Here is a 57,671-nt window from a genome sequence, read left to right on the forward strand (position 1 = left end):
GTGAAAATTCTGACATGGCAAAATCCTGAGCAACTTTTTGTTGCTCAGGTACTTAAAAAGTTTAATTTATAATAGTGTTGCGGAATTAAGGATTTACAAAATACACATATATAATGTGTGGCAAATATATGGAAATTCTTCGAGATATGCAAGGATTTCTCAAAAAAATAAGCGCCACAGCTTGTTTTTAGTAATGATTAAAAAATAACTTGGTACATTTTCGGAGCCGAGGCATCGGTCTTGAGCAGTGTATTCAATTGATGAAAAACTCCAGAAATGGAACTATATGGTTTCATGGAGAGAGAGAAAAAAATACCAAGTTATTTTTTTATCATTACTAAACTCATTATAGCTCATAAACACCGCCAAACGAAACACACGAAAAGTTCCATCGGCAATGCGAGGGGACTCCTGCTCAACCGCCTCCGACTGAAACCACGGCGTTGCGGATGTCGGTGAATCCAAGTGGCGGCCTGTCTCCCCTGCCCTGGTTTCCCCTCCCGTCTGCCCGGAATGCAGCCCACACGCTCCGGCAACGTGACGCATGGGGGCAACCACCAGCCTTCCGCCGGCTGAAGAGATGTCGTAACCTTGTCCATAGACAAGATTTCCCACCACGTTTCCTTTATCGTCAATGCTCAGATAGGCCACGGAATTTCCCTGCCACTTTCCCACATAGGTGCGAATGCCTTGCGAAGAAAACGAATTGACGCTTTCGCTCCACCGCAATGGGAGTGAAAGCCCTTGCCCGAGGGGCAGCGCAAAAGTTGTCTCCTCCTGTTGCAGTGCCTGCCTGAAAGCCTCAAGTGCGACCTCATGCTGCGTGGGTGCAGTCAACGCAGGCGTCGCCCACAACAACATCAGCCAACAGAAACCAATCATATACGATATCCGGTTCATTCTTTATGTCTTTCTTTTACAAAGATAATGATGGGAAAAAAGCCTCAAACAATGGATGCAGCAACTTCATGGGAGCTGCAAGCGGATTGATTTCCCATCACAATCGAAATACATTTTCACGCTAATTACATAGGTGTATGTGAACCTCAATGGTCAAATTTGAGGCAAAGAGTGTAAAACCAACATGCCTTCATCGACAACGACGAACTGTTCGTTTTACACTCCTTCAGCCTCTATCTACACAAAACGGGTCTGCTTCTCATTGCGGAATACTGGCAGGTCATTTGTTTTTCGGTACCTCGAACTTCGTTCCGGTGGCCCGAACAAGCTTCTCGGCAAACGCCGCCGGATAGCCGGGACGTTCTACCCGTGCACCAAGTCCGGTCTCCGTGCGCAGGAAGCGGCCGTCTTTCGTCGGCTTCACAGCCATGTCGTTGTGCTTGACAATGAGATAAACGGCCAACTCTTTCCACCTGTCCAGCATACGCTGAGCCTGAAGGTTGCTGTAGTCGTTGAGATACTTCAACGCGGCGGCCTTGTCTGTCGCATAGAGAGCCTTGGCATGAGCCTCCACCTCATCCTGTCGGGCGAAATAACTGCGCTCCAGACTGTCTCTCACTTCTTTCAAATCGGGAAACAGGCTGCTGTAACGCGGATAAACCATGTTGCTCACCCAGTTGCAAATCCAATAGGCGTTTTTCATAGAAAACGTAAGTGCGTCGGCACCGGGCGTGTTGTAGCATTCCGGCTGAACCGTATTGCCACAGTAGACAGGCGTATAGGCGACCATATTTCCGTCGTCGTTGCCAAACCAGAGGACACCGCCAATCTCGCGAGGAAGCCATGAGCGCATTTCGCTGACATAGGAGAACCCCGTCTGCTGGGTGCTCGTAGGGCGTTCGTTGAAGTATTTCCTGCCGCCCACCTTGAAAGTCAACGGCGTAGGGCGATAAGGCATTTGCCAAATGCCACCGCCGAAGTCGAGCGTGTCGGTGGCCAAAGGCGTCCCTTCGTAGTGGTCGCGCATGGCCATCTGCACATCTTGAATGCTCAGTTTGCGGTCAGGTACGACCCAAAGGGGCATGTCTTCAGCGTAGGGGTCCTTGCCTTCGGCCCAAGGCAGATAGCGGTCGAAGCCGCTCTTGAAGTGATTGAAGAAAGCCCAAACGCGTGCATCGCAAAAGCGACGGCCTGAAAAATCGGGGGCGGCATAGACCATCTTCCAAGAGAAGTCCGCATCCTTGCCCGTGAACCAGCCTTTCTGACGGGCAAACTTGATCACGTCTTTCGAATAAAGAACGTTCTGCTTGTCCTTCATATTGAACTTCCCGATGCGACTTTGATTGGCATGGGCGCAGATGGCGTCGTCAGGAATGCGCTGTGCCACCCAGACGACACCTTTTGAACCTGGCCCCTTGCCCATCATTTCCATTATCCACGCCTCGTTGGGGTCGCAGATGGTGAAAGTCTCGCCCTCACTGTTGTAGCCGTAAGTCTCAGCCAATGTCGTCATGACACGGATGGCCTCACGGGCCGTCCTCGACCGTTGGAGAGCGATATAGATGAGACTGCCATAGTCGAGGATACCCGTGGAATCGACCATTTCCTCGCGGCCTCCGTAGGTTGTCTCGCCTATCGTCACCTGATATTCGTTGATGTTGCCGATGACATTGTAGGTTACCGGCGCTTCGGGTATCTGACCATGATACACTTTGGAGTCCCAGTCATACACCTGGCGCATCTCGCCTTTGGCGTGGGAGCCGCCCGGATAGTGGGCCAGCCCGATGAACATGCCGTAATCGTCGGCATTATAAGTGCAGATGACACTACCATTAACGCTGGCTTTCTTGCCAACAATAAAGTTGGTGCAGGCCAGTGAATAGCTTGCGGCAAGCAGCAAGCCCATTGCAAGTACATAAAATCTCTTCATATCAACAAGCTTTAAAACTCATATCCAATCCCTTGACACTATGGGTCAGCGCTCCGACACTGATGAAATCGACACCTTGCTCGGCATAATCCCTCAGCGTGTCGAAGGTGATTCCCCCACTCGATTCAGTCTCAAAACGATGGTCGATCAACTCGACGGCCTTCTTCGTATCCGCTACGGAGAAGTTGTCAAGCATGATTCTGTCGACGCCACCATGTTCGAGGACCCGCCGAAGTTCATCGAAATTGCGCACTTCAATCTCTATTTTCAGCTTCAAGTTCTTCTCATCGAGATAGGCGTGGCAACGATCGATGGCGTTCTCTATGCCGCCCGCAAAGTCGACATGGTTGTCTTTCAAGAGAATCATGTCGAAAAGGCCTATGCGGTGGTTCGTCCCGCCACCGATCTTCACGGCCTGCTTTTCGAGCATGCGTAGCCCCGGCGTGGTCTTTCGGGTGTCCAATACTTGCGTATGGGTGCCTTCGAGCCGCTGCACGTAGCGGCGGGTCGTGGTGGCAATGCCGCTCATTCGCTGCATGATGTTCAGCATGAGCCGCTCGGTCTGGAGGAGTGAGCGTGTTTTCCCTGAAACCACCATCGCGATATCTCCCGGTTTGACACAACTTCCGTCTTCGATAAGGACGTCGACCTGCAAAGTGGGGTCGAAGCGGGCAAAGACCTTCTTCGCCATTTCCACTCCAGCCAGCACCCCCTCCTCTTTGATGAGCAAATGCGACCGACCTTGGGCATCTTCGGGTATGCAACACAAGGTCGTATGGTCGCCGTCTCCAATATCTTCTGAAAATGCCAGGTCTATCAGTCTGTCTTCCAATTCGTCTATTGACAACATAATCTTTGTATTTCTGAATTCATTATTTTATCGTACCAACTTTATCTCCTTCGAAGAAAGAGTTGCCTCCAGCCTGTCCGTCTTCGTGGGTATGGAATCCTTTGAGCCAGGGCGGCCTTCTTCCGGCTTTTTCTTTGCTTGATGCATTCGAACAAGTTGTATGCTGTCGATGAACATCAGCTTCAGTGTTGAAAGATTTTGACCAGCCCCCACATTGCCGTTCAAGAGGAAGAAGCCCCTCACGCGCTTGATTCCAAGGCGTCGTTCGTCCTCTATGCTCATAGAGAAATGTGATGAACTGGACATGCGGACATTCTGCGTAGCTATGCTGTCGTTCTTAAACTCGACAGCCAGCACGGCAACCCCGTCTCTCATGCCGTCTTGGAAAATGAACTGCGTGTCAAAATTCAACATGATTCGGTCGCCGGCATGAAACGCAGTGTCGGCTTCCAAGACAAACGAATGCAGGTTGGCGGGCTTGAATGTAGACAAGGCCAGCGACTTGTCGCCGTTCCACACGTTTGCAGTATCCCCCGAAGCTGTAGAAAGCGCAATGTTTGTAGAAGCCGTACCCAGTCCGGCTGCCTCTATGCCCATGCGGTCAGCCAGTTTCTGGTAGACAGAATGCAACAAATCCGCATGCCGCATATAATAAACCATCGACGAATCGAAATCCGCCTTGGTTATATTATACTTGTTAAACATCGCCTGACGATAGGACATGAGCGACAAGGAGTCCGCGCCTGGCAGTTGAGCCATACCGTCGGCGATGTGGTAATCATACAAAATGTCCTCCAACTCGCTCGGCTGGATATATTTTGAAGGGACGCCCGGCTTGCAGGACGCAACCGTCACAGCTATGCAAAAGAGCAACAGTATTTTCTTCACTTGCCTGTCATCATTTTTTTAAGTGAAAGACCTCGGATAAAGATTCCAAATCGTGCCGGAAAAAAATCAACATCAAGACAACTCCAACAGAGATGCAAGCGTCTGCAAAATTAAAAACAGGTGAAAAGAAGACAAACTGTTCGCCTCCTTTAAAGGGAACCCATTCAGGCCAAGTGCTCACGATGAGGGGAAAATAGAACATGTCCACGACCTTTCCTTGCAGCAAAGAGGCATAGCCGCTGCCCCAATTCGTCCACTCTGAGATGTAATAGGGAGATGAGGCGGTGAATATCTGCCCATAAAAAACGCAGTCAAAAATGTTTCCGGCAGCCCCGGCGGTTATCATCGCCAGACAAAGAAGATAACTGAGCCGGTGTTTCATCTTCACCAGTCGCACCATATACCATATCAGCAGCACTACGGCTACCAAACGTATGCTTGTAAGAACTATCTTGTTGATGAAAGTCATTCCATACGCCATGCCGTTGTTCTCGATAAAGGAGATGTAGAACCAGTCTGTGACATGGATGGACTCTCCCAGATACATATTGGTTTTAACCTCTATTTTGATGATTTGGTCAATCAAAACGATTACAAGCATCAAAATAAAGGCCAACCCAAAGTCTGGAAAAAGCTTTTTGAACTTACTCATTGTTCTTCCTGGCGTTCTTTGAAGCCACACTGAGCGTTGCATGGGGCACGATCCGAAGCCGTTCTTTCGGAATAAGCTCGCCTGTAATACGGTCAATACCGTAAGTTTTGTTCTCAATCCTTATGAGCGCAGCCTCCAGTCCCTTGATGAATTTCTGCTGACGTTGAGCCAACTGAATCATCTCCTCCTTGCTTTGGTTTGCACCACCCTCTTCCAACACTTTGTTGTAAGTAGGAGAAGTATCGTCTACACCATTTCCTTCCTGGTTCATCAACTGCTTCATCATGGACTGATAATCACGACGGGCAACGGCCAGTTTCTCATTGATAATCTTGCGGAATTCGTCAAGATCCTCATCACTGTATCTTACTCTCGTTTCCATAAATGTAAAGATTACAATATTGTTTTGTTATTGAAAAGATGAATGATTTCCCAAATGTGTTCGGGGAATCATCCATCTAAAGATAGCACGTCAACTCTTTTCCACTTGGATATTCAAGTTGAACTCGTCAAATTCGACTTCAACACCATCATTGGGTTCCACCTTGATGTCATTCGCCAAGACCTGCGCTTTAATCATGTCGCCGAAAGACTCAATGGCCGCGTCGGTCTCCTTGTTCGGAGCAACGGCGACAACAATGCGGTCGGTTATCTCAAAGCCTGCTTCCTTGCGCAAGTTTTGGATTCGGTTAATGAGTTCCCGAGCCATGCCCTCACGCTTCAGTTCGTCGGTCAATTCCACTTCCAATGCCACCGTGAGATTGCCGTCATTGCTGACCAGCCAGCCAGGAATGTCTTCACTGATAATTTCGACGTCGGAAGCTTCAACCGTCACGTTCTGCCCTTCTACATCAAAGCAGAACGAACCTTGCGCTTCCAACAGGGCTATCTCATCCTGACTAAGTGTATCCACCTTTGCGGCAACCTGCTTCATGAGCTTTCCGAACTTCTTGCCCATTACCCGGAAGTTGCACTTCACCTTCTTGACCAATATTCCTTGGCCTTCAACAAACAGCAGCTCTTTCACATTCACCTCGCTCTTGATGAGGCCTGCAACGGCTGCGATATGCTCCTTCTGCTTTTCATCGACAGCTGGTATCATAATTTGTGCCAACGGCTGCCGCACCTTGATATTGACTTTGCGCCGCAAGGCCAAGGTCATGGAAGTAATCTTCTGCGCCATACCCATCCTTGCTTCCAGTTCGGAATCAATGGCTTCTCCGTCCACGGTGGGGAACTTGTCCAGATGGACACTCTGCAATCTACCACCCAAGTCATGGTAGAGTTCGTCTGCGTAGAACGGAGCAAATGGAGCCAACAGCTTTGCGACCGTCATCAAGCAAGTGTACAATGTCTGATAGGCGCTCAACTTGTCTTCGCTCATCTCCGTACCCCAGAAACGCTTGCGGTTCAAGCGTACATACCAGTTGCTCAAATCATCATTGACAAAGAGGTCTATCAAACGACCGGCACGTGTAGGGTCGTAATTCTCCAGTTCGCTTTCTACGTTCTTGATGAGCGTATTGACTTTTGAAATGATCCATCGATCTATCTCGGGACGCTTCTCCAACGCCACCGATTGAACACTCGGATCAAAGCCGTCTACATTCGCGTATAAAGCAAAGAAGCTATAGGTGTTATAAAGCGTACCGAAGAACTTGCGATGAATCTCGTCTACCCCATTGGGGTCGAACTTCAAGTTGTCCCAAGGCTCGGAGTTGGTCATCATATAGAAACGCACGGGGTCAGCCCCATACTTCCCTATCATTTCAAACGGATTGGTCACATTGCCGACATGTTTGCTCATCTTGTTTCCCTTGGCGTCAAGGACAAGGCCCGTAGAAATGACATTCTTAAAGGAAACATGGTCAAACACCATCGTGGAAATAGCATGCAACGTGAAGAACCACCCACGCGTCTGGTCAACCCCTTCGTTGATGAAATCGGCAGGATAGAACGCCGGAGGGACTGGAATCCCAGCATAAGTGGACGTTACCAACTGACGACGATACTCAGCTTCGCTCAAGCCTGTAGCTTTCAGACCATCTGCGGCAAGTTCTCCTTCGAACGGATAGTGCTGCTGTGCATAAGGCATGGAACCAGAGTCAAACCAAACGTCTATCAAATCAGTTTCACGTTTCATGGGTTCGCCTGCCTCATTGACCAGGACGATGTTGTCCACATAAGGGCGGTGCAAGTCCACCTTGTCATAGTTTTCCTTGCTATAATCTCCTGGAACAAAACCATTGTCCTTCAGAGGGTTGCTCTTCATCACGCCAGCCGCGACACTCTTTTCCACTTCGGCATAGAGTTCTTCCAGACTGCCGATGCACTTTTCGTGCCGTTTGTCGTCGCGCCAAAGCGGAAGCGGGGTGCCCCAGAAACGCGACCGGGAAAGATTCCAGTCATTCAAGTTCTCCAACCAGTTTCCAAATCGGCCGGTACCCGTTGATTCCGGTTGCCAACGAATCGTTTTGTTCAATTCCACCATCCGCTCTTTCTTGGCGGTATCCTTGATGAACCAACTGTCAAGCGGGTAATAAAGAATGGGCTTGTCCGTGCGCCAGCAATGCGGATAATTGTGGACATGCTTTTCTATCTTGAATGCAGAACCTTCCTGCTTCATCTCCATGCAGATGACAACATTCAAGTCCTCGTCCTTTTCACTGGCCTTCTTGTCCCAAACGCCATCTGGGTTGTACTTAGGATTGTAGGAATTTTTGACATAATCGCCTGCATGGTGTCCATATTTTTCAACATCGACACATGCTTTCACGAAATTGGCGTCAAGGTCTTCCATCACATAATACTTGCCTTGCAAATCAACCATGGGGCGAGTTTCCCCCTGCTTGTTGATGAGATATAGTGCCGGAATATTGGCGTCTTTGGCCACCTTGGCGTCGTCCGCGCCAAAAGTCGGGGCTATATGGACGATACCCGTACCATCTTCGGTTGTGACATAATCACCCAAGATAACCCTGAAAGCCTCGCTGTCCATTTCCACAAACCTGTCACGACCATCCTCACTTTCAAAGATGTTGTCGGGATGGGCCGCAGCATAGTCCACAACAAATGCGGGCGAGAAGTCGTCAAGCTTCTCACAGGGTTTCACCCATGGCATGAGCTGCCGATAGTGAAGGCCTTCCAAATCGGTTCCCTTCATTCTGTCAACAATCCGCCATGGACATTTCCTGCCTTCCTTGTCGAAAGCTCCCAACTCACCTTCTTTCACCTCCCAATCCGGGTTGAGATATGCGGCAATCCGGCTTTCGGCCATCACCAATGTCAGTGCCTCTCCATCATACGGATTATAGGTTTCAATCGCAACATAATCTATCTTGGGGCCGACACAAAGCGCCACATTCGAAGCAAGTGTCCAAGGGGTCGTCGTCCAGGCGATGAAATAAGGTTTGCCGTGCTTTGTCCATTCCGTCTTTGGGTCTCTAATAAGGAACTGGGCCGTAACGGTTGTATCTTTAACATCACGATAGCAACCGGGCTGATTCAATTCGTGGCTCGACAATCCCGTACCGGCTGCCGGCGAATAGGGCTGAATCGTGTAGCCTTTATACAATAAACCTTTATTATACAACTGCTTCAACAGCCACCATAACGTTTCTATATATTTGTTGTCGTAAGTGATATATGGATTGTCCAAATCGACAAAGTAACCCATCTTCTCAGTCAGTTCACGCCATTCAGCCGTAAACTTCATGACATTCTCACGACACCTCTTATTATATTCCTCCGTTGAAATGTATTTTTCGGAAGTCTTGTTGTCAATATCCTTCTTCGTTATGCCGAGTTCTTTTTCCACCCCCAGCTCAACGGGCAAGCCATGCGTGTCCCATCCCGCCTTGCGATGGACTTGGAAACCCTTCATGGTCTTGTATCTGTTGAATGTATCTTTGATGGCCCTGGCCAACACGTGGTGGATTCCCGGATGTCCATTGGCAGACGGAGGCCCTTCAAAGAAAATAAACTGTGGGCAACCTTCACGTTCGTCTATCGTTTTATGGAATATATCCTTCCTGTTCCATTCCGCCAATACATCCTCGTTCGTCTTTGTCAAATTCAATCCAGTATGTTCGGCAAACTTCTTAGCCATATTTCTCTTGCTTTTATCTTTATACATCAAAATAATGTGCGCAAAGGTAAGAAAAAAATGTATGAAAGCCAAAATGAGAGAAAGAAAAGTGAAATGTGCGGTAACTTTTTGCTAATTGCTTGAAAATATGTATTTTTGCAAACAATTTTTAAAAACTAAAAACTATATCGTTGAAATGGATTGGTTAATTAATCTCTTCACAACCCAGGATTCGGTGGCCCATATTGCGCTGCTTTATTCCATAGTCATCGCCGTCGGTGTTTTACTTGGAAAAGTAAAAATCGGCGGTATTTCTTTGGGCGTCACCTTTGTCTTGTTTGCCGGAATCGTTGCCGGGCACATCGGTTTCACCGCACCGACAAACATTCTGACCTTCGTGCAGGACTTCGGGTTGATTCTCTTTGTGTTCTGTATCGGTCTGCAGGTAGGCCCTGGATTCTTCGAGAGTTTCCGCAAGGGCGGCGTTGCGCTGAACGGGCTTGCCACAGCCATGATTTTACTCAACATCCTCGTGATGTTCAGCTGCTACTATCTGTTCTTCGACACCGACAACAAGCTGAATCTGCCCATGATGGTCGGAACGTTATACGGTGCCGTGACCAACACGCCGGGGCTGGGTGCGGCCAACGAGGCGTTGACCAGCGTCTTTCCAAAGGGCAGCGTCCCCCAGATTGCTTCGGGATATGCATGTGCCTATCCGCTGGGCGTACTGGGAATCATCGGCGCGACGATAGCCATCCGCTACATCTGCCGTGTCAAGCTGGAGAATGAAGAGAAGGCTCTGGAAGAGCAAGAGGCCGAGAACCCGCACGCCAAGCCCCATCAGATGCACCTGAAAGTGACCAATGCCTATATTGCAGGCCGCACGCTGGGCGAAATCTCAGAGTTTCTGAACCGCGACATGGTTTGTTCACGCATGCTCCACGACGGGCAGGTCACCATCCCGACACGCGACACGGTGTTCGCACTCGACGACGAGCTCTTCATCGTTTGTGCCGAAGCCGATGCCGAAGCCATCCAGGCTTTCATCGGCCCGGCCTTGGACACGCCTTGGAACGTCGAAGCGGAGAAGCAGCCCATGGTTTCCAGACGAATCGTCGTCACCCGTCCTTCCATGAACGGCAAGACGCTCGGCAAGATGCACTTCAACAGTGTCTATGGGGTCAACGTGACCCGCATCACACGTCAGGGCATGGACCTCTTTGCCAGCCGCGACCACCACTTCCATGTGGGCGACCGCATCATGGTTGTCGGCCCGGAAGACAATGTAAACCGTGTTGCCGAAATGATGGGCAACTCCGTCAAGCGCCTTGACGCACCCAACATCGCAACCATCTTCATCGGCATTCTCGTCGGTATCTTGTTTGGAAGCATTCCACTCGCCATCTACGGAATGCCCGTCCCACTCAAACTGGGTATAGCCGGCGGCCCGCTAATCATCGCCATTCTCATCGGACGCTTCGGCTATCGCGTCAAACTGGTCACCTACACCACCACGTCGGCCAACATGATGCTGCGCGAATTTGGACTGGCCCTCTTCCTGGCGTCCGTCGGAATCAAGGCGGGTGCCGGTTTCTGGGATACGGTGATTGCCGGTGACGGATTGAAATACGTCTATACAGGCTTTTTGATAACCATCATTCCCATTTTGATCGTCGGCCCGATTGCCCGCTTGAAGTTCAAATTCAACTACTTCACCATCATGGGTATGATTTCCGGAACCTATACCGACCCACCGGCATTGGCCTATGCCAACAGCATTTGTTCCAAAGAGGCGCCTGCCGTAGGCTATAGTACAGTCTATCCGCTAAGTATGTTCCTCAGAATATTTACGGCTCAAATCATCGTTTTGTTCTTCTGCGGAGCCTGACCATACGGGCAACCCTCTACGACAATGCACAATTGAGAAGCTTTGAATACGCAACATCCACGTGGTTGCGTTTCGACCGCCTCTCAATTGTGCATTGCTTGTTTGATGACGCCACACAACGCCGCAGCTTTTCCTGCACAATGCGCCAACAGCCGGCAAGCCGCCGTCGGCCCACCCTTGCGCGTTCAAGAAGCGTTGCTTTTCCAAAAGCCATCTGTCGGTTTCCAACCGCTGCCCTTCGAGAATGCAAAAGGACAGCTTTTGACGGCTAAAAGGACAGCTTTCAGCCACCCAAAGGGCTGCGTTTGAAACGCAGACGCGGCCCTTTGTCCATGCCATGGGATTATATCATGAAATCAGAAAGAGTAGGAGAAGCCGAGGCTGGCGTATTCCTTATACTGCCAGTAGCCGTATTTGCCGTCGCGCAAGGCTCCGTCGTCGAAGCGGGGATAGACGAACACCTTGGTGGAGATGTATTTGTTGAATTGGAATGTCAGCGTGTTCTCCCACTCCAGCTCCGCCCTGCGATATGTCGTGTAGCCGAAGAGCCGCGTCTTCCAGTTCATCATGTCGCTGAACTTCCACGTCAAGTCTACCGTGAACTCCGAACCGAAGTCGTGCAAGGCATGCTTCCCCTCGTCAATGCCATAGCGCGCAGCCAATGACTTGCGCCCTATATACTTGAAGTTGTAGGCCAACGGAGCCAAATGGATGGTTCCCGCCAGTTTCTTGTTGAACCACAACACGTTGTAATCCATACCGACAGAGAGGTTGATGTTCAGCGGCGACAGGAAGTCGCTGTATGTCCGCCGGTCGTTGTTCTTGAATCCACGCATAAACTGGGTGTAAGTCAGCAATTGTATGGTGTAGTACCAGCGTCTGGAAGCCTGGAGTCCCAACTTGCCGGTGTACCGAATCAGGTCTTCCGACGTCTTCAGGTTGTGCAAACTGTCACTCCTGGACGTCTGGAAACCCAGTTTCAACTCCAACTTGTTGTCCCACTTCACCTTCTGCTTGTTGTTGTAGTTGGCTTGAAGCGTGACGGCACCGACCATGCTGTAGTTGCTTTCACCTCCTTTATACCAGTTTGACGTGACAAAATTCTGTAGGAACTGTAGGAAATAGTCGCTGTGATACGACCAGAAATTAGGTTTGAAGACCTTCACGCCAAACTGCTTGACGTCGGGCTCCACCACTTTGGGGGCCACTTTGTTGACCAAATCCGGATGGTTTTGTATCTTGGTGGCTTCCGACTCGCCGACGGCACCGATGATGTCAAGCTCCCTGTCGGTGTTTTGCACCAAGTCCGGCCGTTCCAGGTAGACGTGGAGCAGCGACTTCTGAACTTCCGGCGTGGCTGACGAGTCCAGGTCGAGCCGCAGACAGTCACCCGCGATTTTGCGATAATACGTCAACGGCAAGAACAAAGGGGCGTAATCAATGTCCTTCGAACGAATGGTCGAAGGCTTTTCGATGGAATCAGAATAGATGATACGATATAGAGAGCGCAATGATTCCATATACTTTTCAACAAAAGAATGTGTATCTCCGACAGATACCGTGCGACTTCGCTGCGCATTCAAGTGCAGCATGGGAAGAAGCATGAATAGCAATGTGAAAATATTCCTGTACCTCATAACAGGGGCAAAGATAATAATAATGTGACTAAAAATGAGTGTTATCGACAAAAATATCGCCTTGTTTTCAAGCCGTTGGCTTATTGTCATGAAAACTTCGGTTAATCTTGCACAGTTCACAAAAATGATTTAATTTTGCAGATTGGAATTTATAAATCTTATTATTGTGGCTGAGACAAAATACATTTTCGTCACAGGCGGTGTCGTTTCATCGCTTGGTAAGGGTATTATATCCGCTTCCATCGGCAAACTCCTCCAAGCAAGGGGATATAATATCACAATCCAGAAGTTTGATCCCTATATCAACATCGACCCGGGAACACTCAATCCCTACGAGCATGGGGAGTGTTATGTGACGGTTGACGGTATGGAGACCGACCTGGACTTGGGCCACTACGAGCGCTTCACGGGCATACAAACCACGAAAGCCAATTCTTTGACGACGGGAAGAATCTACAAAGCCGTCATCGACAAAGAGCGGCGTGGCGACTATTTGGGCAAAACCATCCAGGTGGTTCCTCATATTACGGATGAAATCAAGCGCAATGTGAAACTGCTGGGCAAGAAATTTCACTACGATTTTGTCATAACGGAAATCGGAGGAACCATCGGCGACATTGAAAGTGCGCCTTTCATGGAAGCCATCCGTCAGTTGAAATGGGAGCTGGGACGTGACGCCCTCAATGTCCACCTTACCTATGTGCCCTATCTCAAGGCTGCCGGAGAACTCAAGACGAAGCCGACACAACACAGCGTAAAGGAACTTCAGAGCGTCGGCATTCAACCCGACATCCTCGTTTTGCGCACGGAGATGCACCTGGATGAAAACGTCCGCAAGAAAGTTGCCGCTTTTTGCAATGTCGATTTCGACTGCGTATTCGAAAGCGAAGACTTACCCAGCATATATGAGGTGCCCGTCAACATGCAGAACCAAGGCTTGGACGCCGCAATCTTGAAGAAAGTGGGCTTCGAAATAGGCGAGAAACCCACCCTGGGACCTTGGAAAGCTTTCATCGAACGACGCAAGAAAGCCCAGAATACAGTCAACATTGGCCTGGTCGGAAAGTACGACTTGCAGGATGCCTACAAGAGCATACGCGAAAGTCTCTCGCATGCAGGCACCTACAACGACTATAAAGTGGAAATCAACTTTATCAATTCGGAGAACATTACGGAGCAGAATGTAGCCGACCAACTGGCCGGACAGGATGGTATTGTCGTTTGCCCGGGCTTCGGGCAACGGGGCATCGAGGGGAAAATCATCGCCGCACACTACACCCGCACGCATGACATACCGACTTTCGGAATCTGCCTGGGCATGCAGATGATGGTGATAGAGTTTGCCCGCAACGTCCTGGGCTATCAAGATGCGAACAGCCGCGAGATGGACGAGAAGACTCCACATAATGTAATCGACATTATGGAAGAGCAGAAAAACATTTCAAACATGGGAGGCACCATGCGACTGGGGGCATACGAGTGCGTGTTGAAGCAAAACTCACGTGTGTTCGACATCTATCAGAAGGAACATATCCAGGAACGGCACCGCCACCGCTACGAATTCAACAACGACTATCAGAAGGAATATGAGAAGAACGGCATGATGTGTGTCGGGCATAACCCGGAAAGCGACTTGGTTGAAATCGTGGAAATACCCGGCTTGAAGTGGTACATCGGTACCCAGTACCATCCTGAGTATCAGTCTACGGTGCTCCGTCCGCATCCTCTGTTCGTCGACTTTGTCAAAACAGCAATCGCAAACAAAAAATAATGGATAAGAATACGATTATAGGCTTTATTCTCATAGCCTTGGTGCTATTTGGATTTACATGGTACTCACAACCGTCTGCGGACGAACAACGAGCGGCCTTTGTCAAGGATTCAATTGAAAATGTCTTGAGGCAAAAGGCGGAAAAGGAATCCAAGCTCGCAGCCGCGCAAAAGCAAAAGGAAATAAAAGAGAAAAGCCTCGAAGATTCGACGGCGTTGTTTTACAAGGCACTGTCAGGTCAGAGCCGGCAGATAGTTCTTAAGAACACGAAGGTGGAACTAACCCTGAACAGTAAGGGAGCTTCCGTAGAGAAGGCGGTCATCAAGAACTACGTGGGACATAATATAAAGGTGAAGGACGGTTCTGCCGACCAGGACGCTGTTACGCTGTTTGATGGCACAGACCAGCAAATCGACTATACGTTTGCGACGAAGGACGCCAACATCAATACGCACGATTTGTATTTCACCGTCTCGCAACAGACAGATACCACGGCAGTGTTCACCGCCGAAGCCGGCGAAGGGAAAACGATAACGCTGGCTTACACGCTGGGCCGGGACTACATGCTTCATGCGCAGATTTCCGTGAAAGGCCTTTCAGGACAGTTCGCCCCCAACACATCTACGTTCGATGTGACTTGGAAAGACAAGGTCAGGCAACAGGAACGCGGCTTTACTTTCGAGAACCGATACGCCACCCTCACCTATCACAAGGTGGAAGGCGGCACCGATTATCTGAATGAAGCCAAGGAAAAAGTAGACGAACCTGTCGAAGAGGCCATCGACTGGGTTGCTTTCAAGAACCAATTCTTCTCTGCCGTCATCATTGCGAAGGATGATTTCAAGGCAAACGCGCTGATGACTTCCATTCCGCAAGAGAAAGGTACGGGGTATCTGAAGCAGTATGAGGCCAAATTGAAAACTTCTTTTGACCCAACGGGCAAGACTCCGACGGAGTTTGACTTTTATTTTGGCCCCAACGACTATCGCCTGTTGAAGAAAGTGGAGAGCGAAAGTTCATTCGGAAAAGAGCTTCAGCTTCAGCAACTTGTGTATCTCGGCTGGCCTCTCTTCAGAATCATCAACAGATGGTTCACCATCTATGTGTTCGACTTCCTGACGGGGCTGAACATCAACATGGGAATCGTGTTGATTCTCATTACGTTGCTTTTGAAGTTGCTCACCTACCCCATGGTGAAGAAGAGCTATATGAGCTCGGCCAAGATGAGAGTTCTCAAGCCTAAGCTCGACGCTGCTACCGCCCAATACAACAAGCCCGAAGACCAGATGCAAAAGCAGCAGGCCATGATGGCCGAATACAGCAAGTATGGTGTCAGTCCGCTCAGTGGCTGTCTGCCCATGCTGATACAAATGCCCATCTGGATCGCGATGTTCAACTTTGTGCCAAACGCCATCCAGCTCCGCGGTGAAAGCTTCCTTTGGATTAAGGACTTGAGCACATTCGACCCGATTTGGGAGTGGAACACGAACATTTGGCTCATCGGCGACCATCTAAGTTTGACCTGTATTCTGTTCTGTGTGGCCAACGTCCTGTATTCGTGGATGACCATGCGCCAACAGAGAGACCAGATGGTGGGCCAGCAGGCTGAACAAATGAAGATGATGCAATGGATGATGTACCTCATGCCTGTCATGTTCTTCTTTATGTTCAACGATTACAGCGCAGGACTTAACTTCTACTATTTCATATCATTGTTCTTCAGTGCCGCCATCATGTGGGCTTTGCGAAAGACAACCAATGATGAGAAGCTGCTCGGAATATTGGAAGCCAGATACCAGGAGAATAAAGAGAATCCTCAAAGGAAGATGAGCGGACTGGCCGCCAGGCTTCAAGCCATGCAGGAGGAGCAGGCGCGGATGCAGAATCTGCGCAAGGACTTGGAGCGGAAGAAGAGAGAACTTTGAAAAAAAGCGACACAGGGGCGTGATGATTTGTCCATTGCATGACGAATCACGCCCCTGTGGCATTCCACTACCTCGTGTTTCCTATAATTCAAATCAAGTATTATGTATAAAAAACTATTTATCCTTGCTCTGTCTGCCATGGTTTGCTGTGGCAAAGCGAGTGCGCAGACAATGATTCAGAAAAATGAAATAAAGCTTCAGTCCGACTACATGACGCCTGAAGCATTGTGGGCGATGGGGCGCATAGGACAGCTTCAGGCTTCACCGGACGGCCGTAAAGTCGTTTATCAAGTGTCCTATTATAGTGTAAAGCAGAACGCCAGTCATACCATCTTGTATGTAATGGACGCAAATGGGAAGAACAAAATGCAGCTGACAACTGACGCCAAGAGCGAAAGCGACGCTTCATGGATAGAGGCGGGTCGTAGAATCGCGTTTCTGCGTGGCGGCGAATTGTGGTCAATGAATCCTGACGGTAGCGACCGCAAACAGCTTTCGCATACCGACGGTGCCATAGAAGGCTACAAGTATGCTCCCGACGGCAAGAAAGTCGTATATATCAAAAGCATTCCCTACTACGGCACCATCAAGAAGAATCCTTCTGACCTACCCAAGGCTACCGGACGGCTCGTCACGGACATGAACTATCGCCATTGGGACCACTACGTCGAGACCATAGCCCATCCGTTCGTTGCTGATGTGACGACCAATGGTATTGGCGAAGGGCTGGATATCATGGAAGGACAACCATTCGAAGCCCCGGTCGCCCCCTTTGGTGGCATAGAGCAGATGGATTGGAGCGTGGATTCCAAATACATCGCATATACAAGCCGCAAGCGCGAAGGACTTCAGTATGCGATTTCTACAGATGCAGACATCTACCTCTACGACATAACAACCGGCAAGACACGTAACCTTTGTAAGCCGGAGGGTTACAAGGAGCCCCTGATAGACGCGACACGCTCGATGAAAAATCAGACGATCAATCAACAGAGTACGGATTGCCAGGTAGGCTATGACGTCAATCCGAAGTTCTCGCCGGATGGAAAATACATCGCCTGGCAGAGCATGAAGAACAACGGGTATGAAAGTGACAGGAATCGGTTGTGTGTCATGAACTTGCAGACAGGACACAAGGTTTATGTCACAGAGCAATTTGACTCGAATGTAGATGACTACGTATGGAGCAATGACAGCAAAACACTATACTTCCTGGGCTGCTGGCATGCTTGCGTGAATGTATATCAAACCAATCTCAACGGAAACGTCATGCAGCTGACGGACGGCTGGTATGATTATGGTAGCCTGCAAATGCTTGGCAACAACAAGAACAAGAATCTCCTGGTCACCCGCCATTCGATGAGCAGTCCCGATGATATATATGTTCTTACGCCTTCAAACAAGGAGAAGAAATCTGCCGTGGCCCAAATCACTTTTGAAAACAAGCACATCTTCGACCAATTGGAACTGGGCAAAGTGCAGCAGCGTTGGGTGAAGACGACGGACGGGAAGAGCGAATTGGTTTGGATCATCCTGCCTCCTCACTTCGACGCCACGAAGAAATACCCCACCCTCTTGTTCTGCGAAGGCGGTCCGCAAAGTCCTGTCAGTCAGTTCTGGAGCTATCGCTGGAACTTCCAGATCATGGCCGCCAACGGTTATGTGATTGTCGCCCCCAACCGGCGAGGCCTTCCCGGATTTGGCAGCGACTGGAACGAAGAGATTAGCGGCGACTGGACAGGTCAGTGCATGGACGACTATCTTTCCGCAATAGACGATGCGGCCGATAATCTTCCGTTTGTGGACAAGGAAAGGCTGGGCTGTGTCGGCGCAAGTTTCGGCGGTTTCTCCGTCTATTATCTTGCCGGCCATCATCAGAAACGGTTCAAAGCCTTCATCTCACACGACGGCGCGTTCAACTTGGAAAGCATGTACACGGACACGGAAGAGGCCTGGTTCTCAAACTGGGAGTACGAAGACGCGTACTGGAATCAGAATCTGAGCGCCAACGCGAAGAAGACCTATGACAACAGTCCCCATAAGTTTGTGGACAAATGGGACACTCCCATCCTTGTCATTCATGGGGAAAAGGACTATCGTATCAATGCCAACCAAGGCATGGGGGCCTTCAACGCGGCCCGCATGCGCGGCATTCCTGCGGAAATGCTGATTTTCCCAGATGAAAACCATTGGGTGCTGAAGCCTCAAAACGGCATTCTTTGGCAGCGCACCTTCTTCTCTTGGCTTGACAAATGGTTGAAAAACTAACGGTTGAGATATTTGAAACAAACAATAAAATAAAACATCATGTCAGATCAAATGGGTAAAACCCTTAGAGATTCCGCGGCCGTGCGCTGGACTGCTCTCCTACTTCTCGCCTTAGCGATGTTCTGTGCTTATATCTTCGTGGATATATTGTCACCGATCAAAGACCTCATGCTGTCGCAACGTGGTTGGGACTCAACGGCCTTTGGCACCATGCAAGGCTCCGAGACGTTCTTGAATGTCTTCGTTTTCTTCCTTATTTTCGCAGGCATCATCCTCGACAAGATGGGTGTAAGGTTTACAGCCGTCCTTTCGGGTGCGGTCATGCTTGCCGGCGCACTGGTCAAATATTATGCCATCAGCGAAAGCTTCATCGGTTCGGGATTGGAAACATGGTTTACCGGGCACCTGAACCACATTCCTGTCTTCGAACAGTTGGGCGTATCTCCCTTCTATGAGGGAATGCCGGCGTCGGCAAAGTTGGCCGCCATCGGTTTCATGATATTCGGTTGCGGTACGGAAATGGCCGGCATTACCGTCTCTCGCGGTATCGTAAAATGGTTCAAGGGGCGCGAGATGGCTTTGGCGATGGGTTCGGAAATGGCTCTCGCCCGACTCGGAGTGGCAACCTGCATGATCTTCTCCCCTTTCTTCGCAAAGTTGGGTGGCCATGTAGACGTATCCCGCTCTGTCGCCTTTGGGATCGTGCTGCTCTGTATCGCACTGATCATGCTCGTCGTCTACTTCTTCATGGACAAGAAGCTGGATTCTCAGACGGGCGAGGCAGAAGAAAAGGACGACCCCTTCAAAATCAGCGATTTGGGCCAGATACTGAAAAGCAGTGGCTTTTGGCTCGTATCTTTGCTGTGCGTATTGTACTACTCCGCCATCTTCCCCTTCCAGAAGTATGCCGTCAACATGCTGCAGTGCAACCTTACCTTTACAGAGGTTCCCGCAGACTCTTTCTGGGCTTCGACGTCTGTCACCATCGTGCAGTATTTGATTATGTTGCTTGTGGCCGTCACCGCGTTCATGTTCAACTTCATGAAGAACAAAGCAGTCAAATATAGTGTGATTTGCATCTCCATTCTGGCTTTGATAACCTATTGTTACATGGGCTATATGCGCCAGTCGGCAGAATCCATCTTCGCCGTGTTCCCGCTGCTCGCAGTAGGCATAACCCCCATTTTGGGCAGTTATGTAGACCACAAGGGCAAGGCTGCAAGCATGCTCGTGCTGGGTTCGCTGCTTTTGATTGCATGCCACCTTACATTTGCCTTCGCTTTGCCGGCTTTCAAAGGCAACGAAGTCGGAGGAGTCATTGTAGCCTATGTGACGATTCTGGTCCTGGGAGCCTCTTTCTCCTTGGTTCCAGCTTCACTGTGGCCGAGTGTCCCCAAATTGGTCGACGCCAAAATCATCGGTTCAGCATACGCCTTGATTTTCTGGATTCAAAACATCGGTCTGTGGCTTTTCCCACTTCTGATTGGAAAAGTCTTGGACAAGACAAACCCGGGAGTGACGGATGCCACGCAGTTGAATTACACGGCTCCGCTAATCATGCTTGCCGGTCTGGGCGTGGCAGCTCTTGTCATTGGCCTCATCCTCAAGGTTGTAGACAAGAACAAGGGACTGGGTCTTGAAGAGCCCAACATCAAGCCGTAACCGACCAACGATTGGAGTGTAAAAGGTATCGTCTTGCAAGATGAAAGCTCATCAATTGCAAGACGATTCCTTATCCCTTATCTTGTAATTTGCCCCTGTCGTCTCAGTAGACTCTCAGCACTTCGCCTACTCTGATGTCGTGGTCTGGTTCCAAATGGTTCATCTTGTACAGACTCTTGAGGCGAATCCCATAGAACTGGGCTATCGAATACATGCTTTCGCCGGCTCTAACAATGTGTGGTCTGTTCTTATAGGCCTTTTCGGCATGCTTCCGCTTCTTTTTCAGATAGATGATTTCGTTTGGAACAAGTGCGTCGTTTTTGTCCCGCTCATTGAATTTGGCGATTTTCCTATAAGAAATTCCAATCTCTTTGCCTATCAACTTGAAAGTGTCTCCCGGCCGTACTCTGATGCAGTAATTTTTATTATAAATCGAAATAGGGTGCAATGCCTGGCCTTTGACGGCCGGCCTGTCGGTGGCAGAATGATGGGCCATGAACTTGTCATAACTGCTGGCCTGGTCATAAGTGTAGAGCTTGTATAGCTGAATAATCTCAATGAGGCGGTCGGCATAATTGGGATTGGTTGCATAGCCGCACGCCTTCAAGCCCCTGGCCCACCCTTTGTAATCCCGGCGGTCAAGACGAAACAGGGAGGCGTAACGCGGCTGTCGCGCAAGAAACTTGCTATGGTCTTCAAAGCTCTCGAAAACATTGTTGTAAGCCCTGAAGCATTCCCCGCTTTCGTCATCGTCATGATAAAGCGTTCTGCCCTCCCATCCGTGGCACTTGATTCCAAAGTGATTGTTGCCCTTTACAGACAGCTCACTTCGTCCGGCTGCACTCTCGAACAGTCCTTGGGCCAAAGTGATGCTCGCCGGAATATTATAGCGGAACATTTCTTGAATGGCCAAGTCCTTGTATTGGTCTATGTAGTTTTGATAGGCAGAGTTCCAGCGAAGTTGGGCATGACAATTCATGCAAACTGCAAGCAGAAAGAAGATGGATGCAAACTTATTCATAGATGATGGAATCAAGCGAATTTGTCGATGAGAAAGGCGATTAGATTTCACATGGAGTAACAACAAAACCAAATGGCATTCATTTCAAACCATCTGTTGCAGAAAGGGCATGAACGGACTATCTGATCCTATCCATGCTCTTTACTAATTTTTCATCTGCGACGATTCCTCTTCGCGCCATGAAAGTCAATATGAGGGATATGAGGGGCAGGCTTATGCTCATATCCGCTTTGAATTGCCCCAAAGGCAACATGCTGTGCCCTACTACGAATGCGCCATATACATACCAAAGGACGTATAGCCAACAGTTCAAAAGGCAGAGCTTCGACTGAACCGGACGTTTTTTAAACTGGAATATGGCCACCACAGAGAGAATGGAAGCTGTCGCCAGCAAAAAGAACAAGGGAACGGCAAGAAAGTCGAATGTGCCCGTGGCACTTCTTATGCCGATGTTGTAAAGGACCGGCGGAATGCCCATCCCCTCAAGCCGAACGCCACCCAAGGGATTGAACAAGCAAATGACATTCAATATCGCAGCTATGAGCAGAAATACGGTTTGCTTTCGCTGAATCATACTTATAAGTTTTCTTCCGTATCCTTTGCAGGATCACGCCAATAGATATTGCCATCGATGAACTCCTGTGTGGCCAAAAGCGTCGGCTTGGGCAATTTCTCATAATAACGTGAAATTTCGATTTGCTCACGGTTTTCAAACACCTCTTCCAGCGAATCGTTATAAGAAGCAAATTCTGCAAGTTTCTTGTTCAGGTCTTGCTTTATCTCAAGTGAAATCTGATTACTGCGCTTTGCAATGATTGCAACACTTTCATAAATATTGCCTGTCTCCTCGCAGAGATCCATAATATTACGAGTTACGGTGTTGACTTGGGCTTTTGATTTCTTATAATCCATAATAATATTATTGTTTTATATTTTTATTGCGATGATACGAACTTATTGCTCTTGAGCCACCTTCTCGCCTGTGACGGCTTTGCAGCGTGCAATGTACTTCTCGGCGGTACTCCTCAATTTGGAATCGGGGAACTGGTTGATGAACCCGTAGCACTCGTCCTCCGCGTCCTGATAACGTTGAACTTTTTTCTCCTCGACACTCTGGCGGGCCAATTCGTACTTGCTCTTCATAATTAAAGCGGAGAAATCCTCGCGCCTATCTGTAAAGGGATAGTCCTTCAGCGCGTTCTGGGCTGTAACGATGCAAGCTTCAAAATTGTTGCCGCCCTCGGTGCAATTGCCGAAATACGGGCCCAAATCATAATAAAGCCGTGCGGTATAGAGTTCTTTCGTCACCAACTTCTCTTGCAGTTCAAAGAGATGCTGCTGCGCCTCCTTCTTGAGCTTCGCGTCCGGATAGGCATCCAGATATTCCTGGTAGGCCGCAATGGCGCTCACGGTCTGCGATTGGTCCAAACGAGGTTCCGGCGTGCTGAGGTAGAGGCTTTGACCTTCATAGTAACGGGCCATCTCGGCATAGACGCCGCGGGGGTAGGACTGGTAGTAACGCTTGAAAGTCTGGGCCGCCGTCTCATAATCACGATTGAAATAGTTGGCCATCCCGAGCATGTAAAGGCTTTCCTGAGCGTTCTCCGTACCTTTCTCAACGGTAATCAGTTCGGTCAGAAGGGTGATTGCGTTTGTATATTTGCCTTTTACAAAACACTCTTTCGCATATTCATATCGGTAATTTGAATCCGACGACTTATAGACGAGGTTGAACTCGTGCGCACAACCACTCAACAAGAAGACACCAAGAGTAAGCGAAAGGAAGGTTGTTTTCTTCATCTATATTTACATTTTTGAGTTGCAAAGTTAATTATAATTCCATGATTACCAAAGCAGGATCCTAAATTTTAGCTAAAACGGAAACCTTATTGACATAATTATATGCTTTTTTAGTAATTTTGCAAGCACAAAATGTGTTCGTATGAATTTCAAGCTTACTTCCAAATTTTCTCCTACCGGAGACCAGCCCGAAGCGATACGGCAATTGACCGACGGAATAGAGAAAGGTGATTTTGCACAGGTTCTTTTGGGCGTGACAGGCTCGGGGAAGACATATACGATTGCAAATGTCATAGCAAATGTAAACAAGCCGACACTCATACTCAGCCACAACAAGACCTTGGCGGCACAGCTATACGAGGAAATGAAGAACTTTTTCCCGGATAACGCCGTAGAATATTATGTATCCTATTATGATTACTATCAGCCGGAAGCCTACCTGCCGGCTACGGATGTGTATATAGAAAAGGACTTGGCCATCAATGACGAGATCGACAAACTACGTTTGGGAGCCGTGTCGGCATTGTTGTCAGGAAGAAAGGATGTCATCGTCGTTTCTTCCGTATCATGTATTTATGGAATGGGTGGCCCCATTGCGATGAGGTCGAGCGTCATTGGGATAAGGGTGAACGACAAACTTGATAGAAACGTCTTCCTCAGACGGCTGGTGGACGCGCTCTATACAAGAAACGACATCGAACTCAAACGCGGTTGCTTTCGGGTGAAAGGCGACACGGTGGACATCTTCATGGCCTACAGCGACCATATATTGAGAGTGACATGGTGGGATGACGAAATAGACAGCATTGAGGAATTGGACTCCATCACTTTCCATCGGATTGCGACATTCACAGAATATAAAATATACCCGGCCAATCTGTTCGTAACCTCCAAGGAACAAACAGAAGAGGCCATCCGACATATCCAGGACGACCTCACGGAACAAATTGATTTCTTTAATGAACTTCATGACCACATTAAGGCCCAGCGAATTAAAGAACGTGTGGAGTATGACATGGAAATGATAAAGGAACTGGGCCACTGTTCGGGAATTGAGAACTATTCACGCTATTTCGATGGCAGGCTGGCTGGCGACCGTCCCTATTGCCTTTTGGACTTTTTCCCAAAAGACTATCTGATGGTGATCGATGAAAGCCATGTCAGTGTCCCCCAAATCAACGCGATGTACGGCGGTGACCGAGCAAGAAAGAAGAATCTTGTTGAATATGGCTTCCGACTGCCTGCCGCCTTCGACAACAGGCCTTTGAAATTCGAGGAGTTCCATAGTCTTGTCAATCAGATCATTTATGTCAGCGCAACTCCGGCTGACTACGAACTGAATGAGTCGGAAGGAGTCGTCGTCGAGCAGATTATCAGACCGACAGGCCTCTTGGATCCGGAAATAGAGGTTAGGCCGAGCGAGAACCAGATAGACGACTTGCTGGAAGAAATCATCACAAGAGTGGAGAGGCGCGAGCGGACTTTGGTGACGACATTGACAAAGCGCATGGCGGAAGAATTGACGGAGTTTCTGCTGAATCATCAGGTGAAAGCAAACTACATCCACAGCGATGTCGCGACGCTGGACCGCGTCAAGATTATGAATGACCTTAGAGCAGGACTGTTTGACGTCTTGGTGGGTGTAAACCTGTTGAGGGAGGGACTGGACCTCCCGGAAGTCTCTTTGGTGGCCATTCTGGATGCAGACAAAGAAGGTTTCCTAAGGTCGCATAGAAGTTTGACGCAAACGGCAGGACGGGCTGCGCGCAACATCCATGGCAAGGTGATCATGTATGCCGACACGATTACGGAAAGCATGCAGAGGACGATGGACGAAACTTCCAGAAGACGAATCATACAAATGCAATACAATGCCTCACACGGCCTGACACCCAAGCAGATAGTGAAAGACGTAAGCGGCATATTGCCAATAGGTTCTGGCAAAAATGAAGTTTCTCCCACTCCGCAAACCAAATACGCATATATCGAACCCGACCAAGGGGCATTTGCTGCCGACCCCATTATCCGGCACATGACCAGGCCGGAGTTGGAGAAGAGCATTGCCAACACAACGGAACTGATGAAAGAAGCCGCGCGCAGCCTGGATTTCATACAAGCGGCCCAATATAGAGACGAAATCGCCAGATTAAGGGAACAGCTTGAATTGAAATGACAAAGGTCTGAACTTCGACCGACAAGCATTTGAAAGGATGTTAAATAATCCAATTTAATAGGAACGAAGCCAATGCTTCACATGATAAATTCGTACTTTTGCTAAATAACATAAATTGATGATGACAACAATGAGAGTATACGTTTTTCTTTCGACTTTGTTTTTTGTATCGATGACAGCCCAAGTGGGATACGCACAATCGAACCGCACGCTTGAGGAAGCGCAGAAAAAGTTGGAAAAAGCTCAAAAAGAATTGGAGAAAGCCAAGAGAGAGATGGAGGAGGCCTCGAAAGGCAAGTCGGTCAAAGAGAGGGAGGATTCGACAACTGCGGGATGGGCGGTCCCCGTTGCACGCCAGAAGGGCGTCCGAACAAATTTAAAGTCCGAGAAGTCCGAAGCAAACGAACAGATGTCCAATGCCAAATATTTGTCTGGTGCAGTGCCGGTGAATGCGGAAGGAAAGGTCGTCTTCTCGCTTCTGCTGCCAGTACCCGACAAAAGCGCAAAAGACATCTACGAGATGGCTTATAAGCAATTGACTTTGTTGACCGAAAGTGAGAATCAGTTTGACGAAAGCACAATCGCCCTTGTCAATCCAAAGACGAACGTCATTGCGGCTAAGTTCAAAGAGTGGCTTGTGTTCAGCAACAATTTCCTATCTCTGGACAGAGCCGTTTTCTATTATACGATAATCGCCCATTGCGCCGATGGAGAATTAAACCTTTCTTTAGAACGCATTTCCTATGAATATGAAACAGACAGACCTTCCGGCTTCAAATCCAAGGCTGAAGATTTGATCACGGACAAAGAGGCCTTGAACAAAAAAGGGACAAAATTGAACAGGCTTACCGGAAAGTTCAGGCGCAAGACCATTGATAGGAAAGACCAGATATTCGAAAGCTTTAAAGAATTATTCAAACAGTAAGGATGGAACGCAAAACGACAGAAAACAACGGGGCGCAGTACGCGAAACGACCTCACCATCAGTTGAGGAACAAGGGAGTACAAGTGGATACAATATTCAAAGTGCGTACGATTTTGAATATTCTGTTCATGCTTTCTGCTTTGTTGGGGGTGTGTCTGTATCTCTATTCTTCGCTAAAGCCGCTGGGGACTATCACCTTGATAATCGCCGTCATGCTGAAGATTGCTGAAGTCTCTCTGCGTATTCTCCGTAAATAAATGATGAAAAAATTTGCTACGTTTTTGCTTCTTTGGATTGTTTCATTACCCTTAATGGCACAATTTGAAGAGAATCAGTATAACCAAATGGACCCTTCGGGCAACATCTCAAGACGAAACACCGACAGGTCTGACTCTTTAAGTTCCGAAAAAGAGATTCCCAAGGGCATCAAAGTTTGGACAATAGACCGCCGGTTCGGCGATATGACATACACGACTCCAGACACCGTTTCCTATATGTTTATGAATCGTGTCTTCACTTCGGGAATGAGAGGAGAGTATAATACGACGGGCAATCTTGGGTCGCCACGAATCAACAGGATTTTCATTGACCGCCCGCTCGATGATTCCTTCCTATTCACCCAGCCCTATGACTATTTCGTCATTCCCGTAGAACAATTTAATTTCACCAGAACTTTATCCCCTTTTACAAATTTGACTTATAGCAATTCGGGGAACAGAACTAACGGAGACGATCATTTCACAGCTAAATTCGGAGCAAATGCAGGGAAAAGGCTTGGAGTTGGCTTCAAATTCGATTATCTCTACGCCAGAGGCTACTATCAAAATCAGAGCACTTCACATTTTGATTACACTCTTTACGGCAGCTATATCGGCGACCGGTATCAAGCACATTTGTTGTTTTCAACGAACCACCAGAAGGTTACGGAAAATGGCGGAGTTGCAAACGACGACTATATAACCCACCCGGAAAGTTTTTCAGACGATTATTCCGCAAGCGAAATCCCAACAGTTTTGGAAAGAAACTGGAATCGCAACGATAATCTTCATGTATACTTCAACCACAAGTATAGTCTGGGGTTCAGTCGGAAGGTTCCGATGACAGAGGATGAGATCAAGGCGAAGAAATTCGCGTTGGCTTCAGCCGAAGAGAACAAGAAAGGCGACAACGACCATGCACCATCAAATCGGAACAGACACAATGCAAAAACAGAAGAAAGGTCTTTTGGCGGGCGACCAAAGGATGCGGCCGTTGTCGGTCAAGAACCAGGAAATGCCCAAGAGAAAGGAGAAGACAGAATCTCAATCAACAAGGCTACGGCAGACAGCCTAATGGCATTGGCTTCCAAAAAGAAGGCAGACACTGCATGGGTAAAAACCGAATACGTCCCCGTAACGAGCTTTATCCATACAATGTCGTTTGACCGGTATCGCCGTATCTACGAGGCTTATCAAACTCCGGAGAATTTTTATGCCCATACTTATAAGGTCGATGAAAAGCTGACTGGTGATTCCATTTATGACAAGACCACTCATTACCGATTCAACAACACTTTTGCGATATCGTTGCTCGAAGGCTTCAACAAATGGGCAAAAGCCGGGTTGAAAGCTTTTATTTCCTACGATTTGAAGCACTATGGCCTTCCTGACACTTTGAGAGCCAAGACTTACACAGAGAATGACATCAGCATAGGTGGCCAAATCAGTAAAGTTCAAGGAAAGTTGCTACATTACAATGCTATGCTGGAGGCAAACGTCGCCGGACCTAATTCTGGCGACCTCAAAATTGACGCACGTGCGGATTTGAATTTCAAACTCTTTGGGGACACGCTTTCTCTCCAAGCTTGTGCTTTCCTTCATCGCATACGCCCTTCCTTCTATTTTAGACATTACCAAGGACGACATGCCTGGTGGGATAACGACGATTTGAAAAGAATCACCCACTCTAGAATTGCAGGCATGCTCTCTTACGAAAAAACCAAAACAAAACTGAGAGTCGCTGTTGACAATTTGAGCAACTTCACATACTTTGCACAAAGCTATGTAATGACCGCGGCCAATCGCACTAATTTGGACGTACAGGTGAAACAGGGAAGCAAAGCGGTCAACCTGTTTACGGCCCAATTGTATCAGGATGTATCGGCGGGACCGTTCCATTGGGAGAATGTCGTCAGCTATCAAAAATCCAGCGACCAAAGCCAACTTCCTGTGCCTGACTTGAATGTCTATTCAAATCTGTATCTACGATTCAAGATAGCCAAAGTGCTCCATTGTGATTTCGGCACCGATGTCAGATATTTCACCAATTATTATGCGCCGGACTACAGTCCGCTGATTGGGCAGTTCGCTGTCCAAGGAGATGTCAAGTCTGCTGAAGGAGTTGATAACAGGGTGAAAATCGGCAATTATCCAATTGTCAACGCCTACGCCAACTTTTATCTAAAGCATACACGCTTCTATGTCATGTACAGCCACCTAAACGCAGGCATGGGTGACAAACGTTACTTTGCCAGCCCGCATTATCCGTTCAACGAGAGGATATTCAGAGTTGGATTAAGTTGGAATTTCTTCAATTGAGTCATGTCAGAGGAAGTTAAAAACAATTCAGTGAAGGCCTGGGTAAAGGCGGCGCGCCCTCAGACGCTTTCTGGAGCAGCTGTCCCCGTAATGATAGGAGCCTCCTTGGCATTCAAGGACGGCGGCGAAGACCATTTCAACATACTGGCGGCAGCACTTTGTTTTGCCTTTGCTTTCATTATGCAGATCGACGCAAATTTCATCAATGATTATTTCGATTGCAAAAAGGGGAATGATAACGAGACCCGACTTGGTCCGCCACGAGCCTGCTCGCAGGGCTGGGTCAGCATGTCCGCCATGCGGTATGGGATTGTCATCACTACCGGCTTGGCATGCCAGACAGGACTTCCGCTTGTGTGGTATGGAGGCTGGACAATGATATTGGTAGGCATTTGCTGCGTCTTGTTTTGTTTTCTTTATACGACGACGCTGTCTTATTTGGGCTTAGGCGACGTGTTGGTATTGTTGTTTTTTGGCATAGTGCCTGTTTGCCTAACCTACTATTTGTCGCACGCCGGCACGACGCAAGTTATAACACCCCAAGTCTTTCTAATGTCCTTTTCATGCGGCTGCGTCATAGACACCTTGTTGGTGGTGAATAATTTTAGAGATAGAGAGAACGACCTACATTCCGGAAAACGAACATTGATAACAAGAATCGGGGCGGAAAGAGGGGCACGCTTGTATTTACTGGCAGGATTGGCAGGCATCATCCTGGCCGCCCTTGCCCTAAGCGTCTCGCCAAATCCAGTTCAGCATTCGATTATTCCAATTTCATTCATTTGCCTGCCCTATGCTTCCCTGCACGTCAAGTCGTATTTGCAAATGAAAATGATTTGGGAAGGCCGCGCCTTGAATGAAATATTGGCAAAGACCGCACGGAATATGCTTATATATGGATTGACAGCGTCGGCTTCGTTTTTATTCTTTTAATCATCTGTTTTTATGCAAGAGCATGTCAGCCTTGACCTAATGGAATTTATTGAACGCAATATACTTCCAAGATACAGCAGCTTTGGGCGCAGTCATGGCCCCGAACATGTCAAGAGGGTCATCAATAATTCTTTGGTTTTGGCACGCCAGGTCGGTGCAAATATAAACATGGCGTATACCATTGCCGCATACCACGATCTCGGAATGGAAGGTCCCAGGGCTATCCACCATATTACAAGCGGCAAGATTCTCGTAGCAGATGCAAGGCTCAAGAAGTGGTTTTCCACAGAGCAGATTCGTGTGATGAAAGAGGCCGTGGAAGACCACCGGGCAAGTTCCAGCCATACGCCTCGTTCCATATATGGAAAAATCGTGGCGGAAGCAGATCGCGACTTGGAACCGAAAGTTGTATTCCAGCGGGCCGTCTTGTTTGGATTGGAACACTATCCTACAATGACAAAGGAGCAGCAATGGGCAAGATTCAAAAGTCACTTGGAAGCAAAGTATTCGGCCACAGGCTACCTTAGACTATGGATAAAAAACTCTCCCAACGCACAAAATCTGGTAAAAATCAGGAACATTATTGCGGATAAATCTCGGTTATATCACGAATTTGAAAAAATATTTACAGAAGAATTTGGTGCTTAACTAAAAATAAGCTACCTTTGCACTGCAAAATAAATAACGCCGATATGGCTCAGTTGGTAGAGCAATTCATTCGTAATGAATAGGTCCCGGGTTCGAGTCCCGGTATCGGCTCAAAGGCAAAATTTGTGTGCGGTATTAGCTCAGTTGGCAGAGCGTTGGCTTCCCAAGCCGAAGGTCACGGGTTCGACCCCCGCATACCGCTCTCTTAAATCTTCCCCGTCCCCTATTCCATCATGTTCTCATTTGAATATGATGACTGCGGAAAGATTGCACGCTCCCATAACTTCTCAGTATTCCATTTCATCCCCGATTATTCCTCTTTTGCATAGCAGAAAAAACGTGTCGGTTTCAATTCAAAACGACACATAATCTCATGAACATTAGATAGTTCCTGTCCAAAAGAAGGCTAAAAGGGGAAAAAAACAAAGATAAATTTCCATATCAAGTGAAAAACCCGTATATTTGCAGCTTGAAAAGATATAATCAAAAACATACATATAAGTAATTATGACTAAAGCAGATATCATCAACGAGATTGCAAATGAAACCGGCGTTGCTAAAAAAGATGTGACCGTAGTTGTGGAAAGCTTTATGGCAACTATAAAAGATAGTCTTTTAGAGAAGAGGGAATGCGTATACCTTCGTGGATTTGGAAGCTTTATCATCAAGCACCGGGCTGCCAAGACCGCTCGCAACATTCTCAAGAACACCACGATGACGATTGACGCACACGACTTGCCGAGCTTCAAGCCCGCCAAAAGTTTTGTAGAGCAAATGAAGAACGAATAAGCAATATAACAATATTATAATATTTTAATTTTTTAATTATGCCAAACGGAAAGAAAAAGAAGGGTCACAAGATGGCCACACACAAGCGTAAAAAGAGATTACGTAAGAATAGACATAAGAGCAAGTAATTGTCAGTTGCTTGCATTATAGTCTAAACGACCTATGGGGTATGTCAATTTCAGCAAGTGATTTCTTGACATACCCCCAATTTTTAATTTGTAAGAAATAATTTAAGGAAAGAAGAAATGACCAGCGAAGTTGTAATTGATGTTCGGGAGAAAGAGATTTCGACTGCCCTGCTGGAAGACAAGAATCTTGTTGAGTATCAGAATGAGCCCAAACAAGCTTCTTTCTCGGTAGGAAACATCTATGTGGCAAAAGTAAAAAAGATAATGCCCGGCCTTAACGCATGCTTTGTAGACGTAGGCTATGAACGTGACGCTTTTCTTCATTACCTTGACTTGGGTAACCAATTCAATTCCTACACTAAGTATTTGAAACAAGTAGTTAGCGATAGGAAAAAACTCTATCCTTTTGCCAAAGCCTCGAAGTTGCCTGACCTGAAGAAGGACGGCAGCATACAACAGACCGTTTCTGTCGGTCAGGAGGTGCTTGTGCAAATCGTAAAGGAACCTATTTCGACCAAAGGCCCCCGACTCACAGGGGAACTGTCCTTTGCCGGAAGATATCTGGTGCTTATCCCTTTTGGAGACAAAGTTTCCGTATCATCCAAAATCAAGAGCGGCGAAGAAAGGGCCCGACTCAAGCAACTCATCCAAAGCGTAAAACCGAAGAACTGCGGCGTCATTGTCAGAACGGTGGCTGAAGGGAAACGAGTGGCAGAGCTTGATACGGAATTGAAGATATTGGCCCAGCGATGGGAAGCAGCTTTGGTTAAAATACAGAAGTCCCCGAAGCGTCCTCAACTTGTTTTTGAGGAAACGGGCAGAGCGATAGCCATGCTTCGAGACCTGTTTAACGAAAGCTTTGAAAATGTTTACGTCAACAATGAAGACGTATTCAAGGAGATAAAGCACTATATTACCCTGATTTCTCCGGAGAAACAGAATATTGTCAAGCTATATACTGGAAAGGTTCCAATCTTTGACAACTTCAATGTTACCCGACAAATCAAGTCAAGTTTTGGGAAAACCGTCAATTACAAGCATGGTGCTTACATGATTATCGAGCATACAGAGGCCTTGCATGTCGTAGACGTGAACAGCGGCAACAGAACCCGCTCGGAAAACGGACAGGAGGCAAATGCGCTCGACGTGAATCTCGGAGCGGCCGATGAATTGGCAAGGCAGTTGAGATTGCGCGACATGGGCGGTATCATCGTAGTCGACTTCATCGACATGAATCTGGCGGAAGACCGCCAACTCCTCTATGAACGCATGTGCAAGAACATGCAGAATGACCGAGCGCGCCACAACATCCTGCCGCTCAGCAAGTTCGGATTGATGCAGATAACACGGCAACGGGTGCGCCCGGCCATGGACGTGAATGTAGACGAAACCTGCCCCACCTGCAATGGAAGTGGCAAAATCAGGTCGAGTATCCTGTTCACGGATCAACTGGAAGGCAAGATTGACCGATTGGTCAACAAGATTGGTATCAAGAAGATTTATCTTCATGTGCATCCTTATGTTGCCGCTTATATCAACCAGGGAATCTTGTCGTTGAAACGCAAATGGCAGATGAAATATGGTTTCAACATCCATATCATCCCATCCCAGAAGTTGGCCTTCCTGCAATATGAGTTTTACAATGCAGACGGGCAGTTCATCGACATGAAAGAGGAAATTGAAGTCAAGCAGAATCACTGATGTCGATGAACAACCTCATCGCAGTTTGACTTTGTAAGAAAAAAAGAAGTGAGACCTGAACCAACGTCAGTGTCTCACTTCTTTTTTGTTGTCGCTTGTCGGCAGGCATACCTCTACCGCCAACCTATTCCTGTACCCACTTGATAACGACTCCGTCGTATGGATTCAGCACAACAGGAATGCCGACTGCGCTATCCACATCCAGCACAACCGACTGATTCGTCAACAATTCGGTACCTCTAAATGTACCCTTGCAAAGTGACAAGACTTCAAAAGCATACTCTGGGATTGCTATTTCGCAATTCACGACTTCTCCGGAGAAGTTTACCACGATAAGCACAACTTCATCATCAAATTTCCGCAACCAGGCATATTGCTTTTGAAAGAGCACGCCGTTGACATACATCAGGTCGAAGAAAGCACCCTGGCTGATTGCCCTTTCATCCTCGGCAAGACGCATGACCTTTTGGTATTTGGCCCGCAAGGCACGTTCTTCCGGACTACTCTCTCCCTTTCCATAGAATGCACGCTGCAACATCGGCAAACTCCAGTAGTCAAAGATGGTAGTCCTTCCGTCACGACCGCTGAACCCTTCATCGTCCATTCCCTTTTCGCCAACTTCCTGTCCGGCATAGAGCATGAAAGGATTCCCCTTCAACATGCAGCTGACAAGAACGGCAGGAATGGCCTTCCAGGGGTCTCCCGCAAAAAAGGAACTTGCGATTCGCTGTTCATCATGATTCTCCAGGAAGTAAAGCATGTGTCCTCCAATGTCATCGGTAGCCTGCCACTGCCCCGTGATGTCACCGGCATTTCGATGGCCCTCAATAACTCCTCGCAGGCAGTCGTACATCCCCACCTTGTCATAAAGATAGTCGAAACCCGAAGCGATGTAGTTCCGATACAGGCCGGGATTATATACTTCACCGATGAAAATGATGTCAGGACAGGCCGCTTTCACGTGGCTGATGGCATAAGACCAGAACTCCGTGGGAACCATTTCGGCCATATCACACCTGAAACCATCGATTCCTTTGGCGGTCCAAAACATGAGTATGTCACGCATTTTGAACCACGTATCGGGGATAGCATTGGCTGAAAAGTCTTTGACATGTCCATTGACATAGTCTATGCCATAGTTCAATTTGACCGTTTCATACCAGTCTGACGAGCTGGGTGCATTGCAAAAACAATCGTTTCCAGTGGCTTTGGCAGGGCATTCCGCATAGGTCTGACCACCTGTAAGAATCCTGCCCAAGTCCAACGGTTGTCCTCCACAATAGTAAAAGTTGTTGTCTGGTGAAAAGGGCAACGAACTATCGTCTCCTTCACCCAAGTCCTTCACCTCTGAAGGCTTGCATACAGAATGATATTCACGTGCCACATGATTAGGCACAAAGTCGATGATTACCTTCATGCCGGCTTTATGCGTGCGCTCAATGGTCGACTCCCACTCCTCCATCCGTCGAGGGATGTCTACGGCAAGGTCGGGATCTACATCATAATAGTCTACTATCGCATAAGGGCTGCCCGCCTTCCCCTTCACCACTTCCGCATTTTGGCACGGAATGCCATACGCTGAATAATCGGTGGTGGTGGCATGGCGAATCACTCCTGTGTACCAAAGATGGGTCACTCCCATAGCGCGAATCGACTCCAATGTTTTCACATTGAAGTCGTTCAGCTTGCCACATCCATTCTCCTGGATGTCACCGCTCGCTTTCCGGTCGTCCTTCTGATTCCCGAAAAGGCGCGGCAAAACTTGATATATGATCATTTACTGGATTCCGTGAACTGATACGTTCTTATTGATTCTTCCTATCATTCCTTGCAATGCCTTGCCGGGACCGCATTCAGTGAAGTCCTCTGCCCCATCTGCAATCATGTTCTCTACGGTTGCCGTCCAACGGACGGAACTCGTCAACTGCGCGATGAGATTGGCCTTGATGGTGTCAGGATCCGTATAGGGCTTTGCGTCGACGTTCTGATATACCGGACATTTCGGTGCGTTGAACGCCGTCGACTCGATGGCAGACTGAAGTTCGTCCTTGGCCGGTTGCATTAAAGGCGAATGGAAGGCACCACTCACAGGCAACGGCAACGCACGCTTGGCTCCCTCGGCCTTCAATTTGTCACACGCCGCGTTGATGGCGTCTACATTTCCAGATATGACCAACTGACCGGGGCAGTTGTAGTTGGCAGGAATCACCACGTTGCCGTCTGTTGAAACTTCCGCGCAAGCCTCTTCTACCTTTGTGTCAGGGAGGCCGATGATGGCTGCCATTGTTCCGGGAGCAACTTCACAAGCCTTCTGCATGGCCAAGGCACGTGCGTGGACAAGGCACAATCCGTCTTCAAAAGTCAGCGCGCCGGCGGCCACCAAAGCGGAAAACTCACCCAAGGAATGCCCTGCAACCATGTCTGGGGCAAAGGCCCCGCCCATGCACAAGGCTGAAATGACACTATGCAGGAACACGGCCGGCTGCGTAACCTTCGTTTGTTTCAATTCATCTGCCGTGCCATCAAACATGATGGAGGTTATATCGAAGCCAAGAACTTCGTTGGCCTTGTCGAACAGCTCTTTGGCCAACGGATTTGTTTCATAAAGATCCTTGCCCATGCCTACGAACTGGGCACCTTGACCTGGGAATACAAACGCTTTCTTCATCTTATTCTATTGTTTCATTATGATTAAACTTAAACTGCGTAAACAAAAAATCCCAATTGCCATGAGAGGCAAAAGGGATTTTTATATAGATTTGCTTTACAGTGCTAAAAATATCTTTTTCACTTTAGGCCTCTTCCTGCAGAGCCTCGGGGGACTCCACCGCGGGAGCTTCCTCTACAGCTGGTGCCGGAGTCTCGACAGGCGCGTTCTCCGCAACAACCTTGACGGGCACCTTCACCTCTACGTCCTTATGGAAGTGGACAACGGCCTCGTAGTCGCCAACCTTCTTGATGTCGTGCATCGTGATGATCTTGCGATCAACTTCAATGCCCTTCTTTGCAAGTTCGTCGGCCACGATTGCAGCATTAACCGAGCCATAGAGATGGCCGGTGGCAGCCACCTTGGCGACAATCTCCAGAGCCACGCCGGCCAGAGCTTCGGCCTTCTTCTCGGCTTCGGCTTTCAAAGCCGCGAGTTTGTGGGCCTGCTGCCTCAAGTTCTCGGCCAGCACCTTTTTCGCACTTACCGAAGCGATGACACCTTTTCCCTGCGGAATGAGGTAGTTGCGGCCGTAGCCATCCTTCACGCTAACAATCTCGTTCTTGTATCCAAGTCCGATAATATCTTCTTTCAGTATAATTTCCATTGTGTATCCTCCTCTTCAATTACTTCATCAAATCGGTTACATAAGGAAGCAGTGCTATCTGGCGAGCACGCTTTATAGCCTGTGCCACACGACGCTGATACTTCAGAGATGTTCCTGTAATGCGACGCGGAAGAATCTTGCCCTGCTCATTCAAGAACTTCTTGAGGAACTCGGGATCCTTGTAGTCGATATACTTGATACCGCTCTTCTTGAAACGACAATACTTCTTCTTCTTCGTGTCGATGGAAGGAGCTGTCAAATAACGAATTTCTGATTTTTTCTGCTCTGCCATAATTAAGCCTCCTCTTTTTTACCAAGTTTGTTACGACGCTTCTCCGCATACTGTACAGCATACTTGTCAAGACGCACGGTCATGTAGCGAATGACTTTTTCGTCACGGCGATAGCCTGTCTCAAGCGTGTTTACGATGGTTGGCTCAGCCTTGAACTCCAACAGCGTGTAGAAACCTGTTGATTTCTTGTCGATAGCGTAAGCCATCTTCTTCAGTCCCCAAGCCTCTTCATTCAGAATCTCGGCACCATTGTCGGTGAGCAGCTTCTTGAATTTAGCGACCGTTTCCTTCATCTGTTCATCAGACAAAACGGGAGTCAAAATGAAAACGGTTTCGTATTGATTCATACTTATGAAATAAATAATAAATAAAAAAATAAATACGCATTCTTTAAAATGCGGTGCAAAGGTAGCCCTTTTTCTTTACATATCGAAGTACTGATTGTCCATCCAACGCCGTTTTTAACTTATTTTACATCAAAAGGCCACAAATGGATGGTTGCGCAGCCTTATTTCCCCAATGAATTGTTATCTTTGCAACAACAATTTGCTTTGTTCATGAAGAAAACGATACAAGAATGGCTCGGATTGCCCATGGTCTACGCGGGAGTGATACTGATGACACTGCTGTATGCCTTCGACCTGACCAGATACAACCTGCTTCTTCTGCTGCCCCTACTCTTCACGCTGGCGGGAATCTTCTTTTTCACGCGCAACGAGAAACGTAAAGGTGACTATTGAATATGCCACGTTTACAAGCAGCACACCGCCACCCAGCAGCCAAAGCCACAGCCCGTCTGCACACGTCGACACCCAGACGGCAGCGGTGGCCAGCGCAAATGATGTGATGAAAACAAGACAAGTCCTGCCTTTCAGCTGATATTTGTAATAGACTTTTCCATACAACAATACAAATATCAGTTCCACTCCCCCGGCCACAAGCATTCCAACGCCCGCCCCTTGAATGCCTCCTGCGGCATAGCCGGCAATCAAGGAAGCGAGTTGCGCCCCATAGCTCACGGCTTCCGTCAGCACATAACTGCCTGTCTTGTTGCGAGACAGGGCTATATATTCGATAGCCAGTGTAAGGCAACGGATGTACATGGCAAGCATTCCCCATCTGACGATGGGTATGGCTGCGGCGAATTTCCCACTATATAATAAAGGTATGAGTATGGGACTACCGAGAATGAACAGCAACAGGAGCGGCGAAACCATCAGCGTCGTCGCCTCAATCTGGCGATTCACCACCTCGTTCAGTCCATCCCCCAGCTTGTCCACCCGGGACAACCGTGGGTAGTAGTCCGTTTCCATGGAAGCGAAGAAGGCTCCGGCATAACTCATGCACATCATGTACCCCGCATTGTAGATACCCAGAACCGAGGTGCCGCCCATACTGTTGATATAGTATCTGACCAGCAAGTCCACGCCACTCCCGAACACCGCCGCGACGACGAACGCCAAGCCGATTCGCAACAGGTGTCGGTTTTTCCACAAGCAGGACAACTCCACAGACCAATCCAAAGGCACGACCCGGGCGGAGCAGGCCACGGCCATGCCATAATTGACAACCGCCGCCACCAGCAGAGACGGGACTATGGCGTCAATGCCCAGCAAGAGATAGATAGGGATTGTCAGCAACAGGACAACCACAATGGACAGGGCGGACACGAGAGCCAGCTGGCGCAGACGCCCCAAGCCCTTCAGCACGCAGAGTTCACCCCCCGCCAAAATCGTCAGCGCAACCACAGGCGCAATCAACAGAAGGCCCAGCATGTGCTCGCCGTCGCCGAACAGCCACCGGCTCAAGGGATAGGCCAACGACGCCGTGACGACCAGCCCGCCGCCGCCGGCCACAAGCGCGTATTGGCGAACCAGCCGAACGGCGTCCCGTCGCTCGTCCTCCAACAGGCAGCCGGCAATCATGCGTGTTCCGCTGACGGAAATGCCGAGACCGGTGGTGTCGGACATCAAGCGGACGATGGAGTTGAACAACGACAGAAGCCCAACGCCCGCAGGGCCGATCAACACGGCCACCAGCTTGTTTTTGACGACTCCCAGCAACAATATCAGTCCCTGGACGCCGCCGAAAACGCCGATATACTTCAAGATATGTCGATAGTCTCCTTGCATTTGCCTATTCCGCGAAGCCTTTGGCCAAGCCTCCTCTGCTGGTTTCCTTGTAAAGTGACGGGATGTCGTGCCCCGTCTGCTTCATCACTTCCACCACGCGGTCGAACGACACGCGGTGCTGGCCGTCGGAGAAAGACGCGTACAATTGTGCATCCAGCGCCCTACAGGCCGCAAAGGCGTTGCGCTCGATGCACGGAATCTGCACAAGTCCGCATACGGGGTCGCATGTCATGCCCAAATGGTGCTCCAGCCCCATCTCCGCCGCATACTCTATCTGCGACGGGCTGCCGCCGAACAGTTGGCAAGAGGCCACGCTGGCCATGGCACACGCCACGCCCACCTCGCCCTGGCAGCCCACTTCGGCACCCGAGATGGACGCGTTCTGCTTCACGATGTTGCCAAACAGGCCGGCCGTCGCCAAGGCATGAAGTATCTTGATCTCGCTGAAATTATGTCCTTTGTACAAATGATAGAGCACGGCGGGCACCACGCCGCACGCGCCGCAGGTAGGTGCCGTGACGATATTGCCACCCGAAGCGTTCTCTTCGCTCACGGCCAGCGCATAGGCGTAGACCATCCCCCTGCTCTGAAGGGACGGCTTATAGCCACATGCCTTGATATAATAGGTGGAAGCCTTGCGGGCCAACCCCAGCGGTCCCGGCAGCACGCCTTCGTGGTTGATACCGCGTTCCACCGCGGCTTTCATGATTTCCCACACTTCATGCAGATATTCCCATATCTCCGGTTTCTCACACATGTCGACATATTCCCAGTAAGAACGCCCGTTCTCATAGCACCAGCCCATGATGTCTTTGATGGTTGTGAGCGGATAGATATGCCGGTGCGTGAAGACGCCCGTGTCTTCGGTGCCCTCCGAAAGTGCTCCTCCGCCTACGCTGTAGACCGTCCACTCCCCCAGCGACTCATGGTTTTCACCATAGGCGAAGAACTTCATGCCATTGGGATGAAAGGGCAGGAACACTTGCGGCTGCCATTCGATGTCCACTTTGCCTGCGGGGTTGAGCGTGTTGACAATCGCCACGTCTGTCATGTGGCCCTTTCCCGTAGCGGCCAGGCTGCCATAAAGTATCACCTTGAACGACTTGGCTGCCGAATACCTGTCCAGGAACAGCTTGGCGGCCTTCTGCGGCCCCATCGTGTGACTGCTCGATGGCCCGATACCTATTCTATATAACTCTGTCAATGATTCCATCTCTGCAAATTTTCTGTTTTGTGTTATTGAATCCGTATGGACTTTTTTTCATTCATCCCATGCCGTAAAGATTGCCGTATCTACCATTTCTCGAAACGCCATTGCATTCCGCCTGCAAAATTACGGATAAATCTCCATAAAACGCGCGGTCTTTCATGCCATTATGCAACAAGTTGCAAAATGCTTCACGTCTAAATGCTTTCTGTTCGCCACCACCCACCGTGCATGCGACCGCATTTGCCCCAAAATCAGTCATGAAAACATAGGCATGGTACACTCGCATGCAACCGCCAGACGGTCGGTCCGTGGTTCAGATGGAAATGTAAAAAGACCTAGGCCGAAGGTCTTGGTCTTTTTACGCTTGTGGTGATTGCTGTCGAGAATGATGGATGAAGAAATGTACGGGCTTCCCCAGAGGCATTCCCCTCCTCGGGAGGGGTCAGGGGAGGCACCTGTAGAATGACCATAAACTTTTGAAGCAAGCGGGGGCACGCAACAAGAGCGATACGATGGCATGCGTCTTGATTTAAAGTTTAGGCTTCTTGGACATCATTGGAAGCCCCTTTGGGCCCGCAATGATTTGAGCAATCACCCTGTCGGTTCCGCAATAATCCCTCTGAATATCAAGCACTACAGTCCGAACGGGGCCATGAAGTGGAACAATTATTTTACAAAATGGCAAAAAAAATCATTCAAAACGTTTGGAAGAATGAAAATAAACACCTACCTTTGCACCGCATTTGAAAAACAATGCTCAGCAAAAGGACATTCCTTGAGGAAGGATGGGTGAGTGGCTGAAACCAGCAGTTTGCTAAACTGCCGTACGGGTTCCCGTACCGGGGGTTCGAATCCCCCTCCTTCCGCGGATAATTGCTGAGAGCTGACGGTCGGTTCATCTAACGGTTAGGATACAAGATTCTCAATCTTGGCATACGAGTTCGATTCTCGTACCGACTACAAAACAAGAGATATATCGTCGAGGATATATCTCTTGTTCTTTTATTTATACCCTACAGTCATCTCCGGCGCATTCGATAACATTCTGGCGATAACCCCCAATCGTCCATTGCAACACAACGATGGTGTATTGTGCATACAACCGCCAGGCAGTTGGCCCGAGGTGCAGCTGGAAATGTAAAAAGACCAAGGCCTACGGCCTAGTTTCTTGTTGTCGCGCGCCAGGCAGGGTAGCTCGCTGCGCTCGCACCCCTGCCCTCTAAAAAGGCCAACCGCGTTGCGGTAGCATGCAATCTCATTTATCTCCCAATCGGCCATTGCAACACAGCGATGGTGATTGGCATGCAACTAAGTTGCGGTAGCATGCGACCTCATTTATCGTCTAATCTCCATTGCAACACAGGCATGGTGTATTGAGCATGCAACCGCCTTGGCGGTTGGTCCTTTTAGAGGGCAGGGGTGCGAGCGAAGCGAGCTACCCTGTCCAAGCTTGATTGGTGAGGAACTAGGCCGAAGGTCTTGGTCTTTTTACGTTTGTGGCGATTGTTGTCGGGAATGATGGGTGAAGTGTTCGACTTTCGGAAGCCAGAAGCAGCTCTTTCGAATTGCAGGAGCAGTCCTTTCGGAAGCCAGAAGCAGCTCTTTCAAATTGCAGGAGCAGTCCTTTCGGAAGTCAGAAGCAGCCTTTTCATAAGCTCAAAGCTACTCTTTCAGAAGCCAAAAAGGTGTCGATGAGAAAAGGGATAGACGAAGACCATCCATCACCAACTATTACCAACTCCAATGCACGGGCTTCCCCAGAGGCATTCCCCTCCTCGGGAGGGGTTAGGGGAGGCACCTGTAGGCATGCAAAGGCACGGGCTGCAAGGGCGATAGGATGGCCATGGTTGCGGTCGGCTGCCCCCTGGATGGCGGGAGAGCAGGCTCGCATGACGGCACCCGTGGCTTTCTTGCGGGGGTTGAAGCCTGAGACTTCACTCCCTACAACGGCTTTTCAGCTCCAAAAATCTATATTTCGGGCAACGAGCCTCCAGTGGCGATTTTTTGAGGGAAGGAAGAGCACTTCGGCATGGTCAGACCGGATCTTGCGTCGGGTCTTCATCAAACAAACAATCGGCCGACAGCATTTCCTCGTCGTCAAACCACGTACTCAACTTCGCCTTCGCTTTGACTTTCACGTCTTCCGACACCTGGCCCCAAATCTTCCTGAGCACGTAAATCAACACGGCAATGTCGTCGCTCAAGCCGGCGATAGGAATGGCGTCGGGCACGATGTCCATCGGACTGATCAGATAGCCCAAGGCGCCGATGATGATGGCCTTGTCCTTCACCGACACCCTGTCGCTCTCCAACGTGTAATACAAGACAAGGGCCACATAAACCAACTTGGCCCCCGACCGCTTGGCGATTCGTTGAATCTTCTCGACGAAACCCACTCTCGTGAATTTGTCCTTATACTTCATAAAGTCAGGTAGTTCCATGTCATTGCAAAAGAAGAAACATGTGATGGATTCAAAAGAAAAAAAAGAAATAGCACCCCTATAAGCCGGGTTCTGTATTCTCGCCTACCGAGAAGGCCGGCAAGAACGCCTGCCATTTATCTAATCCATGGGTCACCCCACGGCTCAAGCGTTCCACCCTCCGCAGTATTGCGTGACACGCAATGTCAAACGAGCAGCTTTCATCCTGCGGTTTACATGAACTTGCGACCTCCGGCCGGCACAGCACACCAATCACTTGGTGCCTGGTGGTCTCTTGCTCCACCTTCTCACCCTTACCTTTTGCAAGGCGGTTGTTTTCTTCTGCCTATACCCGATGTCACCATCGCCTTCCATTTTCAGAAGCGGAGTGCTCTATGTCGCCCGGACTTTCCTCTCGCACTTTCGTGCCAGCGGCAGGCCGGGGTGCTATTTCTATGTTGCAAAGTTAATAAAAACATCCCTTGCCGCTGCTTTTCCGCCTCAAATTCATCAAGCGGCAAGGTTTATTTAATACTAATTAAGGTGTTCAGTCAGTGCGCTTCGCGTTTCGAATCAAACCTCTTCAGGCGTAATCAGCTTATATCCTTTGCCATGGATATTGATGATTTCAATTTGGTCGTCGTCCTTCAAGTGCTTGCGCAGTTTGGTGATATAGACGTCCATGGAGCGTGCGTTGAAATAGTTGTCGTCGATCCAAATCGTCTTCAGGGCGAAGTCGCGTTGCAGGATTTCGTTCGCATGCGAGCAGAGGAGGGCCAGCAATTCGTTCTCCTTGGTCGTCAGCTTGGTCTGCTTCTCGCCAATCGTGAGCAGTTGCTTCTGCGTGTCGAACGTGAAGCGGCCGATGTGGTACAAGGTAGACTCCTTGTTCTTCTTGCCGCGAACCCTGCGCAGGATGGCTTCGATACGCAACACGAGTTCCTCCATGGAGAAGGGCTTCGTGATATAGTCGTCGGCACCAATCTTGAACCCTTCCAGTATGTCGTCCTTCAGGGTCTTGGCCGTCAGGAAGATGATGGGGATTTCCGCGTTGGCCTGACGTATCTCCTGTGCCAAGGTGAAGCCGTCCTTCTTTGGCATCATCACGTCCAGCACACAGATGTCGAACTTGCTTTTCATAAACTCTCTGTAACCCTGTTCGCCGTCGGGGCAAAGGGTTGCAACAAAACCTTTGGCTTGCAAATACTCACGGAGCAACATGCCCAGGTTTTCATCATCTTCACACAATAAGATTTTCAGTTGATCTTCCATAATCATATCATTTAAATGGTTTCCGTTTTCTTATTTCATCTTTACCAAGTCAATGTCAAGCGTCGACGACGAAAGGCAGGCGAACGGTGAACTTCGTGCCTTTGCCGTACTCGCTGTCCACCCTTATGTCGCCGTCATGCAGGTCTATCATCTTCCTGACGTAGGCCAGGCCAAGACCGAAGCCTTTGACATCGTGGACATTCCCAGTATGAACCCTGTAGAACTTGTCGAAGACCTTACGCAGGTTGTCGCGCTTAATGCCAATGCCCGTATCGCGCACCGAGAAGCATACCATGTTGCCCTGGTTCCAAGTCTTCAGATACAAGTTCAGCGGTTCTTCGGGTTTGCGATACTTCACGGCATTGTCCAACAGATTGAAAATCACGTTCTGGAAGTGCATTTCATCCACATAGATTGTGGAATCGACCGCTTCTATGTCGGTGAAAATCTTTCCGCCCGTATGCTCCACGCGCAAGGTGAACGAGTTGCCGATGTTCTCTATCATCTCATTCAGGTCTACCTGTTTCTTCTTCAAAACAGCCTTCTTGCGGTCGTACATGGACATCTGCAGCACTTTCTCTACCAAGAACCGCAGGCGTTTGCTCTCGTCGTTGATGACGCCTCCCAAATGGGCCATCATGGTTTCGCTCTTGGCGACACTCTTGTCGTTCAACATCTGGGCCGCCAACGAAATGCTTGCGATGGGTGTCTTCAATTCGTGGGTCATGTTGTTGATGAAGTCGTTTTTGATTTCCGTATAACGTTTCTGGCGGAAGACGACCACAATCGTAAAGATGAAGGTCACCAACAGCACGAAAGTGAAGACAATGCTGGGAATCATGAACTTCACCGAAGAGAAGATGTAGCTGCCCATGTCGGGGAAATGGACTCTGACGACGCCCATCTTTGCCGAGGGGTCGTTTCGGAACAGCGGCTGCGAATAGGTGTTCTCTTCTCCGTCAGCGGAATAATCCGGACAACGATAAACCTCACGCCCGTCCTGCGTGCAGACAGTGAAGTGATAGGGGATGTTCACCCCGTTGTTTATCATCTCGGCCTTCAAGTCCTGGTCGAGCAGCTTGAAGTTGATTCGTTCCTTCAGTGGCTTGTCGCTGGCGGAATAGAGAATCGAGTAGACCACCTCGTCGAGCAAAGCTTTCTGATAGATGTATCGGTTCTTGACTATTTCCTGAAGCGACTTCGAGGCTTCGGAAATGGAGTTCTTGTCGCTTTTCAGAATCATGGCCTTGGGGCGCTGTGCCGGTCGGGTCTCTATGGTCTTGAGCTGAAAGGACGAATAGATGGTGCCGTCCTTGCCGGCCACCGAGAAAGAGTGAGACTGCTGTATCGACCCGTCTGGACTCAAAGCTCCCGAACGCGTTCCGACGGAATCCCGGCGAAAAGCCTTGCGCTCCGTCTCGTTCACATCTTTCTCCAAATAGCGTAGGGTCTCGTTGAGTTCGAGATTGCGTGAAGCCTGATAAAGCGCTCTCATCACACTCTCGTCAAACTGCTCCTTCTTCATGTCGGCCATCTCCTGTATGTAATTCAACTGGAGATAGAGAAGGGCCAGGAACGAGAGTCCCATGATGATGGCAATAGTCCATATTGTTCTTTGCTTCATAACCTTTCAATTCGTCTTTTGATTACTCTTTGGGCAAAGATAAGCAAATCCTTAATACATTAACAATATTGTGTTAATTTTCAATCTTGATTTTATTTTATTTAACCAAATACGCATTAATGTGATTATATACACAAACAAGAAGGCGTGTTGCATCCTTCAAGAACAGCCGGCCCACCTCATTTCTTTCAATGAAATCTTTTTTCTTGATTCAGCAAGGGCCAAATACAATAATTTTATGTAAGTTTGCAGATGATTGAATAAAAGCAAACAGAACCTAACGTTTATGATTACATTTCCCTGCTGCAAAATAAACCTTGGCCTGAACGTTGTAAGTGTCAGGCCAGACGGCTACCACGACATTGAAACGGTCTTCTACCCTATCCCGCTTACCGACACCCTGGAAATCAAACTGATGAGTGACGAGTTTCCCTGTTCGACAGATTGCGACCTCAAGACCTCCGGTGACGCCGTGGAATGCAAAGAAGAAGACAATTTGGTTGTCAAGGCATACAACCTACTCAAGAAAAACTTTCAGCTTCCACGAATACACGCTCATTTATTCAAGCGCATCCCCTCGCAGGCAGGACTTGGAGGCGGTTCCAGTGACGCAGCCTACATGGTCAGGCTGCTGGATGAAAGGTTCAGGCTGAACATGGGCATTGCGGAAATGGAACGGTATGCCGCGCGCCTCGGCGCCGACTGCCCGTTCTTTATAACCGCGGAGCCTTCTTTCGCAACGGGAATCGGAGAAATCCTCTCCCCGGCAGATTATGTTTGTCGCCGATTGGAAGGTCTCTACATCGCCATTGTCAAAGTCGACGCATCGGTATCAACCCGCGACGCATACAACAGAATTACTCCTCAGCGGCCCGCCAAAAGTTGCAATGAAATTGTCAGAATGCCGGTTGAAAGCTGGCGTGAAACGTTGACGAATGATTTTGAAGTTCCTGCGTTCGAACAATTCCCCATCTTGGGCGAGATAAAGCAAAATCTCTATCGGCTGGGGGCCATTTATGCCCAAATGTCAGGAAGTGGAAGTGCCATGTTCGGCATTTTCAAGGCTCTGCCCACTGATTTACAGAAACATTTTCCCAACGCATTCATCTTCACTTGCAAATGCTGATCAAAAAAAGAGGAACTCTTGTTGTAGAGTTCCTTGTATGAAAAAAGAGGATATGTACATTCAATACACATCCTCTTTCCTATATTAGATATCAATTTTAGTTCTTGAAGAAATCCTTGACAGCCTCGTTGGGCACCATCTGCTCATCAAATATATAAGCACCGGTCTTCGGACTCTTAACCATCTTTATCACTTTTGAATAAGCTCTACCATCTGTAGACCCTTCGTGAAGGGTAGCGACCGCTTTTTTTGCCATATTCCAATCTCCTTTTACTTAATTTCCTTATGAAGAGTCATCTTCTTAAGAATAGGATTATATTTCTTCAATTCAAGACGCTCAGGGGTGTTCTTGCGATTTTTAGTCGTCACGTAACGGCTTGTTCCAGGCATACCGCTGTTTTTCATTTCCGTGCATTCCAGAACGACTTGCACTCTATTGCCTTTAGCTTTCTTTGCCATAACGATTATTCTCCTATAACTTTAATGTCTTTCCACTCGCAATAACCTTTGGCAACAGCCTGTTTCAGAGCAGCATCAAGACCGACTTTATTAATAAGACGAAGACCAGCAGCACTGATCTTGAGGCTAATCCAGCATCCTTCCTCTACATAGTAGAACTTTTTGCTGAAGAGGTTTACATCAAAGCTTCTCTTTGTGCGGTGCTTTGAGTGAGACACATTGCAACCTATCTGTGCCTTCTTTCCTGTGATTTGACAAATTTTCGACATTGCTATCTCAATTTTTCTAATTCGTTAATTGATACCTATTCCAAACAGGGTGCAAAATTACAATCTTTTCGCAAATACACAAAACAATCTTACCAATTGCATGTGTATTTAAGCTTTTTTATGTAATTATTCTCCTGACACACCCAACTTCTCGCGTATAAAATCAAGGAGAAGTGAAACTGCCTTGTTTGTCGCGATGGCCAAGTTTATGTCACGCCCAAAATCCTCCGACAACTTGAAAGTCTTGACATCGCTTTCATCACCAACCGCAATCCAAATTGTACCGACCGGGATATCTGCCGTTCCACCTCCGGGGCCGGCAACTCCCGTTGCCGCAACCGCAAAATCCACATCCAACGAACGGATGGCGCCAAGCACCATTTCTTTGGCAACTTCTTCACACACTGCCGTTTGCTCTGCAAGCACCTTCGAACTCACAAAAAGAAGTTTCTCTTTTATCTCATTGCTATAGGATATGATGCTTCCTTTGAAATAGCCCGACGCTCCCGGAGTGGCGATAATGGCTTCCGCAATTCTTCCACCCGTGCAACTTTCGGCAGTTCCTACTGTTTTATGGCTGTCGTAAAGAATCCTTTGCAATTCCCTACTCAATACTTTTGTCTCTAATTCCACTGCTTAAGCTTTAATGATTATTTGAATGTAACTTTACTAAAAGCCGGTACATCAATCCGGCAGAAATCCTTGTCATGGAATTTATAAGTACCTACACAAGCTATCATTGCGGCATTATCTGTCGTATAGCTGAATTTAGGAATATAAATTGTCCATCCATATCGTTCAGCATGTTCCTTGAAAGCATTGCGCAAGCCGTTATTGGCAGACACCCCGCCGGCAACTGCAACATGCTTAATGCCCGTTTGTTTTACGGCCAGACGCAGTTTCTTCATCAAGATATCGACGATGGTATGTTCCAGACTCGCGGCAATGTCGGCTTTGTTCTTCTCTATAAAGTCAGGATCGTCAGTCGTCCATTTCTTCATGTTGTATAAGAAAGACGTTTTCAATCCAGAAAAAGAATAGTCAAAGCCTTGAATATGCGGTTCTGCAAATTGATATGCCTGTGGATTGCCCTGCCGGGCCAGCTTGTCTATAATCGGGCCTCCCGGATAGCCAAGTCCCATCACCTTGGAACATTTGTCTATCGCTTCGCCGGCTGCATCGTCGATGGTTTGGCCCAACACCTCCATGTCGTCATAAGCACTCACCTTGACGATTTGGGAATTACCGCCACTCACAAGGAGGCATAGAAAGGGAAAGGGAGGCATGTGGTTGTCATCATCATTATCCTTGATGAAGTGGGCCATGACGTGCCCTTGAAGATGGTTGACATCAATCAATGGAATCCCAAGGCTGCGTGCAAAGCCTTTGGCAAAACTGACGCCCACCAACAAAGACCCCATCAAGCCCGGTCCGCGGGTAAAAGCAACCGCACTCAGTTGCTCCTTTGAAATACCCGCCCGCTTTATGGCCTGGTCCACAACTGGGACGACATTCTGCTGATGAGCCCTTGAGGCCAATTCCGGAACGACACCGCCATAGGCCTCATGCACGGCCTGCGAGGCTGTCACGTTGCTAAGCAACACGCCGTTTTTCAAGACAGCGGCAGACGTGTCATCGCACGAGGATTCTATTCCCAATATATAAATGTCTTGATTTTCCATCATGCTTTCATCAATAAGACAGAACTTCAACTCCCGTTTCCGTCATCAAGAACGTATGCTCCCACTGCGCGCTCGGCTTTTCATCGCCACTGATGATTTCCCATCCATAAGGGTCGCCGGCATCCAGATAGACCTTCCATGTACCCATGTTAATCATAGGTTCAATCGTGAACACCATTCCCGGAACCAGGAGACAGCCTGTTCCCCTGTGACCGAAATGAACGATATCTGGCGGTTCGTGCATGGCCAAACCCACTCCATGGCCACATAAATCCCTGACAACACCGTAGTGATACTTTTCAGCGTGCTTTTGAATCGCGTGTCCGATATCGCCCACGAAACAATAAGGCTTGGCCGCTTCCGCGCCTATCTCAAGACACTCTTTCGTCACACGGACCAGCTGTTCCTTTTCGGGCGTGGTTTTCCCGCCTATGATGAACATGCGTGAGGCATCACCATAATAGCCATTTACGCTAAGCGTCATGTCTACATTGACAATGTCGCCTTCTTGCAAGACATCCTCTTTCTTAGGAATACCATGGCAAACGACTTCATTGACACTCGTGCAGACACTCTTCGGGAATCCCTCATAATTCAATGTGGCGGAAATAGCGCCATGCTCCTTGCAATACTGCATACACACATCGTCAATGTCCTGAGTAGACATTCCCGGACGAATAGCCTTTTCCACCGCATCGAGGCAACCTGTATTGACCGCACCTGCGATTCGAATTCCTGCTATCTGCTCTGGGGTCTTCACCATGTCACGTGTGGGCACTTCCTTACCTTTCCCCTCCCAATACATCACCTGCTTGTCAAGTTCCGTAATAGGTTGGCCAGGTACAATGTGCCACCTTCTCTTCTTCGACATATAAATCTATCTATTAAAATCTTTGCAAAATTACAATATTGCTATGTAACTACAAAAAAACATCTATTGAACAATTCTCTCCCACTTCATTTTCTTGTCCAAAGGTCAGAATCGCTTGACCACCCTGTCCATCTCTCTCCTATCTTCTTTTTCTTTCAGGGTCTGCCGCTTGTCAAACTCTTTTTTGCCTCTTGCCAACGCAACGTCCACCTTTGCCCTTCCATTGTCGTCAATAAAAATCAATGTTGGAACAATGGTAAATCCGACCTGTTTCGTCACCTCTTCCAATTTGTGGATTTCACGTCGGGTAAACAACAGTTTACGGTCACGCTTGGCTTCGTGGTTGGAGAAAGAACCATAAAAATAAGGACTGACATTCATCCCTTTCACCCACACTTCCCCCTTGTGTATATAGCAATAACTATCGACCAGGGAAGCCTTGCCCTGGCGGATGGATTTGATCTCCGTTCCTGTCAAGACTATGCCGGCCGTAAATGTTTCTACAAAATAATATTCAAAGGATGCCTTCTTGTTTCTGATTTGGATGGGACTTTTCTTTCTTACATCTAATTCACGCTTGCTCATAGTGCTTCATCAATTTTTGCGAAATCCTCAATATGGTCATCAATATAGGCTGCGACCATGGCGGTGAAACGTTCTTCCCCTTCTACAAAGGCGTCGTCGAAATCATCAAACTCGGGCATTGCCTCAAACAAGGCCATGAACTCTTCGTCAGTGCATTCCCGTTCAATCCGCTCGTGATACTTATTATAGTATTTACGGCTTTTATTGACGATACCGTACAAGTCTGCCAGTCCCCATCCACGCAGTGCCTTGTCAAAAGGATTTCTGTAAATGAAAGCTCCATATCCATTATAAATCAATTGTATAAAGCCTCCATCCATCACTTCTTCACGCAGTATGCTATAGCCCAACAACGTAATTTGGTCGGCATTCAACTGCTGCATGGTCTCCACGGTCAACTCGCCGCCAACGGCGACCTTGATTGCATCAACAAAGGTGTTGACAAACTCATCCATACCTGCCGCAGCCGCTTGGGCCAATACACTATTTTTAATGACGACATCCACCATCTTCGCTTATCTATTTTCGACAAAAGTAAATAATTATTCTCACATCTGCAAAAATCAATATATTTATCTATTCCAAACAGAAACAAATACGTACTTTTGCAACTGCCTTTGCCCAAAGGCATGCCAGAGATTCAAAAGCAAAAGACAATGGCTGAAATGAAAGAAAAGACAAATGCCGGTATCTTCCAGAAGCCCCCATTCGTGTCGCTGTTCGCTTTGTCGGCAGCCATCGCGTGGGGCTGGGCTTACCCGCTCATCAAGCTGGGATTCCTTGAGTTCGGCATAAGCCCCGACATGACAGGCAGCAAAATGTTGTTTGCAGGCATACGCTTTTGCCTGTCCGGGCTTATCATTCTCATGACAGCCAAAGCCTCACACAAAGACTTCAACTGCAAGACAAAAGGAAGTTGGTGGTACATTCTTTTGTTTTGTCTGGTCAACACGACGCTTCACTATTCTTTTTTCTATATTGGCCTATCCCATAGCGCAGGTTCGCGTGCGGCGATTCTCAATTCCCTGAGTGTGTTCTCCGTCGTCATTTTTGCATGTATGTTCTTCAAGAGCGACCGACTCACCTTCAACAAACTGACAGGCTGCATCATCGGTTTTGCCGGAGTTCTGTCGTTAAATCTGGGAAGTGAGGAAAGCGGTCGTTTCACCTGGCTTGGCGACGGAATGATCATTCTGAACGCTCTATGTGGAGCCACGGCGTCACTAATGACCCGAGGATTGGGCAAACGCATAGATGTTTTTATTGGCACCGGACTTAGTTTGGCTATCGGTGGTGCCTTTTTGATCATTCCAGGACTATGCCTCGGTGGCAGGCTCCCTACCGTCACGATACTCGGGTTTGTTTATCTTTCGCTTTTAGTTGGTATCAGCACCATCGGGTTCACACTTTACAACAAATTGCTGACTTGCAATTCTGTAGGCAAAGTGGCAATCTACAACTCACTGATTCCTGTTATCGGAGCCGTCACTTCCTGTCTTTGTCTTCACGAGCCATTCCATTGGAAGTACCTGATAGCCGGAACGCTGTCAACCTTAGGTATCTATCTCATAAACAGACAGAAAGAATAATTTCATCATTGCAATCATCAAGTGTCCAGTCTATTCCTTGAAATGGATTCAAGAGCGTCACCTCCCGTCTTTAAAGCAATCAAGGACAAGCCGCTCGATGATTTTGGGAAAGAATTTCATTTCCAATTCGTGTTCCTTTTGGGCTATGGCTTCAATGTCGTCTGTCGGTAACAAGTCAGTCTGACATTGCATAACGATTTCTCCCCCGTCACACTTTTCCGTCACCCAGTGGACTGTGAAACCCGTTTTCTGTTCACGGGCTTTAAATACGGCTTCATGAACGTACATGCCAAACATACCTTTTCCACCGAATTTAGGTAGAAGCGAAGGATGGATATTTATCATCTTCCGATTGAACTCTTCTATTAAATAAGCAGGAATCATCAGAAGGAATCCTGCCAAAACAATAAAATCTATCCCATATTCACGCAACATAGGAAGGAAAGTCTGCTCGTCCTCCAACATCGCTTTGGTTATGATGCGTGTATCTACACCGAGGCGCCGTGCCCGCTCCACGACCTTGGCTTCCTCTCTGTTGCAAACTACCAAAGCTATATTTATCAAATCCGAGTTCTTGAAATGACGGATGATGTTCTCACAATTAGTTCCGCTTCCAGAAGCAAATATTGCCAAATTGATAGAAGTCATTATTTAGAATGGTTTGTTGTGGTAAATCAGAATTTAAACTCGCACGACAATGCTCTCCAATGTCTTCCGCTTTTTCATTGGGCATGGACAATCAGCCGCCACATGCCCGACGGGGATAATGGCCACAGCTTCGCAATGCTCCTCCGGGAAACAGGCAGCCAGCTTTGCCACATCATAATTGCAAACCCAACAAGTTCCCAGATTGCGCTCCGCTGCCGCCAGACACATGTGTTCCGTCGCAATGGCTACATCGATGTCACCATGGGCTTTCCCGTCAGCAGGCCTTATCCAATTCTCTTCGACGTTCTTCATACATATTATATACAATGGGGCGGACTTGAACCACTCTCGGTCATAGCACGCCCGCAACATGGCCTTGCCATAGTCGGAAGCGACAATGACGAACTTCCAAGGCTGTCGGTTTACAGCCGACGGAGCCAGTCGCGCCGCCTCCAGTATATAGTTCAATTCTTCATTTGACACAGGTTCGTCCGTAAATTTCCGTACGGAAAACCTCTGCCGACATCGTTCCAGGATTGTTGTCATGATAAATCTTATTTTAGATGATATACATTTCCAGAGGTTTCCAACAGCCCAACGGTGAGCTTCTCATTCAAAGACCTCATCTATTTCATCGAGCGGGTTTTCCTCCCCCTCTTCCTTAAAGCAAGGATTATAATCGGCGGGCAATCCGAAAGAGGCTTCATCAGAATAGCCCAAGGACTTGTCCCTATATACCTTTTTCATATAATAGGCCCAAATGGGTAGCGCCATCGTGGCCCCTTGCCCCATCTGCATGGAGTCGAAATGGATGTCACGATCCTCTCCGCCTACCCAACACCCACTTACAAGCTCCGGCGTGAAACCCATGAACCAAGCATCGCTGTTGCGATTCGTCGTTCCCGTTTTGCCGCCGATTTCTCCAGTAAAGTGATACTTGTAGCGAAGACGCCCGGCCGTCCCTTCGTCGACTACGGCTTTCAGCAGTACAAGCATTTTATTGGCACTCTCCGAACTGATGACCTCATTCATTCGCGGCTGGAAACGTGCCACAACATTCCCCTCGTTGTCCTCTATACGCGACACAAAAAGGGGTGCCGTGCGGATTCCATGATTGGCAAAAGCCGTATAGGCACTGACCATTTCGGCTACGGAAACCTCACACGGGCCAAGACACAAGGCCATCGAAGGGTAGATGTCAGGATTGTTGATACCGAAGTCATGCAATATCTGAACGAACTGCCTCGGATTCATCTTGCTCATGAGATAGGCCGAAATCCAGTTGTTGGACTGGGCCAGTCCCCATTTCAGGGTGACCATCTGTCCATACCGGCTATGCGAGGTGTTCCTTGGCGTCCATCTCTGGCCCGCAACGATGTAGGGACGTTGGATATTGGGTGCCTTGTCACAGGGAGAAAATCCGTTTTCCATCGCCATAGCATACAGATAGGGCTTGATGGTCGACCCCACCTGCCTGCGTCCCCCCATCACCATGTCGTACATGAAATGGTTGTAGTCCAAGCCTCCGACATAAGCTTTCACCGCACCGGTCTTGGGATCCATGCTCATAAAGCCGGCTCTGAGGAATTTCTTATAATAGCGGATGGAGTCCAATGGACTCATCACCGTGTCCAAATCTCCATGATAGGTGAACACCGTCATGTCGACTTTCTTGTGAAATGCCTCTGAAATCTCCCGATCGGACGCTCCTGCCGCTTTCATCGCACGATAGCGTTCGCTCTGGACTACAGCTCTGTGCAGAATGTTCTGCACCTGTGCTCGCGAAAGTTGGTTGGAGAAAGGAGCCGTCGGCTTGTTCTGCTTTTCCTTGTTAAACGCGGGTTGAAGGAATTTCGCCACATGCGCGTACACAGCCTCTTCCGCGTAAAGCTGCATGCGCGAGTCTATCGTCGTAAAGACTTTCAGTCCGTCGGTATAGACATTGTAAGGACTGCCATCTTTCTTGAAGTTTTTATTGCACCAGCCATAGAGCGGGTCGGAGGCCCAGGCTATGGAGTCGATCGTAAACTGAGAGAGATTCCAAGATGGATACTCCTCCTTGTCCGGCCGCTTGGCCATCATGTACTGGCGCAGAAATTCACGGAAATAAGTGGCTGTTCCATCCTTGTGGTCTGTCCGATGAAAGGATAGTTTCAAAGGCTCATCCGACAATTGATTGTATTCGGCCTTTGACAGATAGCCGACTTTCTGCATTTGCCCCAACACGACGTTGCGTCTTTGCTCACAACGCTCCGGATAACGCACGGGGTTGAACAACGACGGATTCTTGCACAAGCCGACCAGCGTGGCCGCTTCCGTGATGGACAAGTCCTTGGGTTCCTTGTTGAAATAGGTGTTTGCTGCCGTCTTTATGCCGACGGCATTATGAAGGAAATCAAAATAGTTAAGATACAAAGTCAAGATTTCCTCCTTGGTATAGGTTCGCTCCAACTTGATGGCTATCACCCATTCTATCGGTTTCTGCAAAAGCCGCTCCTGCACGCTGCCGGCCGTTGAAGAATAGAGTTGCTTGGCCAGCTGCTGGGTGATGGTGCTGCCTCCCCCCGCGCTGGTCTTCCCCAAGATTCCACGCTTGACGAGGGCACGTCCGAGCGCGATGAAATCAATTCCGGAGTGTTCGTAGAAGCGCTCGTCCTCGGTCGCGACCAAAGCCTTGATCAGGTATGGGGAAATCTTGTCGTAAGGAACCGCGACCCTGTTCTCCTTATTCAGATTCCAAGTGCCGATCACCTTTCCGTCGCTTGAATACACCTGGGTTGCAAATCGCCCAATAGGATTCTGCAAATCGTCAATTGGCGGCATGTAGCCGATCCATCCATTCCAAATTCCTACAAAAGCAAGGGTTATAGTCGTTATGGCTATTACCAAAATGCCCCAAAGAAAATGAATGAGCGCCTTTCGCATATCGTTCAATAGTTTAATTTCGACAAAATTACAACTTTTCCATGAATAATGACCAGCGAAATAAAAATTATGCCTAACTTTGACGTCGGATACAGACCAATTCAAACAAAAATATATGGGAAAACATAATTTTGTAACGATTGCTGATTTGAATAAGGAACAGATTCTGTATCTCATTCAAATGGCAAGAGAATTCGAGCACCACCCCAACCGTGAATTGTTGAAAGGTAAAGTCGTCGCAACTTTGTTTTATGAGCCTTCCACTCGGACACGACTCAGCTTTGAGACGGCGGCCAATCGCCTGGGGGCAAGAGTAATTGGCTTTTCCGATGCAAAGGCGTCGAGTGTTTCCAAGGGAGAAACACTGAAAGACACCATCTTGATGGTCAGCAATTATGCGGATGTCATCGCAATGCGACATTATATAGAAGGTGCTGCGCAGTATGCCAGCGAAGTCGCGCCCATCCCTATCATCAATGCCGGTGACGGCGCGCACATGCACCCCTCACAATGTCTGCTGGACCTTTATTCCATCTACAAGACACAAGGCACACTTGAAAACCTCAACATCTATCTTGTCGGCGATCTCAAATACGGCCGAACCGTCCATTCCTTAATAACCGCCATGCGGCATTTCAATCCCACCTTTCATTTCATCGCTCCCAAGGAACTGGCCATGCCGAACGAATACAAATTGTATTGCAAGGAGCACGGCATTACGTTCCAGGAGCACACGGCTTTCAATGAAAAGATCATCGCCGACGCAGACATCTTGTATATGACCCGCGTACAGAAAGAGCGTTTCAGCGACTTGATGGAATACGAACGGGTGAAGAACGTGTACATACTGAAGCGCGACATGCTGGGATTGGCCCGGCCCAATATGAAAATCATGCACCCACTCCCACGTGTTAACGAAATTGCGTATGACGTGGACAACGACCCACACGCCTATTACATCCAACAGGCGCAGAACGGCTTGTACGCAAGGGAAGCCATCTTCTGCCACACGCTCGGAATAACACTCGATGACATTAAGAACGACACAACCATTATTGAGTAATCATGGAAAATAAAAAGGAAAGGCTTGTGGCCGCCATCGAAAACGGAACCGTAATCGACCACATCCCCGCGGAAAAGACATACCAGGTGACGGCCCTGCTGGGGCTTGACAGACTGACAACGCCCGTCACGATCGGCAATTACTATCTATCCAAAAAGCTGGGTAAGAAGGGAATCATCAAAGTCAGCGACAAATACTTCACCACGGAAGAGATTTCCAGACTGTCCGTGGTGGCTCCCAAAATCGTGCTGAACATCATCAAGGGATACGAAGTCGTCGAAAAGAAAACGGTGGAAACGCCCGACGAACTTCGGGGAATCGTCAAATGCAACAACCCCAAGTGCATTACCAACAACGAACCCATGCAAACGGTTTTCAATGTCGTGGACAAGGTCAATGGAATCCTGAAATGCCATTACTGCGACAAGGAACAGGAGATGGGTAAAGTCGAACTTTGCTAACAAGAATCATTCTTATATTTTCTAACCATTAAAGTACCGGTAAAATGAAAAGAGACCAAGAAATCTTCGATCTCATTGAGAAAGAACATCAGCGTCAGTTGAAAGGCATGGAGCTTATCGCTTCTGAAAATTTCGTAAGTGATGAAGTCATGGAGGCCATGGGCTCCTATCTCACGAACAAATATGCTGAAGGATATCCCGGCAAACGCTACTATGGCGGCTGCCAGGTTGTCGATGAGGTGGAAACTTTGGCCATCGAGCGGGTGAAGAAACTGTTCGGAGCGGAATATGCCAACGTGCAGCCACATTCGGGGGCACAGGCCAACCAAGCCGTCCTGCTGGCCGTGCTGAAGCCCGGCGAAACGTTCATGGGGCTGGACTTGGACCAAGGCGGCCACTTGTCGCATGGCAGCGAGGTGAATACTTCCGGAATATTATACAATCATGTAGGCTATACGCTCAACAGAGAGACGGGGCGGGTGGACTATGACGAAATGGAAAAACTCGCACGGGAACACCGACCGAAACTCATTATCGGTGGCGGTTCGGCCTACAGCCGTGAATGGGACTATGC

General features: G+C 48.5%; 52 protein-coding genes, 4 tRNA genes and 1 other RNA gene (1 of these 57 running past the window's edge). 23 read left to right on the forward strand and 34 right to left on the reverse strand.

The genetic code is table 11. The annotated features are described in order from the left end of the window. Window positions 1-282: 282 nt before the first annotated feature. The 7 genes from K334_RS0100005 to ileS all read right to left on the reverse strand — a co-directional run bounded on the left by K334_RS0100005 (window position 283) and on the right by ileS (window position 9,328). Window positions 283-900, reverse strand: a complete 618-nt coding sequence (locus K334_RS0100005; RefSeq protein WP_027444332.1) for a hypothetical protein — start codon at window positions 898-900, stop codon at window positions 283-285. Between the two features lie 280 nt (window positions 901-1,180). After that, a complete protein-coding gene (locus K334_RS0100010; RefSeq protein WP_025881142.1) occupies window positions 1,181-2,830 on the reverse strand; it encodes a dipeptidase in 1,650 nt (549 codons plus the stop codon). Window position 2,831: 1 nt separating this feature from the next. Further along, window positions 2,832-3,680 (reverse strand): carboxylating nicotinate-nucleotide diphosphorylase, encoded by an 849-nt coding sequence (gene nadC, locus K334_RS0100015; protein WP_036889676.1) that lies wholly within the window; start codon window positions 3,678-3,680, stop codon window positions 2,832-2,834. A gap of 27 nt (window positions 3,681-3,707) precedes the next feature. Continuing rightward, window positions 3,708-4,568, reverse strand: coding sequence for a DUF4296 domain-containing protein (locus K334_RS13155; RefSeq protein WP_025881140.1), 861 nt, complete (start codon window positions 4,566-4,568; stop codon window positions 3,708-3,710). A gap of 10 nt (window positions 4,569-4,578) precedes the next feature. Next, window positions 4,579-5,220, reverse strand: coding sequence for a lipoprotein signal peptidase (locus tag K334_RS0100025; protein WP_025881139.1), 642 nt, complete (start codon window positions 5,218-5,220; stop codon window positions 4,579-4,581). Then, entirely contained in the window at window positions 5,213-5,602 is a 390-nt protein-coding gene (locus tag K334_RS0100030; protein ID WP_021590575.1) for a TraR/DksA family transcriptional regulator, read from the reverse strand. The genes K334_RS0100025 and K334_RS0100030 overlap by 8 nt, the downstream gene beginning before the upstream one ends. A 90-nt stretch (window positions 5,603-5,692) precedes the next feature. Next, window positions 5,693-9,328, reverse strand: a complete 3,636-nt coding sequence (ileS, locus tag K334_RS0100035) for an isoleucine--tRNA ligase (protein ID WP_025881138.1) — start codon at window positions 9,326-9,328, stop codon at window positions 5,693-5,695. Between the two features lie 175 nt (window positions 9,329-9,503). On the opposite strand from ileS, the gene K334_RS0100040 reads away from it, so the two are divergent. After that, window positions 9,504-11,198 (forward strand): putative transporter, encoded by a 1,695-nt coding sequence (locus K334_RS0100040; RefSeq protein ID WP_027444333.1) that lies wholly within the window; start codon window positions 9,504-9,506, stop codon window positions 11,196-11,198. A 356-nt stretch (window positions 11,199-11,554) separates the two neighbouring features. Here K334_RS0100040 and K334_RS0100050 read toward each other — a convergent pair whose 3' ends face one another. After that, the gene (locus K334_RS0100050) at window positions 11,555-12,718 is read right to left on the reverse strand and encodes a DUF3078 domain-containing protein (RefSeq protein WP_248623493.1); all 1,164 of its coding nucleotides are present in this window, start codon (window positions 12,716-12,718) and stop codon (window positions 11,555-11,557) included. Between the two features lie 283 nt (window positions 12,719-13,001). On the opposite strand from K334_RS0100050, the gene K334_RS0100055 reads away from it, so the two are divergent. The 4 genes from K334_RS0100055 (at window position 13,002) to K334_RS0100070 (ending at window position 20,461) form a co-directional block, all read left to right on the forward strand. Next, complete coding sequence (locus K334_RS0100055; protein ID WP_025881135.1) at window positions 13,002-14,606, forward strand: CTP synthase; 1,605 nt, start codon at window positions 13,002-13,004, stop codon at window positions 14,604-14,606. Next, window positions 14,606-16,531, forward strand: a complete 1,926-nt coding sequence (yidC, locus tag K334_RS0100060) for a membrane protein insertase YidC (RefSeq protein ID WP_025881134.1) — start codon at window positions 14,606-14,608, stop codon at window positions 16,529-16,531. Before K334_RS0100055 ends, yidC begins: the two co-directional genes overlap by 1 nt. Window positions 16,532-16,633: 102 nt before the next feature. Beyond that, on the forward strand, window positions 16,634-18,799 hold the full coding sequence (locus K334_RS0100065; protein WP_025881132.1) for a dipeptidyl-peptidase Dpp5: 2,166 nt from the start codon (window positions 16,634-16,636) through the stop codon (window positions 18,797-18,799). Between the two features lie 39 nt (window positions 18,800-18,838). Further along, window positions 18,839-20,461 carry an MFS transporter gene (locus K334_RS0100070; protein ID WP_021590567.1) on the forward strand — a complete coding sequence of 541 codons (1,623 nt, stop codon included), beginning with the start codon at window positions 18,839-18,841 and terminating at the stop codon, window positions 20,459-20,461. Window positions 20,462-20,564: 103 nt separating this feature from the next. Here the strand turns inward: K334_RS0100070 and K334_RS0100075 are convergent, their stop codons facing one another. From K334_RS0100075 to K334_RS0100090, 4 genes are all read right to left on the reverse strand, one after another. After that, window positions 20,565-21,482, reverse strand: coding sequence for a glucosaminidase domain-containing protein (locus tag K334_RS0100075; RefSeq protein ID WP_021590637.1), 918 nt, complete (start codon window positions 21,480-21,482; stop codon window positions 20,565-20,567). Window positions 21,483-21,600: 118 nt separating this feature from the next. Next, the gene (locus tag K334_RS0100080) at window positions 21,601-22,056 is read right to left on the reverse strand and encodes a DUF4293 domain-containing protein (RefSeq protein WP_025881129.1); all 456 of its coding nucleotides are present in this window, start codon (window positions 22,054-22,056) and stop codon (window positions 21,601-21,603) included. A 2-nt stretch (window positions 22,057-22,058) separates the two neighbouring features. Further along, window positions 22,059-22,394, reverse strand: coding sequence for a DNA-directed RNA polymerase subunit omega (locus tag K334_RS0100085; RefSeq protein ID WP_021590671.1), 336 nt, complete (start codon window positions 22,392-22,394; stop codon window positions 22,059-22,061). Between the two features lie 42 nt (window positions 22,395-22,436). Further along, complete coding sequence (locus tag K334_RS0100090) at window positions 22,437-23,282, reverse strand: outer membrane protein assembly factor BamD (protein ID WP_021590644.1); 846 nt, start codon at window positions 23,280-23,282, stop codon at window positions 22,437-22,439. A gap of 142 nt (window positions 23,283-23,424) precedes the next feature. Between K334_RS0100090 and uvrB the strand changes: the two genes are divergently transcribed. The 10 genes from uvrB to K334_RS0100140 all read left to right on the forward strand — a co-directional run bounded on the left by uvrB (window position 23,425) and on the right by K334_RS0100140 (window position 33,155). Beyond that, complete coding sequence (gene uvrB, locus K334_RS0100095; RefSeq protein ID WP_027444335.1) at window positions 23,425-25,455, forward strand: excinuclease ABC subunit UvrB; 2,031 nt, start codon at window positions 23,425-23,427, stop codon at window positions 25,453-25,455. Window positions 25,456-25,573: 118 nt separating this feature from the next. After that, on the forward strand, window positions 25,574-26,380 hold the full coding sequence (locus K334_RS0100100) for a DUF4468 domain-containing protein (RefSeq protein ID WP_025881128.1): 807 nt from the start codon (window positions 25,574-25,576) through the stop codon (window positions 26,378-26,380). A gap of 2 nt (window positions 26,381-26,382) precedes the next feature. Next, on the forward strand, window positions 26,383-26,637 hold the full coding sequence (locus tag K334_RS15135; protein WP_025881126.1) for a hypothetical protein: 255 nt from the start codon (window positions 26,383-26,385) through the stop codon (window positions 26,635-26,637). A gap of 3 nt (window positions 26,638-26,640) precedes the next feature. Beyond that, window positions 26,641-28,956 (forward strand): putative porin, encoded by a 2,316-nt coding sequence (locus K334_RS0100110; RefSeq protein ID WP_025881124.1) that lies wholly within the window; start codon window positions 26,641-26,643, stop codon window positions 28,954-28,956. Between the two features lie 3 nt (window positions 28,957-28,959). After that, on the forward strand, window positions 28,960-29,889 hold the full coding sequence (gene menA / locus K334_RS0100115; protein ID WP_025881121.1) for a 1,4-dihydroxy-2-naphthoate octaprenyltransferase: 930 nt from the start codon (window positions 28,960-28,962) through the stop codon (window positions 29,887-29,889). Between the two features lie 12 nt (window positions 29,890-29,901). Next, window positions 29,902-30,537, forward strand: coding sequence for an HD domain-containing protein (locus K334_RS0100120; RefSeq protein ID WP_025881119.1), 636 nt, complete (start codon window positions 29,902-29,904; stop codon window positions 30,535-30,537). Between the two features lie 38 nt (window positions 30,538-30,575). Further along, window positions 30,576-30,648 (forward strand) — tRNA-Thr (locus K334_RS0100125). A gap of 18 nt (window positions 30,649-30,666) precedes the next feature. Next, window positions 30,667-30,739, forward strand: a tRNA-Gly gene (locus K334_RS0100130). Between the two features lie 305 nt (window positions 30,740-31,044). Continuing rightward, window positions 31,045-31,326 (forward strand): HU family DNA-binding protein, encoded by a 282-nt coding sequence (locus tag K334_RS0100135; RefSeq protein ID WP_021590640.1) that lies wholly within the window; start codon window positions 31,045-31,047, stop codon window positions 31,324-31,326. Window positions 31,327-31,571: 245 nt separating this feature from the next. Next, window positions 31,572-33,155: an Rne/Rng family ribonuclease gene (locus K334_RS0100140; RefSeq protein ID WP_027444337.1), complete on the forward strand. Its 1,584-nt coding sequence runs from the start codon at window positions 31,572-31,574 to the stop codon at window positions 33,153-33,155. 124 nt (window positions 33,156-33,279) lie between these two features. On the opposite strand, the gene K334_RS0100145 is transcribed toward K334_RS0100140, so the two are convergent. The 5 genes from K334_RS0100145 to rpsF form a co-directional block, all read right to left on the reverse strand. Then, the gene (locus K334_RS0100145) at window positions 33,280-34,932 is read right to left on the reverse strand and encodes an alpha-amylase family glycosyl hydrolase (RefSeq protein WP_025881116.1); all 1,653 of its coding nucleotides are present in this window, start codon (window positions 34,930-34,932) and stop codon (window positions 33,280-33,282) included. Then, window positions 34,933-35,823, reverse strand: coding sequence for an ACP S-malonyltransferase (gene fabD, locus K334_RS0100150; RefSeq protein WP_027444338.1), 891 nt, complete (start codon window positions 35,821-35,823; stop codon window positions 34,933-34,935). A 124-nt stretch (window positions 35,824-35,947) separates the two neighbouring features. Next, window positions 35,948-36,469: a 50S ribosomal protein L9 gene (gene rplI / locus K334_RS0100155; RefSeq protein ID WP_025881114.1), complete on the reverse strand. Its 522-nt coding sequence runs from the start codon at window positions 36,467-36,469 to the stop codon at window positions 35,948-35,950. 19 nt (window positions 36,470-36,488) lie between these two features. After that, complete coding sequence (gene rpsR, locus K334_RS0100160; protein WP_021590608.1) at window positions 36,489-36,761, reverse strand: 30S ribosomal protein S18; 273 nt, start codon at window positions 36,759-36,761, stop codon at window positions 36,489-36,491. Window positions 36,762-36,763: 2 nt separating this feature from the next. Next, window positions 36,764-37,108, reverse strand: coding sequence for a 30S ribosomal protein S6 (rpsF, locus tag K334_RS0100165; RefSeq protein ID WP_021590556.1), 345 nt, complete (start codon window positions 37,106-37,108; stop codon window positions 36,764-36,766). A 210-nt stretch (window positions 37,109-37,318) separates the two neighbouring features. On the opposite strand from rpsF, the gene K334_RS14250 reads away from it, so the two are divergent. Further along, entirely contained in the window at window positions 37,319-37,501 is a 183-nt protein-coding gene (locus K334_RS14250) for a hypothetical protein (RefSeq protein ID WP_154655508.1), read from the forward strand. Here the strand turns inward: K334_RS14250 and K334_RS13160 are convergent. Both K334_RS13160 and K334_RS0100180 read right to left on the reverse strand, forming a co-directional pair. Then, complete coding sequence (locus K334_RS13160; protein ID WP_025881113.1) at window positions 37,436-38,893, reverse strand: oligosaccharide flippase family protein; 1,458 nt, start codon at window positions 38,891-38,893, stop codon at window positions 37,436-37,438. The genes K334_RS14250 and K334_RS13160 overlap by 66 nt on opposite strands. A gap of 4 nt (window positions 38,894-38,897) precedes the next feature. After that, window positions 38,898-40,106, reverse strand: coding sequence for an L-serine ammonia-lyase (locus K334_RS0100180; protein ID WP_025881111.1), 1,209 nt, complete (start codon window positions 40,104-40,106; stop codon window positions 38,898-38,900). A 776-nt stretch (window positions 40,107-40,882) separates the two neighbouring features. Between K334_RS0100180 and K334_RS0100190 the strand changes: the two genes are divergently transcribed. Beyond that, window positions 40,883-40,969 (forward strand) — tRNA-Ser (locus tag K334_RS0100190). Window positions 40,970-40,991: 22 nt separating this feature from the next. Then, window positions 40,992-41,063 (forward strand) — tRNA-Glu (locus K334_RS0100195). A gap of 1,073 nt (window positions 41,064-42,136) precedes the next feature. Here K334_RS0100195 and K334_RS0100200 read toward each other — a convergent pair. The 4 genes from K334_RS0100200 to K334_RS0100210 all read right to left on the reverse strand — a co-directional run bounded on the left by K334_RS0100200 (window position 42,137) and on the right by K334_RS0100210 (window position 45,419). Further along, window positions 42,137-42,544, reverse strand: coding sequence for a YkvA family protein (locus K334_RS0100200; RefSeq protein ID WP_025881107.1), 408 nt, complete (start codon window positions 42,542-42,544; stop codon window positions 42,137-42,139). 45 nt (window positions 42,545-42,589) lie between these two features. Continuing rightward, window positions 42,590-42,974: RNase P RNA component class A (gene rnpB, locus K334_RS14145), an RNA gene on the reverse strand. 122 nt (window positions 42,975-43,096) lie between these two features. Beyond that, a complete protein-coding gene (rprY, locus tag K334_RS0100205) occupies window positions 43,097-43,795 on the reverse strand; it encodes a response regulator transcription factor RprY (RefSeq protein ID WP_025881105.1) in 699 nt (232 codons plus the stop codon). Window positions 43,796-43,850: 55 nt separating this feature from the next. Next, window positions 43,851-45,419: a sensor histidine kinase gene (locus K334_RS0100210; protein ID WP_027444340.1), complete on the reverse strand. Its 1,569-nt coding sequence runs from the start codon at window positions 45,417-45,419 to the stop codon at window positions 43,851-43,853. Between the two features lie 286 nt (window positions 45,420-45,705). Here K334_RS0100210 and ispE point away from each other — a divergent pair, with 286 nt between their 5' ends. Next, on the forward strand, window positions 45,706-46,545 hold the full coding sequence (gene ispE / locus K334_RS0100215; protein ID WP_027444341.1) for a 4-(cytidine 5'-diphospho)-2-C-methyl-D-erythritol kinase: 840 nt from the start codon (window positions 45,706-45,708) through the stop codon (window positions 46,543-46,545). 97 nt (window positions 46,546-46,642) lie between these two features. Here ispE and K334_RS14255 read toward each other — a convergent pair whose 3' ends face one another. The 8 genes from K334_RS14255 to K334_RS0100255 all read right to left on the reverse strand — a co-directional run bounded on the left by K334_RS14255 (window position 46,643) and on the right by K334_RS0100255 (window position 50,920). Then, window positions 46,643-46,801, reverse strand: coding sequence for a DUF4295 domain-containing protein (locus K334_RS14255; protein ID WP_008822410.1), 159 nt, complete (start codon window positions 46,799-46,801; stop codon window positions 46,643-46,645). A 14-nt stretch (window positions 46,802-46,815) separates the two neighbouring features. After that, window positions 46,816-47,004, reverse strand: a complete 189-nt coding sequence (rpmG, locus tag K334_RS0100225; protein WP_021590559.1) for a 50S ribosomal protein L33 — start codon at window positions 47,002-47,004, stop codon at window positions 46,816-46,818. A gap of 5 nt (window positions 47,005-47,009) precedes the next feature. After that, window positions 47,010-47,273 (reverse strand): 50S ribosomal protein L28, encoded by a 264-nt coding sequence (gene rpmB / locus K334_RS0100230; protein ID WP_021590625.1) that lies wholly within the window; start codon window positions 47,271-47,273, stop codon window positions 47,010-47,012. Between the two features lie 126 nt (window positions 47,274-47,399). Further along, on the reverse strand, window positions 47,400-47,906 hold the full coding sequence (locus tag K334_RS0100235) for a CinA family protein (protein WP_025881101.1): 507 nt from the start codon (window positions 47,904-47,906) through the stop codon (window positions 47,400-47,402). A 17-nt stretch (window positions 47,907-47,923) separates the two neighbouring features. After that, complete coding sequence (tsaD, locus tag K334_RS0100240; protein WP_025881099.1) at window positions 47,924-48,955, reverse strand: tRNA (adenosine(37)-N6)-threonylcarbamoyltransferase complex transferase subunit TsaD; 1,032 nt, start codon at window positions 48,953-48,955, stop codon at window positions 47,924-47,926. Window positions 48,956-48,965: 10 nt separating this feature from the next. Beyond that, window positions 48,966-49,826 carry a type I methionyl aminopeptidase gene (map, locus tag K334_RS0100245; protein ID WP_036889687.1) on the reverse strand — a complete coding sequence of 287 codons (861 nt, stop codon included), beginning with the start codon at window positions 49,824-49,826 and terminating at the stop codon, window positions 48,966-48,968. A gap of 105 nt (window positions 49,827-49,931) precedes the next feature. Then, window positions 49,932-50,411 (reverse strand): SsrA-binding protein SmpB, encoded by a 480-nt coding sequence (gene smpB / locus K334_RS0100250; RefSeq protein WP_025881098.1) that lies wholly within the window; start codon window positions 50,409-50,411, stop codon window positions 49,932-49,934. Then, window positions 50,408-50,920 carry a DMP19 family protein gene (locus tag K334_RS0100255; RefSeq protein WP_027444343.1) on the reverse strand — a complete coding sequence of 171 codons (513 nt, stop codon included), beginning with the start codon at window positions 50,918-50,920 and terminating at the stop codon, window positions 50,408-50,410. The genes smpB and K334_RS0100255 overlap by 4 nt, the downstream gene beginning before the upstream one ends. A gap of 156 nt (window positions 50,921-51,076) precedes the next feature. On the opposite strand from K334_RS0100255, the gene K334_RS0100260 reads away from it, so the two are divergent. After that, window positions 51,077-52,000 (forward strand): DMT family transporter, encoded by a 924-nt coding sequence (locus K334_RS0100260; RefSeq protein WP_025881097.1) that lies wholly within the window; start codon window positions 51,077-51,079, stop codon window positions 51,998-52,000. A gap of 57 nt (window positions 52,001-52,057) precedes the next feature. Here K334_RS0100260 and purN read toward each other — a convergent pair whose 3' ends face one another. The 3 genes from purN to K334_RS0100275 all read right to left on the reverse strand — a co-directional run bounded on the left by purN (window position 52,058) and on the right by K334_RS0100275 (window position 55,573). Next, complete coding sequence (gene purN / locus K334_RS0100265) at window positions 52,058-52,648, reverse strand: phosphoribosylglycinamide formyltransferase (RefSeq protein WP_036889691.1); 591 nt, start codon at window positions 52,646-52,648, stop codon at window positions 52,058-52,060. A 33-nt stretch (window positions 52,649-52,681) separates the two neighbouring features. Continuing rightward, on the reverse strand, window positions 52,682-53,194 hold the full coding sequence (locus K334_RS0100270) for a nitroreductase family protein (protein WP_036889693.1): 513 nt from the start codon (window positions 53,192-53,194) through the stop codon (window positions 52,682-52,684). 63 nt (window positions 53,195-53,257) lie between these two features. Further along, on the reverse strand, window positions 53,258-55,573 hold the full coding sequence (locus K334_RS0100275; RefSeq protein ID WP_027444346.1) for a transglycosylase domain-containing protein: 2,316 nt from the start codon (window positions 55,571-55,573) through the stop codon (window positions 53,258-53,260). Window positions 55,574-55,688: 115 nt separating this feature from the next. Between K334_RS0100275 and pyrB the strand changes: the two genes are divergently transcribed. The 3 genes in view from pyrB to glyA are tightly spaced (at most 44 nt apart) and all read left to right on the forward strand, a layout consistent with a single transcriptional unit that may run on beyond the window. Then, entirely contained in the window at window positions 55,689-56,636 is a 948-nt protein-coding gene (gene pyrB / locus K334_RS0100280; RefSeq protein WP_025881094.1) for an aspartate carbamoyltransferase, read from the forward strand. Window positions 56,637-56,638: 2 nt separating this feature from the next. Beyond that, window positions 56,639-57,097, forward strand: a complete 459-nt coding sequence (locus tag K334_RS0100285; RefSeq protein WP_021590551.1) for an aspartate carbamoyltransferase regulatory subunit — start codon at window positions 56,639-56,641, stop codon at window positions 57,095-57,097. Between the two features lie 44 nt (window positions 57,098-57,141). Then, window positions 57,142-57,671 carry the 5' portion of a serine hydroxymethyltransferase gene (gene glyA / locus K334_RS0100290; RefSeq protein ID WP_021590624.1) on the forward strand. It continues 751 nt past the right edge of the window, so 530 of the gene's 1,281 nt are visible here — the first part of the coding sequence; it begins with the start codon at window positions 57,142-57,144; its stop codon lies beyond the right edge, outside the window.

Origin of the sequence: Segatella baroniae DSM 16972 = JCM 13447, assembly GCF_000426585.1 — a bacterium.
Lineage (GTDB): Bacteria > Bacteroidota > Bacteroidia > Bacteroidales > Bacteroidaceae > Prevotella > Prevotella baroniae.

Coding starts and splice junctions, on each gene's coding strand:
- K334_RS0100005 (WP_027444332.1), bottom strand. CDS start 900: ATGAACCGGATATCGTATATGATTGGTTTCTGTTGGCTGATGTTGTTG.
- K334_RS0100010 (WP_025881142.1), bottom strand. CDS start 2,830: ATGAAGAGATTTTATGTACTTGCAATGGGCTTGCTGCTTGCCGCAAGC.
- nadC (WP_036889676.1), bottom strand. CDS start 3,680: ATGTTGTCAATAGACGAATTGGAAGACAGACTGATAGACCTGGCATTT.
- K334_RS0100025 (WP_025881139.1), bottom strand. CDS start 5,220: ATGAGTAAGTTCAAAAAGCTTTTTCCAGACTTTGGGTTGGCCTTTATT.
- K334_RS0100030 (WP_021590575.1), bottom strand. CDS start 5,602: ATGGAAACGAGAGTAAGATACAGTGATGAGGATCTTGACGAATTCCGC.
- ileS (WP_025881138.1), bottom strand. CDS start 9,328: ATGGCTAAGAAGTTTGCCGAACATACTGGATTGAATTTGACAAAGACG.
- K334_RS0100040 (WP_027444333.1), top strand. CDS start 9,504: ATGGATTGGTTAATTAATCTCTTCACAACCCAGGATTCGGTGGCCCAT.
- K334_RS0100050 (WP_248623493.1), bottom strand. CDS start 12,718: ATGGAATCATTGCGCTCTCTATATCGTATCATCTATTCTGATTCCATC.
- yidC (WP_025881134.1), top strand. CDS start 14,606: ATGGATAAGAATACGATTATAGGCTTTATTCTCATAGCCTTGGTGCTA.
- K334_RS0100065 (WP_025881132.1), top strand. CDS start 16,634: ATGTATAAAAAACTATTTATCCTTGCTCTGTCTGCCATGGTTTGCTGT.
- K334_RS0100070 (WP_021590567.1), top strand. CDS start 18,839: ATGTCAGATCAAATGGGTAAAACCCTTAGAGATTCCGCGGCCGTGCGC.
- K334_RS0100075 (WP_021590637.1), bottom strand. CDS start 21,482: ATGAATAAGTTTGCATCCATCTTCTTTCTGCTTGCAGTTTGCATGAAT.
- K334_RS0100080 (WP_025881129.1), bottom strand. CDS start 22,056: ATGATTCAGCGAAAGCAAACCGTATTTCTGCTCATAGCTGCGATATTG.
- K334_RS0100085 (WP_021590671.1), bottom strand. CDS start 22,394: ATGGATTATAAGAAATCAAAAGCCCAAGTCAACACCGTAACTCGTAAT.
- K334_RS0100090 (WP_021590644.1), bottom strand. CDS start 23,282: ATGAAGAAAACAACCTTCCTTTCGCTTACTCTTGGTGTCTTCTTGTTG.
- uvrB (WP_027444335.1), top strand. CDS start 23,425: ATGAATTTCAAGCTTACTTCCAAATTTTCTCCTACCGGAGACCAGCCC.
- K334_RS0100100 (WP_025881128.1), top strand. CDS start 25,574: ATGATGACAACAATGAGAGTATACGTTTTTCTTTCGACTTTGTTTTTT.
- K334_RS15135 (WP_025881126.1), top strand. CDS start 26,383: ATGGAACGCAAAACGACAGAAAACAACGGGGCGCAGTACGCGAAACGA.
- K334_RS0100110 (WP_025881124.1), top strand. CDS start 26,641: ATGAAAAAATTTGCTACGTTTTTGCTTCTTTGGATTGTTTCATTACCC.
- menA (WP_025881121.1), top strand. CDS start 28,960: ATGTCAGAGGAAGTTAAAAACAATTCAGTGAAGGCCTGGGTAAAGGCG.
- K334_RS0100120 (WP_025881119.1), top strand. CDS start 29,902: ATGCAAGAGCATGTCAGCCTTGACCTAATGGAATTTATTGAACGCAAT.
- K334_RS0100135 (WP_021590640.1), top strand. CDS start 31,045: ATGACTAAAGCAGATATCATCAACGAGATTGCAAATGAAACCGGCGTT.
- K334_RS0100140 (WP_027444337.1), top strand. CDS start 31,572: ATGACCAGCGAAGTTGTAATTGATGTTCGGGAGAAAGAGATTTCGACT.
- K334_RS0100145 (WP_025881116.1), bottom strand. CDS start 34,932: ATGATCATATATCAAGTTTTGCCGCGCCTTTTCGGGAATCAGAAGGAC.
- fabD (WP_027444338.1), bottom strand. CDS start 35,823: ATGAAGAAAGCGTTTGTATTCCCAGGTCAAGGTGCCCAGTTCGTAGGC.
- rplI (WP_025881114.1), bottom strand. CDS start 36,469: ATGGAAATTATACTGAAAGAAGATATTATCGGACTTGGATACAAGAAC.
- rpsR (WP_021590608.1), bottom strand. CDS start 36,761: ATGGCAGAGCAGAAAAAATCAGAAATTCGTTATTTGACAGCTCCTTCC.
- rpsF (WP_021590556.1), bottom strand. CDS start 37,108: ATGAATCAATACGAAACCGTTTTCATTTTGACTCCCGTTTTGTCTGAT.
- K334_RS14250 (WP_154655508.1), top strand. CDS start 37,319: ATGAAGAAAACGATACAAGAATGGCTCGGATTGCCCATGGTCTACGCG.
- K334_RS13160 (WP_025881113.1), bottom strand. CDS start 38,893: ATGCAAGGAGACTATCGACATATCTTGAAGTATATCGGCGTTTTCGGC.
- K334_RS0100180 (WP_025881111.1), bottom strand. CDS start 40,106: ATGGAATCATTGACAGAGTTATATAGAATAGGTATCGGGCCATCGAGC.
- K334_RS0100200 (WP_025881107.1), bottom strand. CDS start 42,544: ATGGAACTACCTGACTTTATGAAGTATAAGGACAAATTCACGAGAGTG.
- rprY (WP_025881105.1), bottom strand. CDS start 43,795: ATGGAAGATCAACTGAAAATCTTATTGTGTGAAGATGATGAAAACCTG.
- K334_RS0100210 (WP_027444340.1), bottom strand. CDS start 45,419: ATGAAGCAAAGAACAATATGGACTATTGCCATCATCATGGGACTCTCG.
- ispE (WP_027444341.1), top strand. CDS start 45,706: ATGATTACATTTCCCTGCTGCAAAATAAACCTTGGCCTGAACGTTGTA.
- K334_RS14255 (WP_008822410.1), bottom strand. CDS start 46,801: ATGGCAAAAAAAGCGGTCGCTACCCTTCACGAAGGGTCTACAGATGGT.
- rpmG (WP_021590559.1), bottom strand. CDS start 47,004: ATGGCAAAGAAAGCTAAAGGCAATAGAGTGCAAGTCGTTCTGGAATGC.
- rpmB (WP_021590625.1), bottom strand. CDS start 47,273: ATGTCGAAAATTTGTCAAATCACAGGAAAGAAGGCACAGATAGGTTGC.
- tsaD (WP_025881099.1), bottom strand. CDS start 48,955: ATGGAAAATCAAGACATTTATATATTGGGAATAGAATCCTCGTGCGAT.
- map (WP_036889687.1), bottom strand. CDS start 49,826: ATGTCGAAGAAGAGAAGGTGGCACATTGTACCTGGCCAACCTATTACG.
- smpB (WP_025881098.1), bottom strand. CDS start 50,411: ATGAGCAAGCGTGAATTAGATGTAAGAAAGAAAAGTCCCATCCAAATC.
- K334_RS0100255 (WP_027444343.1), bottom strand. CDS start 50,920: ATGGTGGATGTCGTCATTAAAAATAGTGTATTGGCCCAAGCGGCTGCG.
- K334_RS0100260 (WP_025881097.1), top strand. CDS start 51,077: ATGAAAGAAAAGACAAATGCCGGTATCTTCCAGAAGCCCCCATTCGTG.
- purN (WP_036889691.1), bottom strand. CDS start 52,648: ATGACTTCTATCAATTTGGCAATATTTGCTTCTGGAAGCGGAACTAAT.
- K334_RS0100270 (WP_036889693.1), bottom strand. CDS start 53,194: ATGACAACAATCCTGGAACGATGTCGGCAGAGGTTTTCCGTACGGAAA.
- K334_RS0100275 (WP_027444346.1), bottom strand. CDS start 55,573: ATGCGAAAGGCGCTCATTCATTTTCTTTGGGGCATTTTGGTAATAGCC.
- pyrB (WP_025881094.1), top strand. CDS start 55,689: ATGGGAAAACATAATTTTGTAACGATTGCTGATTTGAATAAGGAACAG.
- K334_RS0100285 (WP_021590551.1), top strand. CDS start 56,639: ATGGAAAATAAAAAGGAAAGGCTTGTGGCCGCCATCGAAAACGGAACC.